This window comes from Paenibacillus sp. JL3B1040, from assembly GCF_057063165.1.
In genome coordinates, this window is sequence record NZ_CM169317.1 from 15,001 (window position 1) to 72,671 (window position 57,671).

A 57,671-nucleotide genomic window follows, 5' to 3' on the forward strand; every position below is an offset into this window, starting at 1 on the left:
ACCCACTTCGAAGCTGGAGTGAAGTCGATTCAGGGGTAGGGGAGCGTTGTATGTAGGTTGAAGGTGTACCGTAAGGAGCGCTGGACAGCATACAAGTGAGAATGCCGGTATGAGTAACGAAAAGATCAGTGAGAATCTGATCCGCCGAAAGCCTAAGGGTTCCTGAGGAAGGTTCGTCCGCTCAGGGTAAGTCGGGACCTAAGGCGAGGCCGAAAGGCGTAGTCGAAGGACAACAGGTTGAAATTCCTGTACCACCGTAATCCGCTATGAGCGATGGGGTGACGCAGCAGGGTAGTGACGCGGGGCGATGGAATGCCCCGTCCAAGCAGTGAGGCTGGTGTGTAGGCAAATCCGCACACCGTAAGGCTGGGCTGTGATGGGGAGGGAAAATTTACAGTACCGAAGGTCATGATCTCACACTGCCGAGAAAAGCCTCTAGCCAGGAGAAGGTGCCCGTACCGCAAACCGACACAGGTAGGCGAGAAGAGAATTCTAAGGCGCGCGGAAGAACTCTCGTTAAGGAACTCGGCAAAATGACCCCGTAACTTCGGGAGAAGGGGTGCCCCGGTAGAGTGAATAGCTCGAGGGGGCCGCAGTGAAAAGGCCCAAGCGACTGTTTAGCAAAAACACAGGTCTGTGCGAAGCCGCAAGGCGAAGTATACGGGCTGACGCCTGCCCGGTGCTGGAAGGTTAAGGGGAGCGGTTAGGAGGCAACTCCGAAGCTGTGAACCGAAGCCCCAGTAAACGGCGGCCGTAACTATAACGGTCCTAAGGTAGCGAAATTCCTTGTCAGGTAAATTCTGACCCGCACGAATGGCGTAACGACTTGGGCGCTGTCTCAACGAGAGATCCGGTGAAATTTTAATACCTGTGAAGATGCAGGTTACCCGCGACAAGACGGAAAGACCCCATGGAGCTTTACTGCAGCTTGATATTGGACTTTGATACGATTTGTACAGGATAGGTGGGAGCCTAGGAAGCCGGAGCGCCAGCTTCGGTGGAGGCGCCGTTGGGATACCACCCTGATCGTATCGGAGTTCTAACCTGGTACCGTAAGCCGGTACGGGGACAGTGTCAGGCGGGCAGTTTGACTGGGGCGGTCGCCTCCTAAAGAGTAACGGAGGCGCCCCAAGGTTCCCTCAGAATGGTTGGAAATCATTCGCAGAGTGCAAAGGCAAAAGGGAGCTTGACTGCGAGACTGACAAGTCGAGCAGGGACGAAAGTCGGGCTTAGTGATCCGGTGGTACCGCATGGAAGGGCCATCGCTCAACGGATAAAAGCTACCCTGGGGATAACAGGCTTATCTCCCCCAAGAGTCCACATCGACGGGGAGGTTTGGCACCTCGATGTCGGCTCATCGCATCCTGGGGCTGAAGTAGGTCCCAAGGGTTGGGCTGTTCGCCCATTAAAGCGGTACGCGAGCTGGGTTCAGAACGTCGTGAGACAGTTCGGTCCCTATCTGTCGTGGGCGTAGGAAATTTGAGAGGAGCTGTCCTTAGTACGAGAGGACCGGGATGGACGCACCGCTGGTGCACCAGTTGTTCCGCCAGGAGCACAGCTGGGTAGCTAAGTGCGGACGGGATAAGCGCTGAAAGCATCTAAGCGTGAAGCCCCCCTCAAGATGAGATTTCCCAGTATGTAAGACCCCTTGAAGACGACGAGGTTGATAGGCCTGAGGTGGAAGTGCAGCAATGTATGGAGCTGACAGGTACTAATCGGTCGAGGGCTTATCCAAAAACATCTAAAACACAAATTCGTTTCGTATCCAGTTTTCAGGCGATCAAGCGTCTGAATGACGATTTTAAGCTGCATGTCTTTTCTAAGGTTTGATCTTTTGCTGAAGCAGGGATCAGGCAGCGGAAGCAGCGCAAAAATCATGTTTGGTGGCGATGGCGGAGGGGTTCCACCCGTTCCCATCCCGAACACGACCGTTAAGCCCTCCAGCGCCGATGGTACTTGGACCGCAGGGTCCTGGGAGAGTAGGACGCCGCCAAGCAGAATTCAAAACGCACTCAATATAAGTTAGGTAGTTTGAAACTATTGACTTATATTGAGTGCGTTTTTTTGATATTGTCTGCCCAGCTAAGCTCGCATCTTCTAGCCGGTGAAAGTCCAGTTGCGGGAGGGGCAAGCCCCCGCGAGGGGAAAGAGGAAGCCGAGTCTCGGTATTTTGGATGAAGAGGTTCACGTCCGATTCTGAGAGGGCCTGAGGGTGCGATTCCCTCGGGCTACTTACCTCGTGGTCATCTGCAAGACGAAGAGAAATTATCTTTCCTTTGACCTAGAAAAATATGGCAAAATAATGAATAATAATGGTTATTTATTAAATAAAGTATAAGAATGGATTATAATGAAAAAAGATGTAAAACTATATAAAAGGAGGAGGATTCACATGAAACGAAGTAGTTTATTAATGATGGTAGTCGCTCTATTTTTTTGCTTTGGTAGTTTAGCGGGAGCCGCACCTGGACTAATAGAAGAAGATGCTAATCATGATGCAATTAAAGTAGCTGAGAATTATTTTAAGAATATTATTAGAGAAAGTGCTGATGGCAAAAATGGAACTCCATTAATTGATTTTCGAATTGTTTCTGTGGATCAATCAAATCCGGAAAGTATCAAATTATATGTAGAAACAAAATTTAAAGGTTCCGGGAAATTACCAGCAGCACCATATAAGGTAGTTAAGGAAAATGGAGAGTTTAAAGTTAAGAATGAACCCATTGTATATAATATGATACCGGGTTCTTTAGATTACGGCACAGTGTCAGTAGGGAAGGTAAATGAAATAGATTATCAAAATTCAGCCAATGATTATTCAATAGAAGCCGTAATACCCAATTCGTATTATTATAATAGCCAGATAATTGGGCCCGGAATATATAACTATTTGTTAGGAAGTAGTTTTAGCACGACTAAGAGCAATTTAACAATCAACGGCTGGCAAGAAATATCATCTGACCCGGATAATCCTAGTGACGGAGATATTCAATTAAGATATGGAGTTGCAGAGAAGCTTTCTACTGGTTCTTATAAACGTTTGGCGCAAAGCAGTCTTTTTAAAGGCGATTATCCTAAGAATGGCACTTGGCTCAATGCATATTTGACAAATGTTCCAAAAGGCGATAATCGTGTTGTTTATGTTTATAATGAGTTTTTTTCAACAGCTGTAGTTTCTGGTAATGTTTATGAATAGGAATTAAATGAAGAGGGCAATTAGCTCGTATAGAATATAGACGAGCTAATTGCTTTTCGATTTCAGTAAATTAATAACAAAACATGGTTTTTCTGTAGGGAATAGCGTATAATAAATTAAAATTCACTAAAGAGGTGTACCATGATCAAGAGAGGCAAATTTATGGTAACTATTACTGCTTGTTTATTTGTGCTTTGTAGTGTAACAGTTACCGTAGGAGCTCAAGTACTTGACACACTAGGGAAGGAACAAGGCATTCCTATTTCTAGTGTAGCGAAAGAACCGAGGCAGGCAGCCTTGCAGGTTATAGATAAATACTTTGAAGAACTAAAAAAACCTGAGAAAGATCTTGGGACGCCGGTAGAGAGTTATAGAATTGTTGATGTAGATATAACAAATCCTGATAATATCAAAATTCAGGCTACCGTTGTGTATAAAAGTTCTCCGGAAGAAATGCCAATTACAAACTTTTATGTTGTAAAAGAAAAAAGTAATTATGTAGTTAAAAGTGAAAAAGTGATTTATGATATGATACCGTCATCTCCGACATATGGAACGATTATTTCCGGGGCAAAAATAAACGAATTACAATGAGTCAAGGTAGCGAAACCTCTTGTCAGGTAAATTCTGCCCCGCGGTTCCTACTGCCGATGGTACTTGGACCGAAGGGTCCCGGGAGAGTAGGACGCCGCCAAGCAAGGGAAAGAGCACTACCGTTGATCGGTGGTGCTCTTTTGTTTGAACAATAAGTGCAGATCTGCAGTTATTTCCGGACAATCCGCCGTTTTTGGGGGATTAGTTGCCTGTATGCAGTTATTTTCGACGATGATCGCGGAATGCGGCCGTTTGAGCGAATTTAGATGCATTGGTGCAACTATTGAGCCTGATTTGCCGGAATCGTGCGAAATAACTGCGCTGGTGCAACTATTACAGTAACTTTTACTTCGTCAAGGGATGAACAAAGAGCACTACCATTAATCCGGCAGTGCTCTATTTGATTCAAAAAGAAGAATTACGGCGTTAACCTGGGGGCGTGACGGTGGTGCGTGCCTTGTTCGAAGCTGTAAGCGAACTTAATCAGCGTGCCTTCGTCGAAGGCACGGCCCAGGAACTCGATTCCAACCGGAAGGCCGTTAGCCGTAAATCCGGCCGGTACGGTAATGGCCGGGAATCCGGAGAACGGACTCAGACGATTGTTGCTTCCGGACGACTGACTGTCGCCGATTAACGCCGGCGGTTGGGTACTTGTCGGGTAGACAATAGCATCGAGGTTGTTGTCCGCCATCACCTTCAGGAGAGATTCACGGGTCAAGCTGGTGCGCTTCAGCACGATATCCTTATACTCCTGGGTATCTAGGGATTCCCGGGCTTCGCGTGCTTTCATCGATTGTTCTTGCGTTTTATCGTATTCTCCCGAAGCGATGATTTCAGCCAGGCTGTGGTAAGGGGCATCCTCGCCTAGTTCTTTCAGATAGTCATTCAGTTGGAACTTAAACTCGTAGCCGCTTAGGCTGGGATACTTATTGATTTCTGCCCAATTGGGGATCTTGATATTTATGACCGTCGCGCCAAGTTCCTCTAGTTCATATACGGCGTTAGTCACCACGTTGGAGACTGCTTTTTCTTGGTCGTTACCTTCCGGAAAAAGTTCAGTTGCTACGCCGATGCGTGCGCCTTGCAAACCATCAGCGTTAAGATAGTCGGTATAGCTCTCCGGGATGCGGCCAACGTTATAGGCGGTAGCGACATCGTCCGGATCATAGCCGGCTGTAACGTCGAGAAGGATTGCCGCATCTTCGACCGTACGGGCCATCGGACCGCCGACGTCCTGGGTCAGGGCTAGCGGGATAATACCATCCCGGCTGGATAAGCCGATCGTCGGGCGGATGCCAACCAGACTGTTGAAGCTGGACGGAATACGGATCGAACCGCCGGTGTCCGTGCCCAACCCAGCGACGGCTAAGTTGGCGGCGATCGCTGCCCCTGTACCGCCGCTGGAGCCGCCGGGATAATGGTCGGGGGCATAAGGGTTTTTCGTTTGACCGCCTAACGAGCTGGAGGTCGTGATACCGAAGGCAAACTCATGCAGATTGGTTTTGCCTAAAATGATCGCCCCGGCTTCTTTGAGTTTGGCGATTTGATCGGCATCCTGTGCGGGCATGGAGTTTTTTAGACAAAGGCAACCGGCTGTGGTCGGCATGTCGGAGGTATCGAAGTTATCTTTCACCAAAACCGGGATCCCGTGCAGCGGTCCTCTCGGACCTTTGTTGGCGCGCTCTTTATCAAACATCTCGGCAATACGGAGCGCTTCAGGATTAACTGATATGACGGCTTGCAGGGATATCCCCTGATCGTCGTATTTGGCGATACGGTCGAGATACATCTGCACCAACTGTTTGGAGGTCAGCTTTCCTTGCTCCATCGCCAGTTGAATTTCGGAGATTGTGGCCTCGGGGAGTATAAAGGGCTTCAAATATCCTAGAACACGTTCGCGTATCTGTGCGAGTTCGTTTGTCGTAAGAGGTTTGGCGGGCAGGAACGATGTATCGGAATAGCCCTTCATCAGTCCTGCCTTTACGACGGCACCTACGGCTCCGGCGTAATCCGCCTGATCCGGAACGTCGCGGAACGATTCGGGCTCATTTTCCAACCCCAGCCATTGTTGAAGCAAGGTTGCGACATGGCTGCGAAGCACGCGATTCTCGGAGATCTCCGGCATGGCAAAGGAGCCCCCCGCCTCGAAGGCGACTTGTTTCATCGTCTGACGGAATTGTTCGCCGGTGACCGGCGCATGGTCTGGAGATGAAGCCCAAAAAGCGGATGAAGCGGCTTGGGCTTGTGGGATTAGGCCGGTCCATAATTCGGACAAGAGTATGGAAGCCAGCAGAAATAGGCTTCCTTTCTTCCAACGTGGTCGATAGCGGTTCATCAGCAAATCCCCTCTCCCCTGCAAAATGATAAGTATATGTGAATTATCATAATTTCATGTAAGATATAATGACAAAGGGGATACTGTCTTGATAAAGCGTATACATCCCATATTTTTGACGAAGAAGGCTATTTTTCTCTTGATTTCTTTCATTAATAAAAATTCATAAAGGGAATATAATGTAAGATAAGGTGACTTGTATATTACACATTGTCTCTTCTTTTTTCAGAAAATTCACTTGATTATTTTCAGCTTCTACCAATTGGAATGTAACCATTTTGTTACCGACATAGATATGACACCCGTTATAATTAGAATGGTATGTTAGCATCTAGGGCATTTAGCCTATCCGGAATCTATATCAGAATGACAACATGAACTTTTTTCAGTATATAGGCAGGGTAAGGAGGAATGAATCATGCGGCGAAGAGGGGTAAGAATATCCTTATGCTTCATGTTGGGAGTCATGATGATGATGGTAATCATCGCAGGCTGTGCATCTTCCGAGCCTTCGTGGACGGATTTTGTGGGAGCTACGGTCGAGAAGAATTTTCCCGTCCCCAAAGAGGCCAATCAAACGGAAACGGCGCTTAATAACTCTAAGATGGACTATGTGCATTATAAGCTAACCGGACTCAAAGAGAGCAACGAAATCCCTGAAGCCTATCAGAAGGTGATCGAGGAATGGGGATGGAAGGAGAAAGAAGAGGAAAGCACCGGCACAACCCGGGTGTATCAGAAGGGAAAGCAAATTGTACAGCTAACGCTGCACGACAACTCTTTTACAGTACTGGTTCCCAAAAAGGAAGAGAAAACGGTCATTCAAGGTTTGGAAAGCAGTCCTTGACCTTAGGACTTCGGATAAGTGGCCATCGCCCGTTACCGGACAAGCCGCCGGTGCCAGAACATGGCATACAAGCAAAAAGCCTGAACTCTGCAATGCTGCAGGGAGCAGGCTTTTTGGTCGTATCCGATATATATCGGTCACTGCATGTAGTAGGCGATTTCAAGACCGGTGATTTTGATCATTCCGTCTTTGCGTTGTCCCCGTAAGGTGGCAAGCACAATAAAGCGCGGGATCATCAGCCAAAGGTGCCAGAAAAACAAAGATAGCACAAAGGAAACCGGCGACCAGGGAATCAGAATGCCGATAATACAGCAACCGATCCAGGCCGAATGAAGGTGGACCCGCCGGTATATTGGATAAGCGACGTATTGGTCAGGCATGTAGCCGATCCATGGCATCTGGCGGGAAAGTTTCCAGCGCTTGCGATAGGAGTGGCTGACGATCATCAGCACGCTACGGGAAATGACGTATTGGATCCACAAAATGACGGGCCCAGCCAGCAGGAAGAAAAAGATGCTGGTCCAGGATATAAAAATCATCTCGGCAGCCAGCCATATAACGGGGAGTATCACTAAGCTGTAGATGAGCGTTTTCGGTAAAACCTTCTTCTTGAGCAGCGTGTAATGATAAAACGTCGCATTGGTTTCGGTTTCGGCGGACTTCAAGCGTTCGATCCTCCTCCAAATCACATCGGCTCCCGCAAAAAGCGAGCAAGCTCTTCTTAATATATCGGCTAAAACGACGAATATTTAAGATGCCGCGTACAAACACCGCCTTCCGACCTATGGCATAAGATAAAGTAGGAAGCGGACTATGAAAAGGTTTAAAATAGTAGAATCTGTGTCATACTGATAGTAAAACAGACAAGGTGGGATCGGGCATGGATGAGCTGGGCGTCAGAACTTGCATCATTTGCGGGGAACCCAAAACCGAAGGCATTCATATCGTATCAGAATTTATCTGCGACGCTTGCGAGGCGGAGATGGTGCACACCGACGTACAGGAGGAGAAATACCATTTCTTCATTCATCAAATGAAGCAGATCTGGGTGCAAAAAAATGCATAACACCGCCGGTTGAAAGGACCTGTTCATTTTCGGGAGCGGGTCCTTTTATATTGCCCTACCGGGCAAAATAGCGGTAAAATGAAGCGATGGCTGCAACCTGTGTTTAACCATGCGGATCAATTCTGAGTCGGAAGGATTAAGTATAGAAAATGACAGAGGTACAAAACCCGGGAGCCCCTTTGTATGAGGCTTTGTTGCGATATCGGGAGAAAAGGGACGCTTCCTTTCATGTGCCGGGGCACAAAAACGGACAAGTCTTGCGTAGCGGGGGGGATGGACAGGACGATTTGGCACGCGTGATGGAAATTGACGTTACGGAAATCACCGGAACGGACGATCTCCATCATCCGGTGGGCGTCATCCTTGAGGCGCAGCGGTTGGCCGCCACCCAGTTCGGGGCGGAGGAGACGTTTTTTCTGGTCGGCGGTAGCACGGCCGGGAACCTGGCCATGATCCTGAGCGTGTGCACCGCGCCGGGAGACGTGCTGCTCGTGCAGCGGAACGTGCATAAATCCGTTATTCACGGATTGATGCTGGCGGGCGCGCACGCGGTGTTTCTGGCGCCGCAGCAGGAGGCCGGCAGCGGGCTGGCAACCATCCCGAGCGAAACGGCGGTGCGGGAGGCGCTGCGCCGGTATCCCGGCGCGAAGGGGCTGTTGCTCACGCACCCGAGCTACTACGGGATGGGCGGGCCGCTTCGGCCGCTGGCCGAGCTGTGCCATGCGCACGGGGTGCCGCTGCTCGTCGACGAGGCGCATGGCGCCCACTTCGGCCAGCACCCGGCGCTGCCGGAGAGCGCGCTGGCCGCGGGGGCCGATGGCGTCGTGCAGTCGACGCACAAGATGCTGACCGCGCTTACGATGGGCGCGATGCTGCATGTACAGGGCGGGCTGCTCGATCGCGCACTGCTGCGCCAGCGGCTGGCGATGCTGCAAAGCTCCAGCCCGTCCTACCCCATCATGGCTTCGCTCGATCTGAGCCGAAGCCTGCTGGCGGAGCAGGGACCCGCCTTCTTCGAGGGCGGGCTCGCCGCGGCCGCGCATCTGCGGCGCGGCCTGGACAGTCTGCCGCGCTTCGGCGTCTTAACACCGCCGGGCGCCAGCGGAGAGGCTGCTGCATATACTATTCAAGATCCTTTGAAATTGGTTATTTTCGATAAGGTTGCTGCCCTCAGCGGATATGAACTGCAGGAGCGCCTCGAGGCAGAGGGATGCGTACCGGAGATGAGTGATGAGCGTCATGTCGTATTGGCGCTTGGCCCGGGGACGACGCTGGAGGATGCCGAGCGGCTGCTGGCGGCGCTGGAGCGAATCGCCGAAGCCACCGAGCCGGAGAACTTAGCGGGTGGCGGCTCGCCGGCATTGTCGGCCAAGGAACTTTCCACGTGGAACATTACGGAGGATGAGGGATGGCTGCCGGAGTTGTCCGAACCCGTCCTGTTTGGCCTTACGCCGTTGCTCGCGGCGGAGATCAAAGCGGTCTCTGTCCAGGACAGCCTCGGCCGGCAAGCGGCGGAAATGATCATTCCGTATCCGCCCGGCATCCCGTTGCTCTATCCCGGGGAGGTCATCACCGAGACGGTCCGCCGTCGGCTGTTGACGCTACGGGACTCGGGGGCCAAGTGCCAGGGGGCGGCTGACCCGCAACTGCATACGATTCTAGTCAAGAAAAGGTAAAGCCAAGCATATACTTGTACATGATTTTTCGAGAAGAAAGCAGGGAACGAACCAGATGAACCATCAAGCCAAAGGATTATTCATTACGCTCGAAGGGGGGGATGGCTCCGGCAAAACAACCGTCATGCGGGAAATGGAACAGGCGTTGGAGGAACACAACGTGCCGTTTATTTCTACGCGGGAACCCGGCGGCATCGAAATTGCCGAGAAGATCCGCGAGATTATTTTGAATCCTGAGCACACGGCGATGGATGCGCGGACAGAGGCACTGTTATACGCGGCATCCCGGCGGCAGCATCTGGCGGAGAAGGTGGAGCCCTCCCTGGAGCGCGGAATTACCGTTCTCTGCGACCGGTTTCTGGATAGCAGCCTGGCTTATCAGGGGTATGCGCGCGGGCTGGGCATCGATGAAGTGCTGGAGATTAATCTCTTTGCCACCAAGGGGCGGTTCCCGGATCTCACCTTTTATCTCGATATCGAGCCCGAAGCCGGATTGGCCCGCATCGCTGCTGGAGAGGGGCGGGAAGTGAACCGTTTGGACATGGAAAGTTTGCAATTTCATCAGAAGGTCCGGGAAGGGTACCGGATCATTGCCGGCATGTACCCGGAGCGATTCAAAACGATCGATGCTTCGCAAAGCAAGGAAAAGGTTGCCGCGGAGATTCGAGGGCATCTTTCTGCGGCAATAAAGGAATTCATGGCCTAGCCGTCAAATAGGTTAGTATGGTACATTTTTTATAAAACAAGGAGGTACTGCATATGAAACTGATTGTTGCGATTATCCAGGATAAAGACAGCAACCGGCTATCCAGCGCGCTCGTGAAGGAAAACTATCGGGCCACCAAGCTGGCGAGTACCGGAGGGTTTCTTCGGGCGGGGAACACGACGTTTATGATCGGTGTAGACGACCATCAAGTGGATGCCGTGTTGAACGTTATCCGTAACAGTTGCAAAGTGCGGGAGCAGCTGGTTACCCCGGTTACGCCGATGAGCGGTACTACCGATTCGTATTTGCCGTTGCCCGTGGAAGTGCAGGTGGGGGGGGCGACGGTGTTTGTTCTCCCAGTAGACCGTTTCGAACACTTCTGATAGAGGTAATCAAAAAAGTGATCTTCCCATCACGAAGAAAATCAATGAAGCGAATTCGGCATCGAATCTTGAACCTCATTTTTCTATATCAACCAATAGGCGGTGGATGCTTTGAAAATTGATCCGGGATACCGGCCGCTCAAAAGCGGTTTGGGGATAAGCGACAGCCCTGCCAAGCCGGTGCAATCCAAAAGCTTCTCCGATGTCATGCAGCAGCATGGCCAACAGGCGACCCAGGAAGAGCTGAACCGGAGATTTAAGGAAATCCAAATGCAAGGGGACCGGCTCGCCCGGTCCATGACCGTTCGGGAGTTGAAGGCGTACCGGTTGATGGTCAAGCGGTTTCTGGAGGATACGGTTCGGCGGGGCGTGTCCATCAAGGAGTCGAAAGGGTGGGACCGCCGCGGTCGTGGCAAACGCTACAAGCTGTTGGATGAAGTGGATGCCGCGCTTCTGACGATGGCAGACGAGCTGCTGGAGACGGAGCAAGGCAAAATCGAGCTGCTGCAAAAAATCGGCGAGATTCGCGGCATGCTGATTAATCTGTGTTTCTAGCTTTGAAAGGACGAGGGCAAACGTAATGTCATTTCAAGAGATCATCGGGCAGGATACGGCTAAGCAACTGCTGCAGAGCAGTCTGAGACGCCGGGAAATCTCCCATGCCTATCTATTCAGCGGACCGCCTGGAAGCGGGCAGATGGAAATGGCCATGGCCTTCGTCCAGGCGTTGTTCTGCACCCGGGGCGGAGACGACGCTTGCGGGGAATGTCTGGAGTGCCGCAAGGTGCGGCACGGCAATCACCCCGATTTGTTTACGATCAAGCCCGAGGGGGCAACCATCAAAATCGAACAAATCCGCGATCTGCAGCGGATTTTCTCTTACCGTTCGGAGAGCGGCAATCCTAAAGCTTATATCATCGACGAATCCGAAAAAATGACGGTGCAAGCGGCGAACAGCTTGCTGAAGTTTCTGGAAGAACCGCCGTCTCCGGCTGTGGCCATCCTGCTCTCCGATAATGGACGAGCTTTGCTCCCGACGATTCAGTCGCGGGCGCAGTGGGTGCCTTTTTCGGCGGTAAATCCGGAGACGATGCTCCAAATATTGGCGAATGAGGGATTTCCGTCAATCTTGGCCCGCAGTGCCGTTCACCTCGCGGCAGGACTGGGGCCGTGCCGCGAATTGATCCAGCAGAATTGGTTTGCAGAAATTAGAAACGTAGTGTTACAATTAGGGAAGGAAATCGCAGGCCGTGGCGGTTCTCCTTTAATTACGGCGCAGCAAACGTTGTTCAAATCCGGTTTGACCGATCATTTGGACATGTTGTTCAGCCTGTTCCATTTGTGGTTTAAAGATATGATCCATGCGCTCTACCATAAACATGATCAAATCGTTTTCATAGATGAGCTTCCGTTTATCAACCAGCATGCCGCCAGCCGCAGCGCCGAACAATGGATTGACGCGATGGCGCTGGCCGCGGAGAGCAAGAAGAAGCTGCGGCAGCATATGAATGCCAGCCTCTGCGTAGAGCAGTTTCTGATCGCCGTGGATGGTCAGCGATAAGATTTGCAGCCAAGGACAGGATAGACAAGATGTACTCTCGCATGAAACTTTCTCCCCTGAAAGAGCAGGGATTATAGTCGTTTCTTCTGAACACGCGCTTTGATGGACAGCGGTTCACCAGTTTTTTAGAGCTATACGAGGGGGTTAGTTTTTGTATACTGTAGTGGGCGTCCGCTTTAAGAAAGCGGGCAAAATCTATTATTTCGATCCATTGGAGCTCCCCGTGGAGAAGGACCAGAGCGTGATTGTCGAAACTGCGCGCGGGATCGAATATGGGAAAGTGGTGGTCGGCAAGAAGAAGGTTGGAGAATCCGATGTCGTCCTTCCGCTGAAGAAGGTGATCCGGATCGCCGACGAAGCCGACGCCCGTGTTGTCGAAGAGAACAAGTTTGCGGCAAAGAATGCTTTTGCCACATGTTTAAATAAAATCAAAGATCATGATTTGAAAATGAAGTTGGTCGACGTGGAATTTACCTTTGACCGCAATAAAATCATTTTTTACTTCACGGCGGAAGGCCGCGTTGATTTTCGCGAATTGGTCAAGGATTTGGCCAGCATCTTTCGGACCCGGATCGAGCTGAGACAGATCGGCGTAAGGGACGAAGCCAAAATGCTTGGCGGCATCGGTCCTTGCGGGCGCGTACTCTGCTGTTCTTCTTGGCTTGGCGATTTTGAGCCGGTCTCGATCAAGATGGCCAAGGATCAGAGTTTGTCGCTAAACCCAACGAAAATCTCCGGCTTATGCGGCCGTTTGATGTGCTGCCTGAAGTTTGAGCATGATAACTACGAGAGCACCAAAGAAGAACTTCCATCCGTAGGCAAAATCGTCGTGACTTCGCTGGGGGACGGCAAGGTTGTTGGGCTTAACGCCGGCAGCCGCACTGTACATGTACAGCTGTTCGAAATCGGAAAAGTAAAGGAGCTTCCGCTGGACGATGTCGTCCTGAAATAAGAAGATCTTTTTCAAGATAGACTTTAGAGATGACTCTGGGGTGGGAACTTGGAGAACAAGGACATTTTCACAAGTATGCAGGCGCTGGAATCGCAAATGGGCAAAGTACACGGTGATTTGGGCAGTCTCAAGCTGGAGGTCAAGAAGCTGGTGGAAGAGAATCAGCGGCTTCGCCTCGAAAATGAACAGCTGCGCAAAATATTAAAGCGGGAAAGCACGGAGGGGCCATTGCCCTTACCCGCGACGGAAAGAACGGATAGCCCGGTTCTGGCCGGCAAAGAAGCGATGGATGTCGTGGGCGAAGGCTACGATAATCTGGCGCGTCTTTACCATGAGGGCTTCCACATTTGCAATGTTTATTACGGGCATCTGCGCACGGAAGGCGACTGCCTGTTCTGCTTGTCGTTTTTGAATAAATAAACCGTGGGGGGGTCCCTGCGGTTTTTTTAAATTTGGGCTGGAAAAGGATGGAGTTCAGGATTCATGAACCATGTACCGATTTATGAGCAGGAACGCGTAGACGACTTGCTGACGCATGAATTGCATATCATTCAGAGCGATGAAGTGTTCAGCTTCTCGATGGATGCCGTTTTGTTGGCTCGGTTTGCCCCCATGCCGAAATATGGAAAAATCCTGGATTTATGCACCGGCAACGGGGTGATCCCGCTGCTGCTCTCAACCCGGACGGAGGCGGAGATCGAAGGGATCGAGATTCAGCCGCGACTCGCGGATATGGCCCGCCGCAGTGTGGAAATGAACGGATTGACGCACCGGATCCGCATCCGCGAAGGCGATTTGCGCGACCTGGTGAAGGTGACGGGTCATGGAGTTTACGATGCCATCACGGTGAATCCGCCGTATATGCCGGTCACGACGGGCGAGATGAAGCTGAACGCCCATCAGGCGATCGCCCGGCATGAGATCCGCTGTACCCTGGAAGAGGTCGCGGCCGCCGCCATGCGGTTGGTTCGGCCCGGCGGCAAGGTCTCGATGGTCCACAAACCGCAGCGCCTAGGCGAGATTGTCACGGTGCTGCGCCAGTATCGATTGGAGCCGAAGATCATCCGATTCGTGCATCCCCGGGCCGGAGCGGAAGCGAATATGGTCCTGATCGAGGCGCTAAGGGACGGTAAGCCGGACGTGCGGGTGCTGCCGCCGCTGATCGTTTATAATGAAAACGGGGAATACTGCGAAGAAATCATGAATATCTACTACGGGCCAAAAGAGGGGAGAGCATGAACGTACAAGTCCAAAAAAGCTTTGAATCGCCATCAGGCGGAACGACCCAAGCGGACAGGGGCAAATTGTTTCTGGTAGGCACGCCGATCGGCAACCTGGAGGATATGACCTTCCGGGCGGTCCGTACCCTACAAGAGGCGGACATCATTGCGGCGGAGGATACGCGGCAGACGCGCAAGCTGTTAACGCATTTCGACATCTCTCCGGGAAAATTGCTAAGTTATCATGAGCATAATAAAGCCGCCAGCGGTCCGGAACTGATACGCTTTATAATAGAAGGAAAAAATTTAGCGCTTGTCAGCGATGCCGGCCTGCCGGCCATTTCCGACCCCGGGAGCGACCTCGTGAAATTAGCGCTGGCGGCGGGAATTTCGGTAGTCCCGGTACCGGGAGCCAACGCGGCATTATCGGCGCTGATCGTTTCCGGGTTGCCGACGGAACGTTTTACGTTTCTGGGCTTTTTGCCAAGGGATCACAAAGAGCGGGAAGTGCTGCTGAAATCGCTGGAAGATCAGGAAGGGACGATGCTGATGTACGAATCGCCGCATCGGCTGGTCAAAACGTTGGAATCCCTGTTTGAGGTTTGGGGGGACCGACGCATCGTCCTGGCGAGAGAATTGACCAAGCGGTACGAGGAAATGGCCCGCGGCACGATCCGGGATTGCCTGGCCTGGTTACAGGAACATCCGCCGCTTGGTGAATATTGCCTTGTCGCTGAAGGAGCGCACCCCGATCAAGTGAAAGAAAAACGCGCTGCCTGGTGGCAACCGCTTACGGTGGAAGAGCATGTTCGCCATTACGAAACGGACGGAGGGATGACACGAAAGGAAGCGATGAAAAAAACAGCCGCAGACCGGGGGGTTGCGAAACGAGATATCTATAATCAGCTGTTGCAGAACCCACCACTTCCCTAAATCGGGAAAATTTAGCCGAAAATCGAAAAAAAGGGGCCTTCGCTAGGCCGGGTTCAAGCCTAGGAAGGCGCCAAGGAGATATGAAAAAGGTTAGAATTAACAGTTTCAGTAAATCTATTATATACTATAATTCTTAATTTGTCACAGGGGTAGGAAGCTCAGTAATGCATTCGTGGCAAACAATTTTGCCTTTGAAGTAAGTTACGTTCTCGGCATTGCCGCAGAAGATGCAGGCCGGCTCATATTTCTTGAGCATGATCCGTTCGCCGTCAACGTAAATTTCGAGCGCGTCCTTTTCTCCGATCCCCAGAGTACGGCGCAATTCGATCGGGATTACGACACGACCCAATTCGTCTACTTTTCTTACGATACCTGTGGATTTCATCATATTGATGATTGCCCCTCTCGCTATAGATTGGATTTGTCATTATTCGACATGATTCTATCTTTTATGATTTTTATAATACCAACCATTGCCAGATTAGTCAACCTATTTATGGTATAGTTCATTATTATTTCTAAATAATTGCGATACATAACTCCGAGAACCGCTAGTTAGACTAGGAAATCAACGATATTCTATAATTCGACATTTTGGAAAACTAGAATATGACAATTATCGACTTTATTCGACATAACCCGTCGTATTTGGTCAGAATTCTGCTTTTGCAGAACAAATTTATGGAAAAGGAGTGTTGAACCATGCATCGTCGACTTCGCGAAGAGAAAGTATTTAAAGATCCCGTACATAATTATATTCATGTGCAGGATGAAGTGATCTGGTCGCTTATTAACGCTTCGGAGTTCCAGCGTCTTCGCCGGATCCGTCAGCTCGGCACGTCCTATTTGACGTTTCATGGCGCCGAGCACAGCCGATTCTCGCATTCGCTGGGCGTTTATGAGATTACGCGGCGGATTATTTCGCAGTTTGAACGGAGCGGATACGCGGATTGGCCTCGCGAAGATAAACTGGTGGCATTGTGTGCGGCGCTGCTGCATGATTTGGGACACGGTCCGTTTTCCCATTCTATAGAAGAAGCGTTCCAAATGCATCATGAGGATTGGACCTGCAAGATCCTGTTGGGCAATACTGAGGTCGGCGCTGTTTTACGGGAAGTGTCCCCGGACTTTCCGGATAAGGTGGCTGCGGTGATCCGCAAGGATTACGAAAATCCGATCGTCGTTCATCTGGTATCGAGTCCGCTTGATGCGGATCGAATGGATTACTTGCTGCGGGATGCTTATTTTACAGGCGTCAACTACGGGACGATCGATATGGACCGGATTATCCGAATGCTCCGCCCTTATCAGGGACGGGTGGTCGTAAAGGAATCGGGCATGCACGCGGTGGAAGATTATTTAATGTCGAGATATCAAATGTATTGGCAGGTTTATTTCCATCCGGTCACGAGAAGCTCGGAGATCATTCTCCGCCAAATTTTGCGCCGGGCCAAAGAGTTGTATCGGAACGGGGATTCCATTGAATTCCTGCCGCACCCGCTTCCCGATTTATTCCGGGGCAACATCGGTGTCGCCGATTATTTGCAGCTTGACGAGGCGTTGATGCAAACCGCGTTCATGCAGTGGACGCGAGAAAAAGATGAGCGGTTAAGCGATTTGTGCTCTCGATTTTTGAACCGTAAATTGTATAAATATGTAGAATTGGATACGCCCGAGCTGGAAATGCTGGAGGAGATCCGGGAGGCCTTTTCGCGGGCCGGCCTGCATCCCGAATACGACATGGAAATTGATTTTCCGACCGATCTGCCGTATGATGTGTTCCGTCCGGACGAGGGGGTCCGCCAGAAGCAAATTTTACTGTTGGACCGGCAGGAACGGCTGCGGGAAATTTCGGAAGTATCGGATATTGTACGGTCGATCAGCGGCTTGCAGCGGGGCAAAACGCATTTGTACTATCCGGATAATAAGCTGTGTGCCGTAATGGACCGGCTGCCCCAGGCGGTAGCCCGTATTTTTGAGCAACGGAACTAGGAGGATGACGATTCGTGATGTTATTTGATACGCATACGCATTTGGACGCTCCCCAATTTGACACGGACCGTGAAGAAGTGATTGCGCGCGCCGTGGAACAAGGGGTGACGCGGATGATCAACATCGGATTCAACCGCGAGACGATCCCGTCAACGATGAAGCTGGCGGAGACGTACGATTTCATTTATGCCGCCGTCGGCTGGCATCCGCAGGATGCGATTACGATGCAGGAAGGCGATTTGGACTGGATCGCCGAATTGTGCAAGCACGAGAAGGTCGTGGCCATCGGGGAAATCGGCTTGGATTACTATTGGGACACGTCCCCAAAAGACGTCCAGCACGAAGTCTTTCGCAAACAAATCGGCCTGGCCCGCAGCTTGGGGATGCCGATTTCCATCCATAACCGCGACGCCCATGAGGACGTGGTGCGCATCCTCCGCGAGGAGAAAGCCAACGAGGTTGGAGGCGTGATGCACTCCTTCTCCGGCAGTTGGGAAATTGCCAAAATGTGTCTGGATTTGGGATTTCATTTGTCGTTTGGCGGACCGATTACGTTTAAAAATGCAAAGCAGCCCAAAGAAGTGTTAGCGAAGACACCGATGGACCGATTATTGATCGAAACGGATTCCCCTTATTTAACGCCGCATCCATATCGTGGAAAGAGAAACGAGTCGGCACATGTTCGTTTGGTGGCGGAAATGGCGGCCGAGCTAAAAGGGGTCACCTTCGAGGAAATCGCCGAAATTACCACCCGAAATGCATTGGAACGATTTGGTATCTCGAGGATTTGAGAGCAAATCGGATGAAAAAAAGAGGATTTCGGAAAGATTAATGCTTTTTAACCGATAAAAACGAGATCATTACATTTTTTTAACCATTTTTTTAAAAAAACGTGGTTGATTCGTCCTTTACAACCTGCATCGAAACAGGATAGAATTTTTTCAGTATCGATTTGGTTCGTTCGGAATGGACAAATGAACCTTTCGATGCTGGGTTCCATGAACCAGTCTCGCTGAATCTCCTTCGCCGGAGAACGGGGGAACCGATTCGGGGCGGTGGCGGCATGCCATTAACACCGGTAATTGATTTCTTTCCAGGGTCTTTGGGGTGAATTCGAGGTCATTGCGCCATGAGCGAATGAACCGAGGAAGGGCGGCTCTCTTTCGCCCGAACCCGACAGCTAACCTCGTAAGCGTATAAGAGAGGTCACTCGTGCAGCTATTACACCAAGACATTCAAGAAGCCACGAAGGAGTTCCTCTAACTCTTTCTTTAGGCTTCTTTTGTTTTGAATAAAAGTAATAGGGTCATCATACTGTTGGTAAACAGGAGGTGACATGTGCAAGAGAGACTGGATCAGGATGCAAAACGCGTTAAGGTTGTCAAAAAGTCATCTTTTGATCACGAAGCAGCACAAGAAGTTGATTCGACATCGAATCTTGAATTCAGCCGGGCTTTCCGTTGCTCACGTAGCCATAACTACGCTGCGCTACTCAATCCCTAGCTTCATCCAACCTTCTCGGTGCTGAAAACCTGACTTTTTGACTTGATTTAAACTTAAGCTAGCCGATGCGCGTTTTGTAAAAAGTAACTGTAGTCGCGTCAATCGTTATCATGCATCGACCTAGACGGCGGGACTATGAAGGAGGACGGAAGAAATGGGCATTTTCCGCAAAGGGGAGACCCATGAATCACGCTCATCCAGCATGTCTTACGCAATGCGATGGAAGCATGAGAATTTACGTCAGGTAGCGCTCGTCGGCGTTCTGACCATCGCGGTAATCATCATCATCCTAATCTGGCTGTTTGGCCAGGATCATAAAGAAGTGTCCTTGATCGTGGACGGCAACGTCCAATCGGTGGAAACAACCCAATCCAGCGTAGCTCATCTGCTGGAGGAACAATCGATCAAGCTCAGCGCGAAGGATTCCGTATCGCTTCCGCTGGACAGCTCGCTTAAGAACGGCGACCGCATTGTCATTGTACGCGCAATGCCGGTGAACGTGATCGTGGACGGCACGAAGAAAGTCCACTTCACGACGCAAAAGCAAGTAGAGGGCGTATTGTCCGAGCTCGGCGTCACTTTGAACCCGCATGACAAGGTTACTCCGACATTGGACAGCAAAGTTACCGCGAACCTGAACGTCAAGGTGGTTCGGGTAAGCAAGCATACGGTGCAGACGAAGGAGGCCGTGCCTTTCAGCGTGGTCAAAACGTCGGACGCCAATTTGCTGAAGGGCACGACGAAGGTCATTCAGCAAGGCAGTGCCGGTTTGGTCATTCACAACATCGAGAAAACATACGAGGACGGAAAGTTCGTGGCGAAGCGATGGCTCGGCAAGGAGGTCTCCAAGAAGGTCCAGCCGAAAGTGGTTGCCGTCGGCACGAAGAAACCTACCGCCGTTCTGTCGGCCAGCATCAACCGCACCGCGAATACGGTGAATATTAGCGGGTTGACAACCAAAGGCGGCGTCTCTTTTGAATATAAAAAGATACTCAAAAACGTTACGTTAACCGCCTATTCGGCGGAAGAAGACGGAATCGGCACCCGTACGGCCTCCGGTACCCGCGTGACCGAAGGCAGAACGATTGCAGTCGATAAGGACGTCGTTCCGCTCGGTTGGTGGGTATACATCGAGGGGATCGGCTTCCGCAAAGCGGAGGATACCGGCGGGGCCATTGAAGGCAATAAGATGGACGTTTATTTCGATTCCCTGAAAACGGCGAAGAACTTCGGCCGCAAGAAGGGCCGCACCGTATACGTGATTGGTCCGACGAAGCCGGAGTTGAACTAAGCCCTGCGTCTCTCCGTTTTACAATGCGGAGGGAATGAGATAGTATTAGGATGATGAATAAGACAGTGGATTAGAAGAGGATGTTATCCTCTTCTTTTTGTTATTCTTAGAGGCAGTTCAAAAAGTCGTCTTTTGATCACGAGAAGTTAGAGCGAAGGGAAGATGGATACCATGATCAAAGAGGTCATCGTGGTGGAGGGCCGGGATGACACCGTGGCAATCAAGCGCGCCGTGGAGGCGGATACGATTGAGACCGGCGGTTCGGCCATCGGCGAAACGACGCTGAAGAAGATCGCTTTGGCGCAGGAGCGCCGGGGCGTTATTATATTTACCGATCCGGACCATGCCGGGGAGCGGATCCGCAAAATCGTGGCGGCGCGGGTGCCGGGCTGCAAGCATGCTTTTTTGCCCGAGGCGGAGGCCACGAAGCGGGGCGATATCGGCGTGGAGAACGCTTCTCCGGAGGCGATCCGCACGGCGTTGTCCCGGGTGCGCAGCGAAGCTGCGGGGGTGGAGGCCGCGATCGACCGGGAGGACTTGATGACCGCGGGCCTGATCGTGCATCCGCAAGCCGCGGCGCGCCGGAAAGCGCTGGGCGAGCTGCTGGGCATCGGGTACTGCAACGGGAAGCAATTGTACAAGCGGCTATCGGTGTTCCGCATCAGCCGCGAGGAGTTTGCGGCCGCGCTGGCCGAGTTGGAGAGCAAAGGAGTTTAGGGATCATGAGCATAAGGGAAGACATATCGACGCCGCGCCGGACGAAGGAGATCATTCAACGGCACGGTTTTTCGTTCAAAAAAAGCCTGGGGCAAAATTTTCTGATCGACCAGAACATCCTCGGTAAAATCGTCGCGGCGGCCGGACTGGATGACACCAAAGGGGCGCTGGAAATCGGGCCGGGCATCGGTGCCTTGACGGAAAAGCTGGCTCAGGAGGCCGGGAAGGTTGCGGCCGTGGAGATCGACCAGCGCCTGCTCCCGATCCTGGAGGAGGTGCTGGAGCCGTATCCGCACGTACGCGTGATCCATGGTGACGTATTGAAGCTGGACCTCCAGGCGCTGTTCGCTGCCGAATTCGGCGACATGAGTGGTGTCAGCGTGGTGGCTAATCTGCCGTATTACGTGACGACGCCGATTCTGATGAAGCTCCTGGAGGAGAAGCTGCCGCTCACGCATATTGTCGTCATGATCCAGAAGGAAGTCGCCGAGCGCATGGCCGCCGCTCCCGGCGGCAAGGAGTACGGCAGCCTTAGCATCGCCGTGCAATACTATAGCGTGCCGGAGCTGATCTGTACGGTGCCGCACAGCGTGTTTATTCCGCAGCCGAATGTGGAGTCCGCGGTGATCCGCTTGACCGTGCGAAAGACGCCGGCGGTGAATGTGGCGGACGAGGCGTTTTTCTTCGAGGTGGTGCAGGCCTCTTTTGCCCAGCGGCGGAAGACCATTTCCAACAACCTGAAAAGCCGCTTCTTCCCGAAGGAAGGGCGAGAGCGGCTCGAACAGCTGCTGGAGGCGGCGGGGATTGTGCCGTCCCGGCGGGCCGAGACGTTAAGCCTCGCCGAGTTTGCGAAGCTGAGCGATACGCTGCTGCAGGCCGGCGTGAAGGAACTCCGCGAGTAACCATTCCCTCTTGTTGCCCATACGATGGGGATAGAGGTGATTGACTTGACGAATTTGGGAGACTTGGTCGTCCGCAAATCATACGGTGGAGACGTTACGTTCCGGATCGAGCGGATTGAGCGGAGCGAAGCTATCATCAAAGGAACGGAATTCCGGCTGCTGGCGGATGCACCCTTGATCGATCTGGTCAGGGTAGACCCGGCTTCCCCGGGAGAAACGACGCAGCGGGCCCGCATCAAGGCGACGGAGTCGCTAAAGCGATTAACCCAGGATCGCAAGGAACTGGCGGAGCGTAACCGGATGGCGATAGGGCGGGAGCTTTACGTGCAAGGAGAACCGGCCTATTTCGAGGTGCCGGGCAAGGTGCTGCATCTGGACGGTGACGAACGTTATTTGCAAAAAAGCCTAAGCTTGTACGAGAAGCTGCGCGTTCCGGCCCAAGGCTATTTCGTCACAGAGCCGCAAATGGCCCGTGCGCTTTACCGTCTGCTGCCGACGGTCAAGCCGGATATCGTCGTGCTGACCGGTCATGACGGAGTCTTGAAATCGCGTCCCAACGGCGACCTTTATAATTTGACCAGCTATAAAAATTCCAAGCATTTCGTGGAGGCCATCCAAACGGCCCGGCAATATGAGCGTAATTTCGATACGTTAACGATTGTGGCCGGCGCCTGCCAGTCGCATTTTGAGGCGCTGTTGCAGGCGGGGGCCAATTTTGCCAGCTCGCCCGGCCGGGTGCTGATCCATGCGCTGGATCCGGTGTATATCGCCGCCAAAGCGTCGCTCACCTCGATCCGCGATACCATCCAGATCACCGATGTGCTGAATCACACGATCAGCGGAGCGCAGGGCGTCGGCGGGATTGAGACCCGCGGCAGCTACCGGATCGGACTGCCCAAACTTAAGGATTTAACGACGCTGAAAGTTGTGCCATCCATGTAACCTTGCATAGTTTATTCCTAAACGTTTTTTGCTTTTTGCCCTTGCCGGAAGGTCCTGAGGCCAATGCCCCAGGACCTTCCGGTTATTTTATTCGAACTTCCATCGGGTTAAAAGGAAAAATGTCGAAAAATAATCGTTGACACACCATTTTTGAAGCTGATATAATTATTTGTTTTGATTTGACAAGGTTGTGACTTTCCTGTATAATGGACAAAGAAAGAAGGTGGTCACTGGCAATGGCTAAAAATGCGCTGTCGGAAATTAAGCATAGTCTCGACGCCCACGTAGGACAGAAAATTATGCTCCGGGCAAACGGAGGTCGCCGCAAGACCGTCGAACGCACTGGAGTTTTGGAGGAGACTTATCCTTCGGTCTTCATTGTGAAGCTGGATCAAGAGCAGCAAACCTTTAAGCGTGTGTCATACAGTTATGCCGATATACTGACCGAATCCGTCGAGGTCATGATTTGCGACGATAACGACGGGATGCGGATTTCGTATATTAAACCGTGAACATCATGAACCAAACAGCAAACGGTACTCACCCGGCGGGTGAGGCCGTTTTTTTCTTGCCTGCGGCTGGCTGGAGTGGGGGCGGTCTCCTTCCCTTCCGGGCTCATCGTTTTTTGTTCGTCTAAGGTGGACAGACTTCCCATCGTATGCCCGCGCCGAAGCCGATGCATACTAATCATCGTTCCTATATCCATGACCCCAAAGGAGGAGCACTGACCATGTCGCGAAGAAGACGCAGCGTGATGTCGGAGAACTTGAAGGTCGAGCTTGCGAAGGATCTGGGATTTTACGATACCGTCCAGCAGGAAGGATGGGGCGGCATCAAAGCCAAAGATGCGGGCAATATGGTGAAGCGAGCGATCGAGCTCGCCGAGAAGGCCGCAGCGAAACAGCAATAACCTCTGCCGCAGCGAAGCTTCCCACCCGGGGAGCTTCGTTTTTTTCGCCGGATGCAGTAAGATAGAGGGAGAAAAATTTGTCTTTCGTACATAGACGTGAAGGCAACGTTTTTTTAAAATAAAGGAATGTGCCAGAAGACCGGATGGATGAGGAATTCCACGGAATTGCTGAGGTGGGGGAGCGCCATGAAAATTTACGAAAAAGCACCGGCCAAAATCAACTTAATGCTCGATGTGTTGCATAAGCGTCCGGACGGTTATCACGAGGTCGAGATGATCATGACCATGGTGGATCTTGCCGACCGTCTGGAAATGAGCGCCCTCCCGCGGGATACGATTATTATTTCGAGCCAGGCCGGTTATATTCCGCTGGACGAGAAGAATTTGGCGTTTCAGGCGGCGAAGCTGATCAAGGAACGATACAACGTACGGAGCGGGGTCTATATTCACCTCGACAAGAAGATTCCGGTCGCCGCGGGCCTTGCGGGAGGCAGCAGCGATGCGGCGGCGACACTGCGGGGGTTAAACCGGCTGTGGGAGCTGGGCATTCCCGACGAGGAGCTGAAGGAGCTTGGTTCGGAGCTGGGCTCGGATGTGCCGTTTTGCGTAACGGGCGGAACGGCGCTTGCGACCGGGCGGGGAGAAGTGCTGACGCCGCTGCCGAATCCGCCGCAGTGTTGGGTGGTGTTGGCGAAGCCCCCGATCAACGTATCGACGGCGGAAGTATACGGCCGCCTGCGCGCCGAGCAGATTGGCGATCACCCGTCGGCGCCTCGGATGCAGGCTGCGCTGGAGAACCGTTCGTTCGCGGACGTATGCCGGGAGCTCGGCAACGTGCTGGAGCAGGTGACGCTGAAGCTGCACCCGGAAGTGGCGCACTTGAAAGAAGCGATGCTGCGGCTTGGCGCGGACGGCGTACTGATGTCCGGCAGCGGGCCGACGGTGTTTGGGCTCGTGTCCAAAGAATCGAAAGTGTCGCGGATCTATAACGGGCTGCGCGGATTTTGCAAAGAAGTCTATGCCGTGCGGCTGTTGACTTAGGGTCGGCGAGAGAGCTTTGATCTGCAGTACTCGTTCGTATATTTTCCAAGGCTTGGACAAATCCGTACAAAAATGTTATAGTTTCATTAAAATATTCGGATTTAGCGAGGGGTACTTCGTGAAGAAATTAAAGAGAAGCGCTCGTTTGGTAGAAATGACCCATTACCTGTTGTCCAGACCGCACCATTTGATCCCGTTAACCACCTTTGCCCAGCGGTATGGAGCAGCCAAGTCGTCGATCAGCGAGGATTTGGGCATCATCAAAGAGGTGTTTGAAGGCGAGGGGATGGGCGTATTGCTGACGCTCGCCGGAGCGGCTGGCGGCGTGAAGTACATTCCCCGGGTCGGCCGGGAGCAAGCGACCGCTTTTATCGGGCAGCTTTGCGAGAAGTTGGCGCAGTCGGACCGGATTTTGCCGGGCGGGTACTTGTACATGTCGGATCTTTTGGGACAGCCGGCTTTGATGAATGAGGCGGGTAAGCTGTTTGCAACGGCGTTCGGCGATTTGGAGATCGACTGCATCATGACCGTGGAAACGAAGGGCATTCCTCTTGCGTATGCGACCGGAGCCGAGCTGAATCTCCCGGTTGTCCTGGTCCGACGCGACCATCAGGTGACGGAAGGATCGGCCGTTAGCATCAATTACGTATCGGGCTCCCATAAGAGCCTGCATACGATGACCTTATCCCGCCGGGCGCTGAGGGAGCGTTCCCGCGTGTTGATCGTCGACGACTTCATGAAGGCGGGGGGCACGATCCAGGGCATGGTCGACCTTCTGGCCGAGTTTAACGCGGAGGTTGCCGGCGTCGGGGTACTGGTGGAATCGGGCGAAGTGGCCAGCGAGCAGCGTCTGCTGCATGATTACGTCTCGCTTGCGACGCTTCGGGCCGTCGACGCCAAGGAGAAGGAGATCTCAGTAGAACCTGGGAATTATTTTTCGAAATTTGGACAATAAGAACGATGTCGAGTGTCGCTCAGATTGTAAGAGTTCTCGACGAAACGTGTCGAAAAGCCCGTTTTATCAAAAAAAATTCCTGATTTCAAGCCTTTTTGTTGATTAAAAAAAAGGATTTCCGTTTGCTATGTGGAATATTACACCAAGTCTCTGATGGAAAAAGGTGGTGAACACATATGCAAATTACGGATGTAAGACTCCGCCGAGTCAGCTCTGAGGGCAGAATGAAGGCAATCGCATCCATTACCATCGATAACGAATTTGTTGTTCATGACATTCGCGTCATCGACGGGAATAACGGGATGTTCGTAGCTATGCCTAGCAAGCGCACGCCGGACGGGGAGTTCCGGGACATCGCGCATCCGATTTCCTCCGGCACCCGCGAGAAAATTCAAGCTGCAGTCCTGGCTGAATACGAGCGTGCCGCCGACCAAGAGGAAGCGATTGAAGAAGGGGCGTAAGTCGCATTGATTTGATTCTTGACCAATTGGGGTTCGAGGAAAAGGGAGCCATGTGCGCATGGCTCCCTTTTCTTTTTGCCCTAAATGAGATATATTCAGTTATGAGTTTAAGACAGCGTAAAATCAAAATTCAAAAAGTCAGGTTTTCCGTACCGAGAGAGAAGATGGCTTTTTGAGTTACCTCTTAGAGAAGGAGGCCGGGGCCTTGAAGAGATTAGCTATCGTTCTTGCCGCGGGTCAGGGGAAACGGATGAAGTCCAAGCTTTACAAAGTCCTCCACCCCGTTTGCGGTAAACCGATGGTCGGGCATGTGTTGGACGCGGTTCAAGAAGCGGGTTGCGAACGCAGCATCGTGGTTGTCGGCCACGGAGCCGAAGCCGTCAAATCCTATTTGGGTTCATCGGCGGAATACGTGTTGCAGGAGCAGCAACTGGGAACCGGACATGCCGTCAAGCAAGCCGGGCCATTATTGGCGGGAGAAGAAGGAGTCACACTGGTTATCTGTGGCGATACCCCTTTGGTTACGGCAGAGACGCTGGAAGCGCTGTTTGACCTTCATAACCGAAAGGGAGCGGCGGCGACCGTTCTCACGGCGAACATGGAGCAGCCGTACGGTTATGGCCGGGTGATCCGCGGCGCGAACGGAACGGTTGAACGGATCGTCGAACAGAAGGATTGTTCGCCGGAAGAAGCCGCCGTGCAGGAAATCAACACAGGCACTTATTGTTTTGATAATGCGAAATTATTTGCCGCGTTGGAGAAAGTCACCAACAACAACGCTCAGCAGGAGTATTATCTCACCGACGTCATCGGCATCTTGGTGCAGGCGAACGAAATCGTGGAAGGATATGCGGTGGAGGACGTTCGGGAATCGATTGGCGTCAATGACCGGGTCGCCTTAGCGGAGGCGGAAGCGGTCATGCGCGAGCGCATCGTTCGAAGTCACATGTTGAACGGCGTAACGGTCATTGATCCGGCTTCCACCTATATCGGTGTCGACGTCACGATCGGTGCCGACACCGTGGTTTATCCGGGAACCGTTCTGTCCGGGAAGACTGCCATCGGCGAAGATTGCGTGATCGGGCCGGCTGCGGAAATTGAAGATAGCGTGATTCAAGACGGCGCGAAGGTGAAACAGTCGGTGCTCAGCCGGGCGGAGGTCGGACGGGAAACGACGGTGGGGCCTTTCGCTTATTTGCGTCCGGGGACGAAGCTTGGAGCGCACGTGAAAGTCGGCGATTTCGTGGAAATTAAGAATGCAACGCTTGATGACGGCTCCAAAGTCTCGCACCTCAGCTACATCGGCGACGCGAAAGTCGGCAAGAACGTCAATATCGGCTGCGGCGCGATAACGGTGAACTATGATGGTTATAATAAGTCCATTACGGAGATCGAAGACGATGCCTTTGTCGGCAGCAACGTGAACTTGATCGCTCCGGTTAAGGTGGGCAAAGGCGCTTATGTCGTTGCCGGATCGACGATTACGCATTCGGTTCCGGAGAACGACCTGGCCATCGCCAGAACCCGGCAGGAGAACAAACCGGGGTATGCCGAGAAGATTCGGGCCCGGGCCAAAGCCAAGAAGCAAAGACAGCAGGAATCTTAATCAAGCATGCAGTGACCATTTGAATAGACGGGGTAGCTGGGAAGGCGGGTTCATTTCATTACTCCCTAACGCTATCTACACAGCACGGAGGGTTTTAATTTTATGACTTATTGCGATTCTAAATTAAAGATATTCACCTGTAACTCCAATCCTAAATTGGCTCATCAGATTGCCGATTACATCGGTATTCCGATGGGGGATTCGGAGACGACGAGCTTTAGCGACGGCGAGATTCAAGTCAAGCTGTCCGAAAGCGTTCGGGGCTGCCACGTCTACGTGGTGCAATCGACCTGCGCGCCCGTCAACGATAACTTGATGGAGCTCCTCGTCATGGTGGATGCCTTGAAAAGAGCTTCGGCCAAGAGCATCAATGTGGTTATCCCGTATTACGGGTATGCCCGCCAGGACCGGAAGGCTCGCTCGCGCGATCCGATCACGGCCAAGTTGGTCGCCAATTTGATCGAGAAAGCCGGCGCTCACCGGGTAATTACGATGGACCTTCACGCTATGCAGATTCAAGGCTTCTTCGATATCCCCGTGGATCATATGCTCGGCGTGCCGATTTTGGCGCAGTATTTCCGGTCCAAGCATATCCTGAATCCGGTCGTGGTATCGCCTGACCACGGCGGGGTGGTTCGCGCCCGCAAATTGGCCGATTTCCTGAATGCGCCGCTGGCGATCATCGACAAGCGACGTCCGGAGCCGAACGTCAGCGAAGTCATGAACATCATCGGGAACATCGAAGGAAAAACAGCGATCCTCGTGGATGACATCATCGATACCGCCGGCACGATCGTCCTTGGCGCTAACGCGCTGAAGGAAGGCGGCGTCGAAGAAGTGTACGCCTGCTGTACGCATCCCGTGTTGTCCGGGCCGGCGATGGAACGTCTGCAAAACTCTCCGCTGAAGGAAGTGATCGTAACCGATACGATTCCGATCACGCATCCGAATCCGACAAGCAAACTCAAGGTGCTGTCCGTCGCCCCGCTGATGGGCGAAGCGATCATCCGCGTGCATGAGGAGCTGTCGATCAGCAAGCTGTTCGAGATCGAATAAAATGGTCACTGCCACACCAGGGGTTGCGTCCTCCCGAACGGGGACGTAACCCCTATCGGTGTGTTGGCCGTTGCTAGTGTATGTAGGTGAAAAAGGTGTTGTGGGGGTCGTTGGACAGGTGCGTTGGACGGAAGCAGGCAGCCGTGTGCGGATTTCTAGGATTGGACTAAATAATCATTTCACCCGCTTGCCTTAATCCGCCCAACGAGGAGGAGTTCCAACTAGATCAATCAAAAGGGGCGTATACGGCTAAAATAGTTGGATGTTTTCCACTTCCTAACCGTTAAATGGCGTTAAGCTGCCGAAAGGGATTTCTTAGGCCGTCCCCTGAGAAAGTAAGTTAGTTAACGAACACCAGAGGCGCTTAAGAGACACATCAGAGTGCGAGGAAACGCCACAGTAACCTGATTTGGAGGTACATGAACCATGAAGTGGATCGTGGGGCTCGGCAATCCGGGAGCCCAATATGAGAAAACCCGGCATAATATCGGCTTTATGGCCGTGGATGAGCTGGCGCGCCGGCATGGCATCGAGATCAAGCAGAGCAAATGCAAGGCTTTGATCGGGGAGGGGATGCTCTCGGGCGGCAAGGTGGTGCTGATCAAGCCGATGACTTACATGAATCTGTCCGGTGAAGCGGTGCGCGCTTATATGGACTACTATAAGGCGTCGATCGAAGATATGATCGTAGTATACGATGACCTGGATACCGAGCTGGGGCGCAACCGGCTGAGATATCAAGGCAGCGCCGGCGGGCACAATGGCATCAAGTCGATCATTCAGCATACCGGCACGCAAGTTTTCAACCGCATCCGCATGGGCATTTCCCGGCCGGAGCCGGGGTTTTCGGTGGTCGATTACGTGCTGTCCGGTTTCGCCAAAAAAGATAAGCCGTTGCTCGAACAGTCCATTCAGGCGGCGTGCGATGCGTTGGAGTACAGCTTGGACCATACGTTTGAACAAACGATGGCCAAGTTTAACGGCTGAGGTTGATAGCACCGCCGACAGGCTAAAAGCTGACCGCCCGGGGCATACTGGAGACATAAAGAATCTTCAGGAGGCATATAGATGGCTATAAACTACGTTTGCCGGCACTGCCGGACGGTCATTGGTAGAATTGAAGCGCCTCAGGTGACGGAAGCGCAATTGGGCTTTCATTCCTTGACCCCCGATGAGCGGAGAGATATAATAGCGTATGATTCGAACGGCGAAATGACGGTTCGGGTAACCTGCGACTATTGCAGGGAAGCGCTCGAACATAACCCGGAGCTGATGCTGCTTGCGAATCCTTTGCAATAGTCGGCAAGCCGTCAGGAATAATGGACAAATTCACCGGAATGTAAGGTTATAGAGCCTTGGCACGTTTGCTGAGGCTCCTTTTTGGTTCGGGTAAGGCGGACTTACCCTTTGCGTCTACACATAGATTCCCTATCCATCAGCAGTAAGAGAGGTGCCTCATTTGCTACAAGCACTTATTCAAGCTTTTTCGCGCGATACCGATTTCGCTTCGACGGTAGCGGGCGTAAACTCGGGCATGAAGGAGCAGTTGATCTCCGGCTTGTCGGGTTCGTCCAGACAGGTGATGTTGGCTGCGCTGCATCAAGAAACGAACCGGCCGCTGCTCGTCGTGACCCACAATATGTTTGCCGCGCAGAAGATCTATGAAGATTTACAGGAAGCGCTATCACCGGAGCAGGTGCTGCTGTACCCGGCCAACGAGCTGGTTGCCGCCGAATCGGCCGTATCCAGTCCGGAGACGCTGGCGCAGCGCATCGAGGTACTGCTGCAATGCTCCCGGGGATTCCGGGGCATCGTGGTGGTGCCTTATTCCGGCATTCGCCGCTTTATCCCGGCGCCGGAGATCATGGCCGAAGCGGGACTGACGGTCCGGCTTGGAGGCACGCTGGAGCTGGAGCATTTCCTGGCCCAAATGGTCGAGCTCGGCTACGAGCGGGTGGAGCGGGTGGAATCCCGCGGCGAGATGAGCCTGCGCGGTGGGATCATCGACTTTTATCCGCTTACCGCTTCTACGGCTTACCGCCTGGAGCTGTTCGACGACGAAATCGACTCGATCCGGACCTTCGATCCGGCCGATCAACGGTCAGTGGACCAGATCGATAAAGTGTTCATCCCGCCCTGCAAGGAGCTGGTCGCATCTAAAGACCGGCTCGAACAGGCCGCACAGGCCGTGTCCGAGAAGCTGGAAATCCAGTTGGACAAGATGACCGACCGCCAGGCGAAGAACCGGCTCCGCGAAGAGCTGTTCAGAGAAATGGAGATGCTGCGCGAGCAGGTTTATTTTTCGGAAATCTATAAATATATTTCTTTGATTTATCCCGAGAGAAAAACGCTATACGACTATATGCCCAGAGATACGCTGCTTCTGCTCGACGAACCGGCGCGTCTGCTCGAGACGGCCAAGCAGTTGGAACGCGACGAAGCGGAATGGAATTTGCACCTGTTCCAGAACGGCAAGAGCCTGCCCGACCTGCCGCTGGCGGTAGACGTGGATCACCTGATCTACCACCGGCCGTTCCAAACGCTGTTTATGTCGCTGTTCCTGCGCCAAGTACCGCATTCCCAGCCGCAGAACATCGTGAACTTCGTGACGCGGGCGATGCAGGATTTTCATGGGCAAATGAATGTGCTGAAGGCGGAGATGGAGCGTTGGAAAAAAAGCGGCGCCCACGTCGTCATGCTGGCCAGCACCGAAGAGCGCATGGATCGGATGCGGCGGGTGCTGCAGGATTACGGCATTGAGGAACCGTCGCTGCTGCAGGGCAACCTGCAGTCCGGGTTCGAGCTGCCGTCCGTACATCTTGTCGTCATCACTGAAGGCGAGATGTTCTCCCAGAAACAGCGCAAAGCGCGCCGCGTCGGCAAAAGCATGGACAATGCCGAACGGATCAAAAGTTATACCGAGCTAAAGGTCGGCGATTACGTCGTCCATCAGAATCACGGGATCGGCAAATACATGGGGATCGGAACGCTGGAGGTCGGCGGGATCCACAAGGATTACATGCACATCCTGTACGCCGGCGGCGACAAGCTGTCGGTGCCGATTGAACAGATCGACATGATTCAGAAATACGTCGGTTCCGAGGATAAGGAGCCGAAGATTTACAAGCTGGGCGGCAATGAGTGGACCCGTGTGAAGAACAAGGTCCGTTCCTCCGTGCAGGATATTGCCGACGACTTGATCAAGCTGTACGCCGAGCGGCAAGCCGCGCCGGGATACGCCTTCGAGAAGGACACTCCCGAGCAGCAGGAATTCGAGGCCATGTTCCCGTACGAGGAAACCCCGGACCAGCTGCGGGCGATCGAGGAGATCAAGAAGGATATGGAGCAGAGCCGTCCGATGGACCGCCTGCTGTGCGGTGATGTAGGTTACGGCAAGACCGAAGTCGCGATTCGTGCCGCCTTCAAGGCGGCGATCGAAGGCAAACAGGTCGCGGTGCTTGTGCCGACGACGATTTTGGCGCAGCAGCATTATGAGACGTTCCGCGAGCGGTTCGCCGGCTACCCGATTAACATTCAGACACTGAGCCGTTTCCGCAGCCGCAAGGAGCAGAACGAAACGATTAAAGGCGTTCGACAAGGGACGGTGGACATCGTGATCGGGACCCACCGGATTTTATCGCAGGATCTGGTCTTTAAGGATTTGGGACTGTTGATCGTCGATGAAGAGCAGCGGTTTGGCGTGACGCATAAAGAGAAGTTGAAGAAGCTGAAAACGAACGTGGACGTCCTGACCTTGACGGCGACGCCGATTCCGCGAACCCTGCATATGTCGATGCTGGGCGTACGGGACCTGTCGGTCATCGAGACGCCGCCGGAAAACCGGTTCCCGGTGCAGACCTATGTCGTTGAGCACAGCCAGTCGCTCGTGCGCGAAGCGATCGAGCGAGAAATGGCGCGGGGAGGCCAGATTTACTACCTTTATAACCGCGTGCAAGGCATTCAGGAAATGGCCGCGCAGATTTCCATGCTCGTGCCCGAGGCGCGGGTCGGGATCGGGCATGGCCAAATGTCGGAGCAGGAGCTGGAGAAGACGATCCTCGACTTTCTTGACGGGGAATACGACGTCTTGGTCAGCACCAGTATCATCGAGACCGGCGTGGACATTCCAAACGTGAACACGCTGATCGTACATGATGCCGACAAGATGGGCCTGTCCCAGCTGTACCAGCTGCGCGGCCGCGTCGGACGGTCCAACCGGATCGCCTACGCCTATTTTACGTATCAACGCGACAAGTCTTTGACCGAGGTGGCCGAGAAGCGGCTGCAATCCATTAAGGAATTCACCGAGCTGGGTTCCGGCTTCAAGATCGCCATGCGCGACTTGGCGATCCGCGGCGCGGGCAATTTGCTCGGCGCGGAACAGCACGGCTTTATCGCTTCCGTCGGATTTGATCTGTACTCGCAGATGCTGGCCGAGGAGATCCAGAAACGCAAAATCTCGATGCTCGGCGAGACCGTGCAGGCTGAAGCGACCTGGAATACGACAATCGATCTGGGAATCGACGCCTATTTGCCGTCGGATTACATCTACGACAGCATTCAGAAGATCGAAATTTATAAGAAAACCGCGTCCGCTTCGTCATTCGAGGATGTGTCCGAGCTGGAGGACGAGCTGCTGGACCGGTTCGGCGAACTGCCGGAGGCCGTGCAAAATCTGCTCTCTGTCGCCCGCGTGAAGCTGTACGGCAGGCAGTACGGCATCGAGTCGATTACGCTGCGGGGCGAGGAAGTGACGATCAAGTTCTACGAAGGCCGGGAGAAGGTTGTCGTTCCGAGCAAGCTCGCGGAGGTTGGCAATCTGTTCGGAAGACGTGTACAATTTAGTCAAGGATCCGTGATGCTGATCCGGATCAAAACCAAGGGAATGGACGACAAAGAGTTGATGGGCTTGCTGGAGCAGTTTCTCGGAGCCCTAAAGGATGCGTTCAAAGCGAAAGGGGAACTACAGGATGTTTCAAAGTAAAAGGCGCTCATGGAGGATGCTGCTGATTGCCCTCGTAGCGGTATTGGCTTTTTCCGTTATGGCAGGATGCGGTAAAAAAGAAGCAAGCTCGGGAGGGAAAGATACGAGTAAGGTTATCGCAACGTACGAAGGCGGCGAAATCACGGAGAACGAATTCGACCTCGAGCAGCGGATTGTGCTGGCGCTTCAGCCGCAAATGGAACAGTTCATGCAGTTGGAGGATTTCCGCCAATATTTGATCAAGCAGGAGATCGCTTATGAATACCTCGAGGCCCAAGCCGACGACAAGACGAAGGAAGTTGGCAAGAAGAAGGCCGAGGAGCAATTTGACCTGATGAAATCGTCGTATGGCGAAGACAGCTTCAAACAAATGCTCGACGCCCAGAAAATTTCCGAAGCCGATTTCAAGAACTACATGGTGCGGATTTATACCGTGATGGAGGGCGAACGGCAGAAGGTTTCCGAAGACGACGTGAAGAAGGAATTCGAAGCGACCAAACAGGAATACACAAAGGCTTCGGTTCGTCATATCTTGATCAACTTCACGGATCCTGAAGGCAAAGAGCGCACCTCCGAGGACGCGCTGAAGCTGGCGAAGGACGTCAAAGCCAAATTGGACAAGGGGGAGGACTTCGCCACCTTGGCGAAAGAGTATTCCGAAGACCCGGGCTCCAAGGATAACGGCGGTTTGTACGAAAACGTGGAGGTTAGCAATTGGGTAGAAGCCTTTAAGCAAGCCGCTTTGACCCAGCCGCTGAACCAAATCGGCGATCCGGTGGAGACCGAGTACGGCTACCACATTATCCGCGTGGAAGCTCGGACCGAGAAGAATTACGAGGATTTGACCCAGGAAGAGAAGGATATGATCCAAACGACGCTGGCCTCAACCAAATTGGACGAGTTCATGTCGGGGGATTTGGAGAAGAAGATCATCAAGAAAATCGAACTCCCTAAAGTGGAAACGAGTACGGGCGAAAATGGAACCGATGCGGGAACCGATGCCGGTTCGAATGCGGGCACGAATGCCGGTACGAGCGGCAATGGAGCCGCCAACGATGCCGGCACGAATGGCGGCAATACGAGCAAATAAGCAGGATGATCACGAAGCAGCGCGGAGAGGTTCGCGCTGCTTTTTGATGCGGACATTTTTCCTATACGCGGACGGCCGTTAAAAATCATGGTTCATTATGATGAATAAGGTGTTCGCCCAGGATGAATACTATGGTCAGAATCACAGAACAAGCCATCCCTGTCCCCACCTTCGGCCGCTCGTTTTGGCGAAGCTTATGGCGCATACATCTGTGTAAAGCCGCAGATTTTGTATAAAGTCCGATCAGGTGAAGCTTAAGGAAAAAATTCAAGCCGTAGTTCAAAACTTCTAAGAAAGCGGGGCATCAAGTGAAATGAAAGCTACTGGTATTGTACGCCGTATCGATGATCTGGGCCGTGTTGTTATCCCTAAGGAAATCCGCCGAACCTTGCGGATTCGGGAAGGAGATCCGCTCGAAATTTTCGTGGACCGGGATGGAGAAGTGATTTTGAAAAAATATTCGCCGATCGGCGAGCTTGGCGACTTTGCCAAGGAGTATGCGGAGTCGTTGTACGAGAGCACCGGTCATATTACCTTAATTTCCGACCGTGATACGATCATTGCCGTCGCGGGGGCTTCCAAGAAGGAATACCTTGAGAAGCCAATCAGCCCCCTGCTGGAGAGCAGCATGGACAGCCGTAAAATCATCATGGAAACGGAATCGGGGTCCTACGAAATGACGAAGGATCATCCGGAGAATATCTCCTCGTTCGTGATCGCGCCGATTATTGCCGGCGGGGATCCGATCGGAACGGTGGTGCTTGTCAACAAGGACGACTCGGTAAAAATGTCCGGTTTGGAATCGAAAATGGCCGAAACGGCGGCCGGTTTTCTGGCGAAACAGATGGAGCAATAGACCGAAGGCATTCGGGTTTAACGCATGGAAGAACTTACACACCCCGCTATTTCGGGCGGACGCGATCCGTTCCCAACGAAGAGGGTTGTGTAAGTTTTTTGCATTTTGTCCGGGGAGAAATGGCGACAGCCCCTCGTTTCGTCATATAATGGAACCTGTTAGCTGCATATTCAGGGCCATTATCGATGAAGCAAAGTAGGTTGCCGGAATGGAAACGAAGGAAAATCTGTCCTCGAAACTGCTGAAGGGAGCTGCCGTGCTGAGCGCGGCGGCTTTGATCACCAAGTTGCTGGGGATGCTGCAGAAAATCCCGCTGCAAAATATCGGGGGAGACGGCGTATTTGGCATATACAATACGGTATATCCCTTTTACACCCTATTGATCACGCTCACGACATCGGGGTTTCAAGCGGCGGTCGCCAAATTCGTCGCGGAACGTCAGGCGCCCGGGCTGGAACGGGAACGGAACGACGTGCTGCGGCTGGCTGCGGCAGCGATGACCGTATTGGGGGTCGTTTTTGCGCTGCTGCTTTATTTCGGGGCGCCGGCGTTGTCGCGGCTCATCGGCAGCAGTCTCCTGATCCCGGCCTTTCGCGGGGCGGCGCCGGCCCTGCTGTTCGTCCCGGTGGCCGCGGCGCTGCGGGGGTATTTTCAGGGGCACCAGAATATGACACCGACGGCGGTATCCCAGGTGACGGAGCAGGCCATCCGGGTAACGGTCATGATTGTTCTGCTCTTGGCGTTAAGCCGGTTGGGGGCCGGAGAACAAAGTCTGGCAGGCGGGGCGCTCCTCGGCTCTTCGGCGGGGGCGGCCGCCGGTCTCGTCGCGATGCTGCTGTATTGGCGGGCCTTTACCCGTTCCGGGCGGCGTCGGCGGAATGAGGCACGGACGGCGGACAAGCGGCCGTTGCGACAGGAGCAGCGAAACAAGCTTCTGTCCGCGCTGCTAAAATATGCGTTGCCGATCAGCCTCGCCTCGCTTGCGATTCCGCTGATCAGCCTGGTGGACACGTTCACGCTGCCGCGATTGCTCTCCGCCCACGGAGAGGAACTGCGCGTCATGGCCCAGGTGGGCGTATACAACCGGGGCATCCCGCTGGTTCAGCTCGTCACGATGCTGGCGACGTCGCTGTCGGTGCTGTTCATCCCGGCGATGGCCGAACTGCAGATGAAGGCGGATCCCGGGGCGATCCGGCGTCAAGTTCAGGTGGCCTTGCGCTGGTTTTGGCTGATCGGCCTGGCGGCATCGCTGGGGCTCACGCTGTTGGCGGAGCCCATCAACGTGATGCTTTACGAGGATGCCGCGGGCTCGGCCACCTTGGCCTGGGTGGCCTGGACGGCCGCGCCCGGCGCGCTGGTCGCGGTCACGAGCGCCCTCTTGCAGGGCCTCGGCCACGTGCGCGCCCCGGCGCTGCACCTGCTCGCTGCGGCGCTGCTCAAGACCGCGCTTAACGCGGTGCTCGTGCCGCAGCTTGGCATCACCGGCGCCGCGATCGCCGGCGTCGCCGCGTACGGCGCGGCAGCCGCGCTGAACACCGCGCTGCTGCTACGCCGGGTCCGGCTGCGTCCGCGCCTGCGGGACGCGCTGCTGCGCCCGGCGGCGGCCGCCCTGGCGATGGCCGCCGCGGTGCTGGCGCTGCGCCTCGCCGCCGCCGAGCTGCCCGCGGGCCGCGGCACGGCCGCGGCCGTGAGCCTGCTCGGCGTGCTGCTGGGCGCAGCCGTGTTCGCCGCCGCGGTGCTGCGCATGCGGCTGCTCAGCGCGGCAGAGCTGGGCGCCCTGCCGCGGGTGGGCCCGAAGCTGCTGGCGCTGCTTCGGAAGCTGCGGCTGCTGCCGTAGCCCAGCAGCGCCGCCGCTGGGGGAGCCGAGCCTCTCGAGGACCTCGGCCTCCGGCACTGCACCTGCCCCGATTTTATAATCGGCTGCCGCAGTGGTATAGTAGAAGGTAATTCAAAAAACATCTTTTGATCACGAAGCGGTTCACGGAGTTAAATCGGCTCCCACAAGCTAACGGACACCAGAAACGCTATTGACCCGCCTTAGGACAGCTTCCGATTCCAACGGACCGAGAAGACCTTATTTCGGTCAAAAGCGGCGAAATAGTCGCCCAGAGGGCTCAATAAGGTCTCTGGTGTCCGTTATGGCAGGAAATAGCCGGGAGATAGGCAAATAAGGTCATTAGGGTCCGCTACGTAGCCACGCTGCCGGGAGTCCCCAGCTTCATCCGACCTAAAGCGTTTTGCATAAACGCGCTTCGAAAGCATAGGCTTGGCATTTTGCACACTCATTAGTTAATTACATGCTGTAAGGACAGGGAGTGAGATCAATACCATGAGCGCAACCATTACGGTGGTCGGCCTCGGCTCGGGGGATCCCGACCGGCTGACCTTAGGCAGCTTGAAACGGCTGCAGGAAGCGGGGGAACGTTACGTCCGGACGAAGGACCATCCGGTCGTGAATTGGCTGGAGCAAACGGGCGTCGGCTTCGCCTCGTTCGACGAGGTGTACGAAGCGATGGACGACTTCCCTTCCGTATACGAGGCGATTGCCGCCAGACTGTTGGCGCGGGCCGAAGCGGGCGGAGACGAGGAGAACATCGTATACGCCGTTCCCGGACATCCGCTGGTTGCCGAAGCGACGGTCAAGCTGCTGCGGGAACGTGGTCCCGAGCGAGGCATTAAACTCGAGATGATCGGCGGGGAAAGCTTCCTGGACGAAGCGTTCGTCCGGCTCGGCTTCGATCCGATCGAAGGCTTCCTGCTGCTGGACGCTTCGGACGTCCGGGGAGAAGCGATCGATCCGAGACGGCATACGCTGATCGGGCAAGTCTATGACCAACTGACCGCCTCGGAGGTGAAGCTGGGGTTGATGGAACTGCTGCCCGACGATTATCCGGTTGTCGTGGGACATGCCCTTGGCGTCGAAGGCCAAGAACGGATTGAGCGGGTACCGCTGTTTGAGCTGGACCGGATCTCCGGCTATGGCAATCTGTCCCTTGTCTACGTGCCGGCCAGCGAGGACGAAACCCTTCGCATCCGCAGCTTCCAGCGGCTGCATGAGATTGTTTCGATTTTGCGCAGCCCCGGCGGATGTCCGTGGGATCGCGAGCAGACGCACGATTCGATCCGCAAGAATCTCATCGAGGAAACCTATGAGGTGCTGGAGACGATCGACGACGACGATCCCGACCACATGCGCGAGGAGCTCGGCGATCTGCTGCTGCAAATCATGCTCCACTCCCAGATGGAGGAAGAGACCGGCGCTTTTACGGTGTATGACGTCATCCAGGAACTGAATGAGAAGCTGATTTACCGTCATCCGCACGTGTTCGGCAATTTGAGCGCGGAGGATGCCGAGGCGGCGCTGAATAACTGGGAAGCGATGAAGGCCGAGGAGAAGAGACGCAAAGGAGTCGAGCCCGAGCGTCAATCGGCGATCAGCGGGGTTCCGCGCGATTTGCCGGCCTTGATGAAGGCCTACAAGCTCCAGAAAAAGGCGGCGAAGGCCGGGTTCGATTGGGAGGACATCGGGGGAGTTTGGTCCAAGCTCGAGGAGGAGATCCGCGAGTTGAAGGAAGCCGTGGAGCAAAAGCGCGATCCCGACACCCAGGAGTTGGAGCTGGGCGATGTGCTGTTTTCGGTGGTAAATGCCGCCCGTTACATCGGAGCGGATCCGGAGCAAGCCCTGTCGCGGACGATCCGCAAATTTACACAGCGGTTCCATTACGTCGAGGAGCGGCTTCGCGAGCAAGGGAAGTCCCCCGTCGACAGCACGCTGGCGGAAATGGACGTTTTATGGGATGAGGCTAAGTCGAAAGAACGGGAATGATGGGAGAAAAGGCCTAAATTTCGGTTTTTTTGCGAAAAAAGCAAAAAAAAGTTCCCAGCAGTGCAGGATTTTTCATTTTAAGCAAGAATACTACTCATACAAAGATACCCATCTGGCCCTGGGCAGGTCTTGCGCCTGTAGTGCCAAGGTATCATCTATTTCTTTTATTATTGGGAGGCATTATTAATGAACAAAACAGATCTGATCAACAACATTTCCAGCAAAAGCGGTTTGACGAAAAAAGACGTTGAATCCGTATTGAATGGGTTCCTCGGCGAAATTACCGATGCGCTTGCTGGTGGCGACAAAGTACAATTGATCGGCTTCGGCACTTTCGAAACCCGCAAACGTTCCGGTCGTACGGGCCGCAACCCGCAAACCGGCAAAACGATTGAAATCCCGGCTTCCAATGTTCCGGCATTCAAAGCGGGCAACAAACTTAAAGAAGCTGTAAAATAATGCGTCTTGATAAATTCCTGAAGGTATCGCGGTTGATCAAGCGGCGCACGGTGGCCAAGGACGTCTCCGAACAAGGCAGAGTGCTGATCAACGGGCGCGAATCCAAACCGAGCAGTACCGTCAAGGTTGGCGACGAACTCACGGTCCAATTCGGCCAAAAGCTGGTGACCGTGCGCGTCGAACGCCTGGTTGAGACGACTCGCAAGGATGAGGCTGCGACCATGTATACCTTGATTAAGGAAGAGCCGATCGCGAAGGATACCGGTCTGGACTGGTCCTGAAGTCGCGAAGCTCAGAGCATGTTCCGTTGAATCGGGACATGCTCTTTTTTTGGCCCCGGAAGGGTGTAAAAAATATCCTAGCCAAACGGTAAAATCGTGGTAATATAATAAATACACACTTTACTAACGTTTTCGATAAGCGCACTTGCTTCTTAGAAAACTCCTCTGTATTAACCTCATGTCGAATCCATCAACGTTGCGACTGCGGCATGTATCTACGAATCGAAATCACGCACCCATCGACCAACCATTCGACTAAGAGTTACCCAAACGAACGAAGCAACGAACGAAGTAACAAACGAACTCGGCAACTTACCCGATACGTCGCTCAGACTGCAGAACGATCCGAAAAACGGGGTGATTTTATCAGCGAAATTTAATTAAAACGCTTACGAAGTGAAAATATTCACAATTGTTTCATTCATCATTTGCTACGACGGCCATAGGGTATACAAAGGTCCGGAATCCAGTTTATCCAAAGGATGATCGCCTGATGAAACAGCTTGTGCACAAGCTCTATGCCCGGGAAAAGCTCTCCAAGGACGAGCTCGTCCATTTGCTGGGGCATATGGATGTTGAGACGCGCAGGGAGCTGTTCCGGTTTGCCCGTATGAGACGGGAGCAGGTTTACGGGGACAAGGTGTACATGCGCGGGTTGATTGAATTTTCAAGCTATTGCCGGCGGAACTGCTTGTATTGCGGACTGCGGTCCGGCAATCGCTACGCCGAGCGTTATCGGCTCCGCCCCGAGGAAATTCTCGAATGCTGCCGGGAAGGATACGGACTTGGTTTCCGCACGTTTGTGCTCCAGAGCGGAGAGGATCCCTGGTATACGGCCGATCTGCTGACTGCCTTGATCCGGGATATCAAAACGGAGTTTCCGGATGCGGCCATCACGCTGTCGATCGGCGAACGGGAGGAGAAAACCTACCGATTGCTGCATGAAGCGGGGGCGGACCGCTTTTTGATGCGTCATGAAACCGCTTCCCGCAGCCTGTATCAACGGCTCCATCCTGCCATGTCGTTCGATAACCGGCGCAAATGTCTGGAGACGCTGCAGTCGATCGGTTATCAGGTAGGCGCAGGATTCATGGTCGGCCTGCCCGGGCAAACCGCGGAAGATTTAGCGGAGGATCTCCTCTATCTCAAATCGTTGAACCCGGATATGATCGGCATCGGCCCGTTCATTCCCCACGACCGGACCCCGCTGCGCGATGCGAAGGCCGGGTCGCTGGAAGAGACGCTGGTCATGGTGGCGTTGGCCCGCTTATTCGTTCCCGAGGCGTTGATTCCCGCAACGACCGCCCTCGGGACGTTAAACCCCGAAGGCAGGGAATTGGCGCTGAAAGTCGGGGCCAATGTGGTCATGCCCAACCTGTCGCCCGTCTTCGTCCGCAAGAAGTACGCCTTGTACAACAACAAGATTTGCACGGGCGACGAATCTGCACAGTGCAGGCACTGCCTTGAACTCCGGATTGGAGCCGCGGGCTTTTCCGTAGATATGGGAAGGGGGGATAGCCTGAAGGCGGTAGGAAGCCGCCGCCATGCTTAATCTTAATAGGGTTACGAAATGTTACTTGGCTTTTCCAAAGTGGTTTATTTTCGCTATTATACGTGAAATATTTCACAAATCGATGCAAAGGAGACATGGCGAATGAGCATATTGACCAAAACAAACGAGCATGGCTTTTTTGAAATTCGGCTGGAATCCATCGGCGGACTCGGGGCCAACCTGGCCGGGAAGATGCTGGCGGAATCCGGGGTGCTCGGACTCGGCTTAAACGGCGCAAATTTCTCGTCCTATGGTTCGGAGAAGAAGGGGTCGCCGGTGAAGAGCTTCGTCCGTTTTTGCGAGCCGGACGTGGAAATTCACGATCACAGTCCGATCGAGGAGCCCGACGTCATCGGCGTTTTCCACGAAGCGCTGCATAAGACGGTGAATGTTTTAAGCGGCCTGAAGCCGGACGGTATCGTGTTAGTGAATTCGACACGAGGTTTCGAAGAGATCCGGCGCGACTTGGAGTTTCCGTACGGGACGCTGGCTGTTGTCGACGCCATGGGGATCGCCATCGACGAGCATACAAAGGTGAACACCTCGATGCTGGGGGCGTTGTTCCGGGTTTGCGATTTCCTTGATCCGGATTCGATGCGCGAAGTGATTAAGCATACGTTCCAGAAAAAATACCCGCACCTAGTGGAGCCCAATCTGCGTACGTTTGACCGGGGTTACCAAGAGGTGCGTTTCCAGACGATCGCGCCGCCTGCAGGAGCCCAGGGGAATCGCTTCGAGCGGTCGCAACCGCTGCTGGGGTTTGAGACTCAGGCCCCGGGCGGCATTATCCGCGCGCAGGGCAACAGCCTGTTGAAGGACTTGAGCGGCTCTCGCCAGGGCTTTGTGCCGGAGCTGGACATGGAGAGCTGCGTCCACTGCGCCAATTGCGACGCGGTATGCCCCGACCTGTGCTTCGTGTGGGAATCCGGGGAGGACAAGAAGGGGCGCCCTCAAATGTTCTTGCGCGGAATCGATTATCAATATTGCAAAGGTTGTTTGAAATGCGTGGAAATCTGCCTGACTGGCGCGCTCAGCATACGCCGGGAGGAGGCCGGGTACGCCGATAGTCACCGCGTCGCCCATGCCTTTCTGTAGCGGTCTCATGACTTGTTTAGAACTCACAGAAGAGCCAAAGGAGGAATTTATCGATGTCGATAACCGAAGAGAAAATCACGAAAATGACGCTTGCGGAGCAGACGATCGCCTTTGAGTCGGGCAATGAAGCGGCGGCCATGGCGGCGGCTCAGATCAACTACCATGTGATGGGGTACTTTCCGATTACGCCGTCCACGGAGATCGCGCAGATCCTGGATCAGAAGAAGGCGCAAGGCCTGCATGACATCCGGCTGATCGCGGCCGACGGGGAGCATGGCTCGGCGGGGATTTGCTACGGGGCGGCGCTCAGCGGAGCCCGGGTCATCAATGCCACCAGCGCCAACGGGTTCATGTACATGATCGAGCAACTGCCGGTGCAGTCCGGGACGCGGTTTCCGATGGTGCTGAACCTGGTAACGCGCGCGATCAGCGGTCCGCTGGATATTCGCGGCGATCACTCCGATCTGTATTACGCGCTGAACACCGGCTGGTTGATCCTCACGGCGAGCACGCCGCAGGCGGCGTACGATATGAATCTCATGGCGCTGAAATGGTCCGAGCATCCGGAAGTGCGGCTGCCCGTGATCGTGGCCTATGACGGTTTTTTTACCTCGCATCAGAAACGGAAGCTGAATTATTTCAAAGACGCCAAGGCGGTCCGGGCGTTCGTGGGCGAAACGCCGCCGGCCGGATTCGATCACGTGGCCGATCCGTCGCAGCCGATTACGGTCGGCGCGCATATGAACGGCGACGACCTGCTGAACAACCACTATCAGCTGCATCTGGCACACGAACGGGCGGCCGAAGTGTACCAACAAATCGCCGCCGAGTACAAAGCGTTATCGGGACGCGAATATCCGGTGCTCGAGTTGTATCGAATGGAAGATGCGGAGGTCGCTTTGTTCCTGCTGAATTCGGCGGCGGAAACGGCCAAGACGATCGTCGACAAGCTACGGGCTCGGGGGATTAAGGCGGGAATCATCCGGCCGAACGTCATTCGGCCTTTCCCGGCGGAGGAGATCCGAGCCGCGTTGCGGGGCGTAAAAGCGCTGCTGGTGGGGGAACGCGCCGATTCCTACGGCGGCAAAGGCGGCAATATGACGCATGAAATCCGCTCCGCGCTGAAGCTGGATCCGGCGAACCAAACGATCGTCTTGTCCCGCGTGTTTGGCCTTGGGGGGAAGGATTTTTATCCGGACGAAGCGGAAGCGTTCTTTGAGCTGGCCATAGAGGCGATGAATCAAGGCGAGGCTACGGTGCCTTTCGATTATTTCGGGCAGGTGCCCGGCGATCCGGTGCACGAGCTTAGACCGCTATTGACCCCGCAGCACGGCGATGCCTTTAACAGCGGGCTGATCCAGGTGATGCCGGACGAGGCGACCGGCAAGCTGAAGGTGAAGCTGCCGCCGCTGCGCAGCCTGACGGCGAAGCCGAAGCGGCTGGCGCCGGGCCATGGCGCTTGTCCGGGCTGCAGCGCGATCTCTTCGCTGGAGCTGTTTTACAAAGGCATTGAAGGCGACGTCGTGACGTTGGTTCAAACCGGTTGCACGTATGTTGTGACGGCCGGGTACCCGTACACCTCGCATAAGCAAACGTTCGTGCACAACCTGTTCCAGAACGGGGCTGCAACGGTAGCCGGTGCCGTCGAGGCCTTCTGGGAACGGAAGCGCCGCGGCGAGATCGACGTCTCGGACAACGTCACCTTCATCATGGTAACCGGTGACGGCGGGATGGATATCGGGATGGGGCCGGCGATCGGTTCGGCGCTCAGGAACCACAAGATGATCATTTTGGAATACGACAATGAAGGGTATATGAACACCGGTTCCCAGCTTTCCTACTCTACGCCGCTGGGCCACCAGACCAGCACCTCCGGCGTAGGCAAGGCGCAGAAGGGGAAGGCGTTCCATCACAAGGATACGCCGCAAATCATGGCGGCGACGAATATCCCGTACGTGTTTACCGGAGCGGAGGCGTTCCCGCAGGATCTGATCACGAAGGCGGCCAAGGCGCAGTGGTACGCGCAGCATGAAGGTCTGGTGTACGGGAAGGTGCTCAGCACCTGTCCGCTGAATTGGCGGTCCGAGGACCAACTCGGCACGAAAATCCTCCAGACGGCAGTGGATTCATGCTTCTTTCCGCTGTATGAAATTGAGCACGGGGTGACGAACATCACCTACAATCCGGAAGCGAAAAATAAGCGGACCTCGCCGCTGGAATGGCTGAAGCTGATGGGCAAGACGAAGCACATGCTGCAGGATCAGGAGCTGCTGGACGCGTTCGAGGAAGAAGTCAACCGGCGCTGGGAACGGCTGAAGCTGAAGCACGAAAGTCCGCTGCTCTAAGGCTGGCGGCCGGACAATGAAGGGAGAGGATCGAAGATGGAAGAGACTTGCCGTTGTGCGGAGGACCAGGAGCGGCTGCATCGGGTTGGGGAAATCATCGAGCAATTCCGCTTGCTGCCGGGCGCGCTGATCCCGGTACTCCACGAAATTCAGGATTTGTACGGCTATCTGCCGGAGGAAGCGCTGCAGGTCGTTTCGCGGGAACTGGGAATGTCGATGGCCGAAATCTACGGGGTAGCGACGTTTTATTCGTTTTTCTCGCTAGAGCCGAAGGGCGAGCACGTGATCCACGTCTGCATGGGCACGGCCTGTTACATTAAGGGCGCGCAAGGCGTGCTGGACCGCCTGAGCCAGGAGTTGAACGTTCCGGTGCAAGGGACGACGGCCGACGGGAAATTTACGCTGGAAGCCACCCGCTGCCTGGGGGCTTGCGGTTTGGCGCCGGTCATGACGATCGGGGAGAAAGTGCATGGCCGGCTGACGCCAAACGAAATACCGAAAATTCTGAAGCAGATGCGCACGCCTGCGGAGACGCATTAGAAGGGATGGTGGAACGATGAAAACGTTGTTGGATCTCGAGAGCATCCGTACCGCGCAGCTGAGCCGGCTGGTCCGCCGTAAACTGGGCAAGGCCGGGTCCGCCGACGGGGGCGTCGCCGAGCGGTCGGTCATGATCTGCGGCGGCACGGGCTGCGTCTCCTCGGATTCCATGCTGATTGCGGAAGCTTTTGAGGCAGAAGTCGCCAGTCAAGGGATTCAGGACAAAATCGATATCGTGCGAACCGGCTGCTTTGGACTGTGCGAGCTTGGGCCGGTCGTGATCGTTTACCCGGAGGAGGTATTCTACAGCCGGTTGAAGGTGAAGGACGTGGCGGAGATCGTCGACAAGCACCTGCTCCAGGGCCAAGTCGTCGCTCGCCTCGTTTACCAGCAGTCGCTGGGCGAGGACGGGCGGATCAAACCGCTGCACGAGGTTGAGTTCTTCCGCAAACAGCAGCGGATCGCTCTGCGCAACTGCGGTACGATCGATCCGGAGGACATCGACGAATATATCGCGATGAACGGGTACAAGGCGCTGCATAAAGTCTTGACGACAATGGACCCGGCAGAGGTCGTGACCGAGGTGAAGGAAGCGGGCCTGCGCGGGCGTGGCGGCGGCGGGTTCCCGACCGGGATCAAGTGGGAGACGGCGGCGAAGCAGCGGACGGGGCAAAAATACATCATATGCAATGCCGACGAAGGCGACCCGGGCGCGTTCATGGATCGCTCGATCCTGGAGGGCAATCCGCACTCCGTGCTGGAAGGCATGGCGATCGCCGGCTACGCTATCGGGGCAAATCACGGCTTCATCTATGTGCGGGCGGAATATCCGATTGCCGTGAGACGGGTGCAGGCGGCGATTCGGCAGGCCCACGATTACGGACTGCTGGGCGAAGACTTGTTCGGCAGCGGGTTCTCCTTTGACATCAGCGTCCGTCTGGGGGCGGGGGCGTTCGTCTGCGGCGAAGAGACGGCGCTCATGAACTCGGTGGAAGGCAAACGCGGCATGCCGAACCCGAAGCCGCCGTTCCCGGCCGTCCGCGGGTTATGGGGGCAGCCGACGGTGATCAACAACGTGGAAACGCTGGCCAACGTGCCGATCATTATGCTCGAGGGCGCTTCGTGGTACGCGGGCATCGGGACGGAAAAAAGCAAGGGCACCAAAGTGTTCGCCTTGGGCGGCAAAGTGGTAAACACCGGGCTGGTGGAGGTGCCGATGGGCATTACGCTGCGCGAGGTCATTTACGAAATCGGCGGCGGGATTCCCGGCGGCAAGGCGTTCAAAGCGGTACAGACCGGCGGTCCTTCGGGCGGCTGCTTGACAAGCGAGCATCTCGATCGCCCGATCGATTACGATACGCTGCTCAGCTTGGGGTCGATGATGGGGTCGGGCGGCATGCTGGTGATGGACGAAGAGACCTGCATGGTTGACGTGGCCCGCTATTACCTCGACTTTACGCGCGATGAATCATGCGGCAAATGCGCGCCGTGTCGAATCGGCACCAAACGCCTGCTGGAGATTTTGGAGAAAATCACGGAGGGCAAAGGTACGATGGAGGACCTGGACGCGCTGGAGGAGCTGTCCGAGCAGATCAAAGCGGCTTCGCTATGCGGGCTCGGCCAAACGGCGCCGAATCCGGTGCTGTCTACGCTGAATTATTTTCGCGATGAGTATATCGCCCATGTGGTCGACAAGAAGTGTCCGTCCGGCGTTTGCCGTTCGCTGATTACGTACACGATCGATGCGGAGAAGTGCCGAGGCTGCACCCTTTGTGCCCGGAAGTGTCCGGCGGAAGCGATCACGGGCGAGATGAAAGAGGCGCATGTGATCGACCCGCTGCTGTGCATCAAATGCGGCATTTGCTTCGACAGCTGCAAATTCGCCGCGATCTACAAAAGCTAAAGGGGGGAGCGTTCGATGATGGATACGGTGAAATTATGGATTGACGAAATGGAAACGGAAGTGCCGAAGGGAACGACGGTGCTCCAAGCGGCCCGCGGATTAGGCATTCATATCCCGACCCTTTGCCATCTGCAGGGCACGAGCCACCCGTCCAGCTGCCGCGTTTGCCTGGTGGAATCGGGCCCCCGCCTGATCGCTTCGTGCACGCTGGTAGCCGAGGAGGGCATGCGGATTCGGACGAATACGCCGCGGGTGCGCAAAGCCCGCAAAACAACGGTTGAGCTGATCCTGTCGGATCATAATCGGGAGTGCACTTCCTGCCTGCGCAGCGGTGCCTGCGAGCTTCAGGAGGTAGCGAATCAGATTGGGGTGCGCGATGTGCGGTATGCGGGGGGCAAAGCGCGGTCGGCGTTCGATATCTCATCGCCGTCCATTGTGCGCGATACTTCAAAGTGCCTGCTGTGCGGCCGCTGCGTTGCCGTCTGCAGCGAGGTGCAGACCGTGGGAGCGATCGGGTTCATGAACCGGGGATTCGACACGGTCATCGGACCGGCCTTGGGCCGGCCGATCGGCGAATCGGTCTGCGTCAACTGCGGGCAATGCATCATGGCTTGTTCGGTCGGCGCATTGCAGGAGCGGGAGAATGTGGGTGACGTGTGGCAGGCGATCGCCGATCCGCATAAATTCGTCGTTGTGCAAACGGCACCGGCGGTACGCGTCGCCTTGGGCGAGGAGTTCGGGATGCCGATCGGCACCCGCGTGACGGGCAAGATGGTAGCCGCGTTGCGTCGGCTTGGCTTCAACAAGGTGTTCGACACTGATTTTGGCGCCGACTTGACGATCATGGAGGAGGGGACCGAGCTGATGCATCGGCTCCAGACCGGTCGGGACCTGCCGCTGATGACGTCCTGCTGTCCGGGCTGGGTGAAGTTCGTGGAGCATTATTTCCCAGATATGCTGGATAACCTGTCAAGCTGCAAGTCGCCGCACGAAATGGAAGGCGCGATGATCAAAAGCTATTTCGCTCAAACGATGGGCATTGACCCGGGAAACATCGTCGTTGTGTCGATCATGCCGTGCACGGCGAAGAAGTTCGAAGGACAACGCGAGGAGCTGGCCAGCGAATCGCTGCAGGACGTCGATTACGTGCTGACGACGCGGGAAGTCGCGCGGATGATCCGAGAGGCGGGCATCGACTTTGCGAACCTGCGCGGCGAGGCGTTCGATAATCCGTTTGGCGAAGCGTCGGGCGCCGGGGTTATTTTTGGGACGACCGGCGGAGTGGCTGAAGCGGCGTTGCGGACGGTGTTTGAGCTGGTTGCCGGCGAAGAGCTGGAGACGGTGGAATATACCGCAGTGCGCGGGATGGACGGGATCAAGGAGACGACGGTGGAACTGCCGGACGGCCGGACGATTCGCACCGCCGTCGTGCATGGGCTCGGCAACGCCCGGAAGCTGATGTCGATGATCCAGTCCGGCCAGCGCCGATACGAGTTTATCGAGGTGATGGCCTGTCCGGGCGGCTGCATTTGCGGCGGCGGGCAGCCTTTTGTGGATGCCCGCCAGCGGGATACGCTCGACGTGAAGGCGGAACGGGCCAAGGCGATTTACGACGAGGACGAGGCGTCCACAATTCGCAAATCGCACAAGAACCCGTATATTCAGCAAATTTACCGCGAGTTCTTGGAGAAGCCGAACAGCCACAAAAGCCATATGTACCTGCACACGCACTATTTGGTGCGCTCCCGTTATTAGTCGTTCGCCGTTGCGTTGTCCAAACGGTCTCGAAGGGGCCATATAAAGTGATATTGGCATCTTACAGGGAGGGATTTAGGATGAGCAGGTCAGAACAAAGAGCGGCGGCGGATTTCATCCGGGACGAAACCATCGTATCGGCGCTTGCTTACGGGTCGCAGCTGGCTCGTGACCGCAAGAAGGTGCTGGCCATTTTGGAACGCGCCCGAAGCGCCAAAGGCATTACCGCGGCGGAGGCCGCCGTTTTGTTGAACGTGGAAGACGATGTGCTGCTGGAAGAGATTTACCATGCGGCACGCGAGGTAAAGGAACGGATTTACGGAAATCGGATCGTGTTGTTCGCCCCTCTATACGTCAGCAACTTCTGCGTAAATAACTGCGAATACTGCGGCTATAAGCAGTCCAATGAGGGGATGGTCCGGCGGCGCTTGAACCGGGAGGAGCTGATCCAGGAGGTCGAGGTGCTGCAGCAAATGGGGCACAAGCGGCTGGCGCTGGAGGCCGGGGAGGATCCGGAGCATTGTCCGATCGACTACATTCTCGAATGCATCGAAACGATCTATTCGGTGAAGGTCGATAACGGGAGCATCCGCCGGATTAACGTCAACATCGCCGCCACGACGGAGGAGGATTACCGTAAGCTGGCGAATGTCGGGATTGGCACCTATATTCTGTTCCAGGAAACGTACCACCGTCCGACCTATAGCCGCATGCATCAGAAAGGACCGAAACGCGATTACGACTGGCATACGACGGCGATGGACCGGGCGATGCGGGCCGGCATCGACGACGTCGGCGTTGGGGTGCTGTACGGATTATATGATCACAAATATGAAACGATCGCGATGCTGATGCACGCCGAGCACCTGGAAGCGACATTCGGCTGCGGGCCGCATACGGTCTCCGTACCGCGCTTGCGGGCGGCGGACGGCGTCGACCTGAACAGCTTCCCTTATCTCGTGAACGATCACGAGTTCAAGAAGATCGTAGCTGTGCTGCGGCTGGCGGTGCCTTATGCCGGCCTGATCCTGTCCACCCGGGAAGACGCGGAATTCCGCGACGAGGTGATCAAGCTGGGCATCTCCCAGATCAGCGCGGGTTCCTGTACCGGCGTCGGCGGATACACGGATACGTACGAAGGCGGTCAAACCCACGGCGATTCCTCGCAGTTTCAGGTCGGCGACCACCGCTCGCCGCTGGAGATGATCAAGTCGCTGTGCCGGGACGGCTATATCCCGAGCTATTGCACCGCCTGCTACCGCGAGGGACGAACGGGCGACCGCTTTATGCGCCTGGCCAAATCGGGCCAGATCCATAACGTCTGCCATCCGAACGCGCTGCTCACCCTGCAGGAGTACTTGTTGGACTACGGCGATGACGAAGCCCGGCAGATGGGTGCGACGTTGATCAAAAACAACCTCCGCCGTATTCCCAAAGCGTCCGCGCGCGAAGTGACCATCGACCGCCTGCAGCGCATTCAGAACGGCGAGCGGGATTTGCGGTTCTAGGCCGAGCAGGGAAGGCTCGAATGCAAAAAAAGCCTTCAATTCCGCCATTGTGGCGGCGTTGAAGGCTTTTTGGCGCCGAATTACTGTTGGGATTCCTCGTCCGTCTCCATCCCAAAGCAATGCTGGACGTGCAAGTGTCGTTAATGAACCACTGAATTTGTTCGCGTTCGCGGGTTCGCTGGCGTGAACCCGGTCTAACGCTTGCCAGAACGCTTATTGGGACCAAACGAGGGGAGTTTCATTTCTAACGCTGGTCAGCGAGCTTATTTGGGCAGAATGGCCTCGTTTCCGAGGCGAATCAGGCAAATAAGCTTTCCCATAAGCGTTACGCCATCCAAGCCCCCGTTTTGGGCCAAATAGCGCCGCTGACAAGCGTTAGAGTTCCGGATTGCCTCGAAGGCAATTCCCGAGTTCTCTCATCGAGGCTCCCGAGCCGCTTCTTCCCAAGCCATCACGGCGGAGGGGAAGAGCTCGATGGCGCGAGGGAATACGCCATGAAGGTAGGCGATCAGGACGCCGTAATTGACGATTGGGACGCCGGCCGCTTGGGCTTCGCCGAGGCGGTGCAGCATAGCGCGGCGGTTCAGCATGCAGGCGCCGCAATGGATGACCAGCGCGTAGCGGGCCAGATCCGGCGGGTAACTGTAGCCGGAGACATGCTCGATGTGCAGCTGTTTCCCCGTGGCCTGACGCAGCCAGCGCGGGATTTTGACGGTGCCGATATCGTCGGACTGCTGATGGTGCGTGCAGGCCTCCGCGATCAATACGCGATCGCCGTCCCGCAGGTTCTCCACGGCCCGCGCGCCCCGGACCAGCTCGCCTAATTCGCCCTTATGCCGGGCGAACAGGATGGAGAACGAGGTCAGCGGCACTTCCTTCGGCGTGTCGGCAGCTACTTTGAGGAAGACCTGCGAGTCCGTGATGACGAGGCGCGGTTTCGTCCCAAGCCGTTCCAGCGTCGCCTTGAGCTCGTGCTCCTTCGTGACAACAGCGATGGCGTCGCTCTCGAGCAGGTCGCGGATCGTCTGCTGTTGCGGCAGGATCAGCCGGCCCTTGGGCGCGGCTTTGTCGATCGGCACGACCAGCACAACGAGATCCCCCGGCGCCACAAGGTCGCCGACGAGCCGGAAGTGCTCCGCCTCGTGCGGAAGCGCCGTGACGATCGCCCGCTTCAGCTCGGGAACGCCGCGGCCGTCCAATGCGCTGAACGGCACGCAATCGAGGCCCAACTGCGTTTTCACGCTAGCGAGAACCGCCTCCACCCCAGCGACCGCATCGATTTTGTTCAGTACTCCGACGACGGGGATGTTCCGCTGCCTCAGCTCGGCCAGCAGTTCCCGGTAAAAGTCGTCGGGACCCGTCATAGCGTCGATCACCAGCAAAGCGAGGTCAGCGCGGTGGATGAGCTCCCGCGTTTTTTGCTTGCGCAGCTCGCCCAGCGCCCCTTCATCGTCCAGGCCGGCAGTATCGATCAGAACCACCGGTCCCAGCGGCAGCAGCTCCATCGCTTTGTACACCGGATCGGTGGTCGTTCCCCGCACCGGCGAGACCACGGCGGCCTCCTGCCCCGTCAAGGCGTTGACCACGCTGGATTTTCCCACATTCGTCGGGCCGAAAACGGCGATATGCGTCCGCTCTCCGCGCGGCGTAGCATTCAGGCTCATCTCGCGTTCCCCCTCTTATTCGCCGGGTATCCCCGGCTTCGTAACTTGCAGCGGATTCAGGATAGCCGCGGCGCGTTCGGCGGTCAGCCAACCGCCTTCCACGGCGACCTGCTCCACCGACAGCCCTTCGCGCCGGGCGATCCCGGCAATCTCGGCGGCCGCCTCGTAGCCGAGATGCGGGACCAGCGCGGCGGTCAGCACGGTGGAGCGCCGCAGATGCTCGCGGCATACGCCCTCGTTGACGGCGATGCCGCGAATGCAGCGCTGCTCGAACAGCGGGACGGCCCGCCCCAGGATCTCCAGCGATTCCAGCAGGGAATCGGCGATCAGCGGGCCAAACGCGTTCAGTTCGAGCTGGCCGCCGGCGGCGGCCCAGGTGATCGCCGCGTCGTTTGCGATCACCCGCATGGCCGTCTGGCCGGCCATTTCCGCCATGACGGGGTTCACCTTCCCCGGCATGATCGACGAGCCGGCCTGGACGGCGGGCAGCGCGTATTCGCCGATGCCCCCGGCGGGGCCGGACGCCAGCAGCCGCAGGTCGCCGGCGATCTTAAACAAGGTCACGGCTGCCGCTTTCAGCAGCCCGGACACCTCGACGAAGACGTCCATGTTCTGCGTCCCGTCCATCGGAAATTCGCTGCGCGCCAAGCCCAGTCCGGTCAACGCCTGCAACGTGTCGGTCACCTGGAAGACGTAGGCCTTGGGCGCGTCCAACCCGGTGCCGATCGCCGTGCCGCCGAGATGAATCTCGCGCAGCCGCTCTTCGGCCTTGTACAGCCGCCACCGGTCGCGGGCGACCGCTTTGGCGTAAGCGCCGAATCCCTGGCCGGCCATCATCGGCAGGGCGTCCATCAATTGCGTGCGCCCCAGCTTCAGCACGTCCGCGAATTCCTGCTCCTTCTCCTGCAGCGCCTCTTGCAGGGAAGCGTAAGCGTCGCTGAGGGGACGCAGCAGCCGGATCGCCGCGATCCTGAGCGCGGTGGGGTACACGTCGTTGGTCGATTGGCAGCGGTTGACGTGGTCAAGCGGGTGGACTACCCGATAGTCGCCTTTGGACCCGCCCAGCTGTTCGATCGCCATATTCGCGACCACCTCGTTCACGTTCATATGGGTGGACGTCCCCGCACCGCCCTGCAGGGCATCGACGACAAATTGATCCGCCAAGGCGCCGCCGGCAATCTCGTCGCACGCCCACTCAATCGCTTCCGCCACCTCTGCCGGGATCAGGCCCAGCTTGCCGTTAACCCGAGCCGCCGCTTTCTTGACCAAGGCGATCGCTTCGATCAGCCGGGGATGGGCCGGACGTCCGCTGACCGGAAAATTCTCCATCGCTCGCACCGTATGAATGCCGTAATACGCCTCGGCCGGGATGTCCTCGGTTCCTAGCGAATCGGTCTCCCGGCGGTATTTTTGATCGGGATTGGAACCTTTCGGTAAGGGTTGCCGCATGCGGATTCGCCTCCAACAACGGATGTCAATCTCTTCCTTTTTATCCTAATTGAAAGCGGTTTCCCGGGACAGTAAAGAAGATCACGTTATAAGCCGGAAGGAACTTGTTCTAAAGCCGATTTTTCGTCCATAAGCTAAGGATAAGAAGGAGGGGTACATGCCATGGTCGAACCAAATAAAGCCAAGCATCAGGAGCTGCATCTATTAAATCGCAAGCTGCTGGACATTTCGGGGGTTCTCAATGTGGAAAGCTTCGACAGCGAGGAGTTCCTGCTTCAGACCGAACTCGGGCATCTGACGATACGAGGGCAGAATTTACATATCAAAAACCTGAACCTGGAGCAGGGGCTGGTCAGTATCGAGGGGTCGGTAAACTCGCTTTCGTATTTGGATCCGGGTTCGAATTCGTCCGGCAAGGGCCTGCTCGGCAAGCTGTTCCGATGAATTTGGAGACGCAATGGGCGACCCTGCTCTGGATGCTGGCCTCCGGGGGGATCATGGGCATCGCCTTCGACAGCTACCGCGTCGTTTCGGGACAACTCCGGTTTCCCCGCTGGAGCGTCCATGCCCTCGACTTGCTCTACTGGTTGGCTGCCGCTTTGTTCGTATTCCGCACGTTGTACCACAGCAACCAGGGGGAACTTAGGTTCTATGTTTTTTTAGGCCTATTTTTAGGTATTTGGATTTATTTTTTGTTCCTCAGTGTTATCACGGAGCGTTTTGTGTTAATGTTAATGAGGATAACTAACAAAATTTATCGCTTTATCGTACGAATGATCGAGATTATCATCATCGCTCCGTTACAATGGCTGGTCAAAATGATCCGGGTCCTGCTCGGATTCGTTTGGGTCGTGTTGCTGTTCCTGGGCCGGGTGACCTTATTGCCGGTCTGGAGGCTGCTCGTATGGGTGTTTAGGCCTATATGGACAAGGCTTCGGATTCCGCAAGGATGGGACAAGATCCGGAGTTGGGCGGCCGTGTGGCGGGAGCGCGTTTTGCGTCTGTTACGTTGGTTCAACAAGGAATAAACGCTGGGAGGTGCCCTGATGCGCAAAGCGTCGACAAATCCGACTCCATCCAACTCCAATCCGTCTTCCGGAAACGGGTCTGCTTTCGCCAAGCGCAGGCTGCGGCTCTGGATGGGATTCATGATCCTGTTCATGGGTTGGGCCGGGTACACGTATATTTCCCAAGCCGGGGACATTGGCGGCAAATCTCAGCAACTGGCGGAACGGCAAGCTGCCAAGGCGGCCAGCGAACAGAGCTTGAACCAACTCAAATATGAGATTAACCGACTGAACGATCCCGAGTACATCGGACAAATTGCCATGAAAAAATACGGTCTGTACAAACCGGGCGAAATCCCGGTTCGGGTATCCGAGTCCGAAGCCGGAAATGACTGACCCCATGCGGGTTGACGGGACATCCGTCTGTTGACCTTGTATCCGTCATTCGGTATAATCAAATCACCGCAGTCATGATTTTCGAGGCCTGGCTGTATATTTTTAAGGGAGGATCATTTTATTTTATGGCAATTGAAGTGGGCACCAAGTTAGAAGGCAAAGTGACAGGCATCACGCATTTCGGAGCATTTGTGGATCTGTCAGGAGGTGTCACGGGTCTCGTTCACATCTCGGAGATCGCCGACAATTACGTTAAAGATGTCAACGATCATCTGAAGATCGGCGATACGGTTACCGTCAAGGTGATCAATGTCGATAAGGACGGCAAGATCGGACTTTCCATCAAGCAGGCTGTTGACAAACCGGCCGAAGCCAGGCCGCCTCGCGCACCGAGACCGGACCGGCCAAGCGGAAGAGACGGAGACCGTCCGGGCGGCGGATTTAACCGGGACCGGGGAGGACGTTCCTTCAAGCCCCCAGCCAACAAAGCTTCTTTCGAAGATAAAGTCTCCCGTTTCCTGAAGGATAGCGAGGAACGCATTTCTTCGCTCAAGAAGAATACGGAAGGCAAACGTGGAGGACGCGGAGCCAAACGAATGTAATCCCTGAAAATTTAACGATCAAACCCACCGTAGGCGGCTCGCTCGCCTGCGGTTTTTTGTTTTGTTTTGCGATTGACCTTCCCCTCAAAGCATCTTTTGTCGCCTCGGATCTTTTTGCCGACAGGTTCTTACGGTTTTTTACGAAGAGTGCGCTCGGACGGCCGCTTTTCGCTAACCAAGCCCGTGAACTTCGATGCGAACATAAAAACCCCTGATGCGGCCCATCGCTATGGGGGGCTTGCATTCGCGCCGTGTCGGCGCCCCCTCTCAATTTGTCGGAAATTTCTTTGGCCCCTGCTCCGGTATCTGACAAACTTTCCGGTTCTGGCCTCCTATAATGGGACATACCTTATTAATTTGGAAAAGGCGGTGCCAGGATGTTGAACAAGTGGAATGTCACTCTGTTTCCAGGGATGAGAAAGGCAAAGACATGGGACAAGGGGGCGTGGCGGAGCATGCTGCTGGATCAGCCGGTCATCCGGCGGGCCGGACGGTTGCTCGCGGTCAACAAGTGGAACGGCTTGCTTCTTGCGATGAGCTTCCTGTTGGGCAGGGCGACGATATTGGACGAGCTGGCTCCTTTTGCGGTTGCTTTCTTCGCGGTGATTCTGTTTATGCGGCGGGATATCGCCTGGATCGCAGGCGCAGCGATGGTCGGAGGGGCGCTGCTGACGCCGGATGCGCATCTCCATGCCGCAGTAATTGCCGTCGAGCTGCTGATCTTCTATTTGCTGCAAAAAGGGCTGGAGACGTTCGAACGGGCGGAGCTTTCCTATGCCCCGATCATGGTGTTTACGAGCACCTTCTTCGTCGGGATGTTCGGGGCGGTGATCGGTCCTTCGCTGACCTGGTACGCGCTGGCGATGACCGTGATGGACGCGCTGCTGAGCTTTGTCCTGACGCTCGTCTTCATCCAGGCGGTCCCGGTGTTTACGTACCGGAAGAAGCATTATCAGCTGCGCGGCGAGGAAATTTTATGCCTGGTGATCCTGCTGGCTTCGGTCATGACCGGAACGGTCGGGTGGGAAATCCAAGGGTTATCGGCCGAGCATGTGCTGTCGAGATACCTGATCCTGCTGTTCGCTTTGGCGGGTGGTGCGCCTTTAGGTGCTTCGGTCGGCGTAATAACCGGGCTGATCTTAAGTCTGGCGGACACGTCGGCCCTGTACCAGATGAGCTTGTTGGCGTTCTCCGGGATGCTTGCCGGGATGCTGCGGGAAGGGCGCAAATGGGCCGTTGGGTTCGGGATGCTGCTCGGCTCGTCGATTCTGTCGATCTACATCGCCGGTCCGGCGGATGTGATGTCCTCCACTTGGGAGAGCTGCGCTGCAGTTCTGCTCTTTCTGTTGACCCCCAAAAAGACGGTCCAAGTCATCGCCAAATACGTGCCCGGCACGCAGGAGCATGCCAAAACCCAGCATGAGTACGCCAAACGGGTACGCGACATTACGGCCGGTCGGGTGGCGCAGTTCTCCCAAGTCTTCAAGCAGCTGGCGCGCAGCTTCGGACAGGTG

Annotated in this window: 52 protein-coding genes, 2 rRNA genes and 1 riboswitch (2 of these 55 only partly in view); of the genes, 49 read left to right on the plus strand and 5 right to left on the minus strand. The window is 55.1% G+C overall.

Translation table 11 applies throughout. The annotated features are described in order from the left end of the window. The 4 genes from ACZF99_RS00055 to ACZF99_RS00070 all read left to right on the plus strand — a co-directional run. Nucleotides 1-1,735, plus strand: a 23S ribosomal RNA gene (locus tag ACZF99_RS00055); it begins 1,324 nt to the left of the window's first position. A gap of 144 nt (nt 1,736-1,879) precedes the next feature. Further along, nucleotides 1,880-1,996: ribosomal RNA gene (gene rrf / locus ACZF99_RS00060) — 5S ribosomal RNA — on the plus strand. 396 nt (nt 1,997-2,392) lie between these two features. Then, nucleotides 2,393-3,196 carry a hypothetical protein gene (locus ACZF99_RS00065; protein ID WP_483607985.1) on the plus strand — a complete coding sequence of 268 codons (804 nt, stop codon included), beginning with the start codon at nt 2,393-2,395 and terminating at the stop codon, nt 3,194-3,196. A gap of 141 nt (nt 3,197-3,337) precedes the next feature. Continuing rightward, a complete protein-coding gene (locus ACZF99_RS00070; protein ID WP_483607987.1) occupies nt 3,338-3,790 on the plus strand; it encodes a hypothetical protein in 453 nt (150 codons plus the stop codon). Nucleotides 3,791-4,208: 418 nt separating this feature from the next. Here ACZF99_RS00070 and ACZF99_RS00075 read toward each other — a convergent pair whose 3' ends face one another. Then, nucleotides 4,209-6,125: an amidase family protein gene (locus ACZF99_RS00075; RefSeq protein WP_483607989.1), complete on the minus strand. Its 1,917-nt coding sequence runs from the start codon at nt 6,123-6,125 to the stop codon at nt 4,209-4,211. 418 nt (nt 6,126-6,543) lie between these two features. On the opposite strand from ACZF99_RS00075, the gene ACZF99_RS00080 reads away from it, so the two are divergent. Beyond that, nucleotides 6,544-6,972: a hypothetical protein gene (locus ACZF99_RS00080; RefSeq protein WP_483607991.1), complete on the plus strand. Its 429-nt coding sequence runs from the start codon at nt 6,544-6,546 to the stop codon at nt 6,970-6,972. 137 nt (nt 6,973-7,109) lie between these two features. Here the strand turns inward: ACZF99_RS00080 and ACZF99_RS00085 are convergent, their stop codons facing one another. Next, the gene (locus ACZF99_RS00085) at nt 7,110-7,637 is read right to left on the minus strand and encodes a hypothetical protein (RefSeq protein WP_483607993.1); all 528 of its coding nucleotides are present in this window, start codon (nt 7,635-7,637) and stop codon (nt 7,110-7,112) included. 215 nt (nt 7,638-7,852) lie between these two features. On the opposite strand from ACZF99_RS00085, the gene ACZF99_RS00090 reads away from it, so the two are divergent. The 10 genes from ACZF99_RS00090 to rsmI all read left to right on the plus strand — a co-directional run bounded on the left by ACZF99_RS00090 (nt 7,853) and on the right by rsmI (nt 15,469). Continuing rightward, nucleotides 7,853-8,038 carry a sigma factor G inhibitor Gin gene (locus tag ACZF99_RS00090; protein ID WP_059040428.1) on the plus strand — a complete coding sequence of 62 codons (186 nt, stop codon included), beginning with the start codon at nt 7,853-7,855 and terminating at the stop codon, nt 8,036-8,038. Between the two features lie 149 nt (nt 8,039-8,187). Next, on the plus strand, nt 8,188-9,714 hold the full coding sequence (locus ACZF99_RS00095; RefSeq protein WP_483607995.1) for an aminotransferase class I/II-fold pyridoxal phosphate-dependent enzyme: 1,527 nt from the start codon (nt 8,188-8,190) through the stop codon (nt 9,712-9,714). 55 nt (nt 9,715-9,769) lie between these two features. Next, the gene (gene tmk, locus ACZF99_RS00100; protein WP_483607997.1) at nt 9,770-10,420 is read left to right on the plus strand and encodes a dTMP kinase; all 651 of its coding nucleotides are present in this window, start codon (nt 9,770-9,772) and stop codon (nt 10,418-10,420) included. Nucleotides 10,421-10,473: 53 nt separating this feature from the next. Continuing rightward, nucleotides 10,474-10,803, plus strand: a complete 330-nt coding sequence (locus tag ACZF99_RS00105) for a cyclic-di-AMP receptor (RefSeq protein WP_036618158.1) — start codon at nt 10,474-10,476, stop codon at nt 10,801-10,803. A 111-nt stretch (nt 10,804-10,914) separates the two neighbouring features. Next, complete coding sequence (locus ACZF99_RS00110; RefSeq protein WP_483607999.1) at nt 10,915-11,358, plus strand: YaaR family protein; 444 nt, start codon at nt 10,915-10,917, stop codon at nt 11,356-11,358. A gap of 25 nt (nt 11,359-11,383) precedes the next feature. Next, nucleotides 11,384-12,364: a DNA polymerase III subunit delta' gene (gene holB, locus ACZF99_RS00115; RefSeq protein WP_483608001.1), complete on the plus strand. Its 981-nt coding sequence runs from the start codon at nt 11,384-11,386 to the stop codon at nt 12,362-12,364. Nucleotides 12,365-12,515: 151 nt separating this feature from the next. Then, entirely contained in the window at nt 12,516-13,316 is an 801-nt protein-coding gene (locus tag ACZF99_RS00120) for a PSP1 domain-containing protein (protein ID WP_483608003.1), read from the plus strand. 48 nt (nt 13,317-13,364) lie between these two features. After that, nucleotides 13,365-13,736, plus strand: a complete 372-nt coding sequence (gene yabA, locus ACZF99_RS00125) for a DNA replication initiation control protein YabA (RefSeq protein ID WP_483608005.1) — start codon at nt 13,365-13,367, stop codon at nt 13,734-13,736. 63 nt (nt 13,737-13,799) lie between these two features. Further along, nucleotides 13,800-14,555 (plus strand): tRNA1(Val) (adenine(37)-N6)-methyltransferase, encoded by a 756-nt coding sequence (locus tag ACZF99_RS00130; protein ID WP_483608007.1) that lies wholly within the window; start codon nt 13,800-13,802, stop codon nt 14,553-14,555. Beyond that, nucleotides 14,552-15,469, plus strand: a complete 918-nt coding sequence (rsmI, locus tag ACZF99_RS00135; protein ID WP_483608009.1) for a 16S rRNA (cytidine(1402)-2'-O)-methyltransferase — start codon at nt 14,552-14,554, stop codon at nt 15,467-15,469. The genes ACZF99_RS00130 and rsmI overlap by 4 nt, the downstream gene beginning before the upstream one ends. 133 nt (nt 15,470-15,602) lie before the next feature. Here the strand turns inward: rsmI and ACZF99_RS00140 are convergent, their stop codons facing one another. Then, on the minus strand, nt 15,603-15,857 hold the full coding sequence (locus ACZF99_RS00140; protein WP_009226360.1) for an AbrB/MazE/SpoVT family DNA-binding domain-containing protein: 255 nt from the start codon (nt 15,855-15,857) through the stop codon (nt 15,603-15,605). Nucleotides 15,858-16,171: 314 nt separating this feature from the next. Between ACZF99_RS00140 and ACZF99_RS00145 the strand changes: the two genes are divergently transcribed. The 29 genes from ACZF99_RS00145 (at nt 16,172) to hydG (ending at nt 51,039) form a co-directional block, all read left to right on the plus strand. Further along, nucleotides 16,172-17,461, plus strand: a complete 1,290-nt coding sequence (locus ACZF99_RS00145) for an HD domain-containing protein (protein WP_483608012.1) — start codon at nt 16,172-16,174, stop codon at nt 17,459-17,461. Between the two features lie 14 nt (nt 17,462-17,475). Next, nucleotides 17,476-18,252, plus strand: a complete 777-nt coding sequence (locus ACZF99_RS00150) for a TatD family hydrolase (protein ID WP_483608014.1) — start codon at nt 17,476-17,478, stop codon at nt 18,250-18,252. Between the two features lie 209 nt (nt 18,253-18,461). Further along, nucleotides 18,462-18,671, plus strand: a riboswitch (cyclic di-AMP (ydaO/yuaA leader). A gap of 447 nt (nt 18,672-19,118) precedes the next feature. After that, the gene (locus ACZF99_RS00155) at nt 19,119-20,255 is read left to right on the plus strand and encodes a ubiquitin-like domain-containing protein (protein ID WP_483608016.1); all 1,137 of its coding nucleotides are present in this window, start codon (nt 19,119-19,121) and stop codon (nt 20,253-20,255) included. A 171-nt stretch (nt 20,256-20,426) separates the two neighbouring features. Beyond that, a complete protein-coding gene (gene rnmV, locus ACZF99_RS00160; RefSeq protein ID WP_483608018.1) occupies nt 20,427-20,972 on the plus strand; it encodes a ribonuclease M5 in 546 nt (181 codons plus the stop codon). Nucleotides 20,973-20,977: 5 nt separating this feature from the next. After that, nucleotides 20,978-21,874 (plus strand): 16S rRNA (adenine(1518)-N(6)/adenine(1519)-N(6))-dimethyltransferase RsmA, encoded by an 897-nt coding sequence (gene rsmA / locus ACZF99_RS00165; protein ID WP_483608020.1) that lies wholly within the window; start codon nt 20,978-20,980, stop codon nt 21,872-21,874. 24 nt (nt 21,875-21,898) lie between these two features. Further along, entirely contained in the window at nt 21,899-22,816 is a 918-nt protein-coding gene (yabG, locus tag ACZF99_RS00170; protein WP_483608022.1) for a sporulation peptidase YabG, read from the plus strand. A 236-nt stretch (nt 22,817-23,052) separates the two neighbouring features. After that, the gene (gene veg, locus ACZF99_RS00175; protein ID WP_059040406.1) at nt 23,053-23,328 is read left to right on the plus strand and encodes a biofilm formation stimulator Veg; all 276 of its coding nucleotides are present in this window, start codon (nt 23,053-23,055) and stop codon (nt 23,326-23,328) included. A 218-nt stretch (nt 23,329-23,546) separates the two neighbouring features. Then, nucleotides 23,547-23,726 (plus strand): small, acid-soluble spore protein, alpha/beta type, encoded by a 180-nt coding sequence (locus ACZF99_RS00180; RefSeq protein ID WP_016314706.1) that lies wholly within the window; start codon nt 23,547-23,549, stop codon nt 23,724-23,726. 186 nt (nt 23,727-23,912) lie between these two features. Continuing rightward, entirely contained in the window at nt 23,913-24,767 is an 855-nt protein-coding gene (ispE, locus tag ACZF99_RS00185) for a 4-(cytidine 5'-diphospho)-2-C-methyl-D-erythritol kinase (protein WP_483608024.1), read from the plus strand. 118 nt (nt 24,768-24,885) lie between these two features. After that, nucleotides 24,886-25,722: a pur operon repressor gene (purR, locus tag ACZF99_RS00190; RefSeq protein WP_483608026.1), complete on the plus strand. Its 837-nt coding sequence runs from the start codon at nt 24,886-24,888 to the stop codon at nt 25,720-25,722. A 176-nt stretch (nt 25,723-25,898) separates the two neighbouring features. Continuing rightward, complete coding sequence (gene spoVG / locus ACZF99_RS00195) at nt 25,899-26,183, plus strand: septation regulator SpoVG (RefSeq protein ID WP_036618134.1); 285 nt, start codon at nt 25,899-25,901, stop codon at nt 26,181-26,183. 205 nt (nt 26,184-26,388) lie between these two features. Then, nucleotides 26,389-27,789: a bifunctional UDP-N-acetylglucosamine diphosphorylase/glucosamine-1-phosphate N-acetyltransferase GlmU gene (glmU, locus tag ACZF99_RS00200; protein WP_483608028.1), complete on the plus strand. Its 1,401-nt coding sequence runs from the start codon at nt 26,389-26,391 to the stop codon at nt 27,787-27,789. 102 nt (nt 27,790-27,891) lie between these two features. Next, entirely contained in the window at nt 27,892-28,845 is a 954-nt protein-coding gene (locus ACZF99_RS00205; RefSeq protein ID WP_483608030.1) for a ribose-phosphate diphosphokinase, read from the plus strand. A gap of 426 nt (nt 28,846-29,271) precedes the next feature. Further along, on the plus strand, nt 29,272-29,832 hold the full coding sequence (pth, locus tag ACZF99_RS00210) for an aminoacyl-tRNA hydrolase (protein WP_483608032.1): 561 nt from the start codon (nt 29,272-29,274) through the stop codon (nt 29,830-29,832). An 81-nt stretch (nt 29,833-29,913) separates the two neighbouring features. Further along, nucleotides 29,914-30,144, plus strand: a complete 231-nt coding sequence (gene fin / locus ACZF99_RS00215; RefSeq protein WP_483608034.1) for an anti-sigma-F factor Fin — start codon at nt 29,914-29,916, stop codon at nt 30,142-30,144. Between the two features lie 160 nt (nt 30,145-30,304). Beyond that, complete coding sequence (mfd, locus tag ACZF99_RS00220; protein WP_483608036.1) at nt 30,305-33,829, plus strand: transcription-repair coupling factor; 3,525 nt, start codon at nt 30,305-30,307, stop codon at nt 33,827-33,829. Between the two features lie 16 nt (nt 33,830-33,845). Next, nucleotides 33,846-34,919 carry a peptidylprolyl isomerase gene (locus ACZF99_RS00225; RefSeq protein WP_483608038.1) on the plus strand — a complete coding sequence of 358 codons (1,074 nt, stop codon included), beginning with the start codon at nt 33,846-33,848 and terminating at the stop codon, nt 34,917-34,919. Between the two features lie 313 nt (nt 34,920-35,232). After that, complete coding sequence (gene spoVT / locus ACZF99_RS00230) at nt 35,233-35,775, plus strand: stage V sporulation protein T (RefSeq protein ID WP_483608040.1); 543 nt, start codon at nt 35,233-35,235, stop codon at nt 35,773-35,775. 208 nt (nt 35,776-35,983) lie between these two features. Continuing rightward, nucleotides 35,984-37,612, plus strand: coding sequence for a putative polysaccharide biosynthesis protein (locus ACZF99_RS00235; RefSeq protein ID WP_483608042.1), 1,629 nt, complete (start codon nt 35,984-35,986; stop codon nt 37,610-37,612). A 492-nt stretch (nt 37,613-38,104) separates the two neighbouring features. Beyond that, nucleotides 38,105-39,601 (plus strand): bifunctional methyltransferase/pyrophosphohydrolase YabN, encoded by a 1,497-nt coding sequence (gene yabN / locus ACZF99_RS00240; RefSeq protein WP_483608044.1) that lies wholly within the window; start codon nt 38,105-38,107, stop codon nt 39,599-39,601. Nucleotides 39,602-39,787: 186 nt separating this feature from the next. Then, nucleotides 39,788-40,060: an HU family DNA-binding protein gene (locus ACZF99_RS00245; protein ID WP_068784357.1), complete on the plus strand. Its 273-nt coding sequence runs from the start codon at nt 39,788-39,790 to the stop codon at nt 40,058-40,060. Continuing rightward, a complete protein-coding gene (locus ACZF99_RS00250) occupies nt 40,060-40,341 on the plus strand; it encodes an RNA-binding S4 domain-containing protein (protein ID WP_483608047.1) in 282 nt (93 codons plus the stop codon). Before ACZF99_RS00245 ends, ACZF99_RS00250 begins: the two co-directional genes overlap by 1 nt. Before the next feature lie 493 nt (nt 40,342-40,834). Beyond that, nucleotides 40,835-41,893 carry a [FeFe] hydrogenase H-cluster radical SAM maturase HydE gene (gene hydE / locus ACZF99_RS00255; RefSeq protein ID WP_483608049.1) on the plus strand — a complete coding sequence of 353 codons (1,059 nt, stop codon included), beginning with the start codon at nt 40,835-40,837 and terminating at the stop codon, nt 41,891-41,893. 102 nt (nt 41,894-41,995) lie between these two features. Continuing rightward, the gene (locus tag ACZF99_RS00260) at nt 41,996-42,988 is read left to right on the plus strand and encodes a 2-oxoacid:acceptor oxidoreductase family protein (protein ID WP_483608051.1); all 993 of its coding nucleotides are present in this window, start codon (nt 41,996-41,998) and stop codon (nt 42,986-42,988) included. Nucleotides 42,989-43,041: 53 nt separating this feature from the next. Further along, nucleotides 43,042-45,333, plus strand: a complete 2,292-nt coding sequence (locus ACZF99_RS00265; RefSeq protein ID WP_483608053.1) for a thiamine pyrophosphate-dependent enzyme — start codon at nt 43,042-43,044, stop codon at nt 45,331-45,333. Nucleotides 45,334-45,369: 36 nt separating this feature from the next. Beyond that, nucleotides 45,370-45,873 carry an NADH-quinone oxidoreductase subunit NuoE gene (gene nuoE, locus ACZF99_RS00270; protein WP_483608055.1) on the plus strand — a complete coding sequence of 168 codons (504 nt, stop codon included), beginning with the start codon at nt 45,370-45,372 and terminating at the stop codon, nt 45,871-45,873. A gap of 16 nt (nt 45,874-45,889) precedes the next feature. Further along, entirely contained in the window at nt 45,890-47,776 is a 1,887-nt protein-coding gene (nuoF, locus tag ACZF99_RS00275; RefSeq protein WP_483608057.1) for an NADH-quinone oxidoreductase subunit NuoF, read from the plus strand. Between the two features lie 15 nt (nt 47,777-47,791). After that, nucleotides 47,792-49,531 (plus strand): NADH-dependent [FeFe] hydrogenase, group A6, encoded by a 1,740-nt coding sequence (locus ACZF99_RS00280; RefSeq protein WP_483608059.1) that lies wholly within the window; start codon nt 47,792-47,794, stop codon nt 49,529-49,531. 80 nt (nt 49,532-49,611) lie between these two features. Further along, on the plus strand, nt 49,612-51,039 hold the full coding sequence (gene hydG / locus ACZF99_RS00285; RefSeq protein ID WP_483608061.1) for a [FeFe] hydrogenase H-cluster radical SAM maturase HydG: 1,428 nt from the start codon (nt 49,612-49,614) through the stop codon (nt 51,037-51,039). Between the two features lie 416 nt (nt 51,040-51,455). Here hydG and hydF read toward each other — a convergent pair whose 3' ends face one another. Both hydF and ACZF99_RS00295 read right to left on the minus strand, forming a co-directional pair. After that, nucleotides 51,456-52,703 (minus strand): [FeFe] hydrogenase H-cluster maturation GTPase HydF, encoded by a 1,248-nt coding sequence (hydF, locus tag ACZF99_RS00290; RefSeq protein WP_483608063.1) that lies wholly within the window; start codon nt 52,701-52,703, stop codon nt 51,456-51,458. Nucleotides 52,704-52,718: 15 nt separating this feature from the next. Then, nucleotides 52,719-54,152, minus strand: a complete 1,434-nt coding sequence (locus tag ACZF99_RS00295) for an aspartate ammonia-lyase (RefSeq protein WP_483608065.1) — start codon at nt 54,150-54,152, stop codon at nt 52,719-52,721. A 162-nt stretch (nt 54,153-54,314) separates the two neighbouring features. Here ACZF99_RS00295 and yabP point away from each other — a divergent pair, with 162 nt between their 5' ends. The 5 genes from yabP to spoIIE form a co-directional block, all read left to right on the plus strand. Then, on the plus strand, nt 54,315-54,596 hold the full coding sequence (gene yabP / locus ACZF99_RS00300; protein WP_483608066.1) for a sporulation protein YabP: 282 nt from the start codon (nt 54,315-54,317) through the stop codon (nt 54,594-54,596). Next, nucleotides 54,593-55,180, plus strand: coding sequence for a spore cortex biosynthesis protein YabQ (yabQ, locus tag ACZF99_RS00305; protein ID WP_483608068.1), 588 nt, complete (start codon nt 54,593-54,595; stop codon nt 55,178-55,180). The genes yabP and yabQ overlap by 4 nt, the downstream gene beginning before the upstream one ends. An 18-nt stretch (nt 55,181-55,198) precedes the next feature. Next, nucleotides 55,199-55,555, plus strand: coding sequence for an FtsB family cell division protein (locus ACZF99_RS00310; RefSeq protein ID WP_483608070.1), 357 nt, complete (start codon nt 55,199-55,201; stop codon nt 55,553-55,555). Between the two features lie 125 nt (nt 55,556-55,680). After that, nucleotides 55,681-56,157, plus strand: coding sequence for a S1 domain-containing RNA-binding protein (locus ACZF99_RS00315; RefSeq protein WP_059040379.1), 477 nt, complete (start codon nt 55,681-55,683; stop codon nt 56,155-56,157). 455 nt (nt 56,158-56,612) lie between these two features. Next, nucleotides 56,613-57,671 carry the 5' portion of a stage II sporulation protein E gene (spoIIE, locus tag ACZF99_RS00320; RefSeq protein WP_483612457.1) on the plus strand. The gene runs 1,371 nt beyond the window's last position, so 1,059 of the gene's 2,430 nt are visible here — the first part of the coding sequence; it begins with the start codon at nt 56,613-56,615; its stop codon lies beyond the right edge, outside the window.

Coding starts and splice junctions, on each gene's coding strand:
- nuoF (WP_483608057.1), top strand. CDS start 45,890: ATGAAAACGTTGTTGGATCTCGAGAGCATCCGTACCGCGCAGCTGAGC.
- ispE (WP_483608024.1), top strand. CDS start 23,913: ATGAAAATTTACGAAAAAGCACCGGCCAAAATCAACTTAATGCTCGAT.
- ACZF99_RS00080 (WP_483607991.1), top strand. CDS start 6,544: ATGCGGCGAAGAGGGGTAAGAATATCCTTATGCTTCATGTTGGGAGTC.
- spoVG (WP_036618134.1), top strand. CDS start 25,899: ATGCAAATTACGGATGTAAGACTCCGCCGAGTCAGCTCTGAGGGCAGA.
- yabN (WP_483608044.1), top strand. CDS start 38,105: ATGAGCGCAACCATTACGGTGGTCGGCCTCGGCTCGGGGGATCCCGAC.
- ACZF99_RS00265 (WP_483608053.1), top strand. CDS start 43,042: ATGTCGATAACCGAAGAGAAAATCACGAAAATGACGCTTGCGGAGCAG.
- pth (WP_483608032.1), top strand. CDS start 29,272: ATGAAGTGGATCGTGGGGCTCGGCAATCCGGGAGCCCAATATGAGAAA.
- hydF (WP_483608063.1), bottom strand. CDS start 52,703: ATGAGCCTGAATGCTACGCCGCGCGGAGAGCGGACGCATATCGCCGTT.
- ACZF99_RS00295 (WP_483608065.1), bottom strand. CDS start 54,152: ATGCGGCAACCCTTACCGAAAGGTTCCAATCCCGATCAAAAATACCGC.
- ACZF99_RS00145 (WP_483608012.1), top strand. CDS start 16,172: ATGCATCGTCGACTTCGCGAAGAGAAAGTATTTAAAGATCCCGTACAT.
- spoVT (WP_483608040.1), top strand. CDS start 35,233: ATGAAAGCTACTGGTATTGTACGCCGTATCGATGATCTGGGCCGTGTT.
- ACZF99_RS00260 (WP_483608051.1), top strand. CDS start 41,996: ATGAGCATATTGACCAAAACAAACGAGCATGGCTTTTTTGAAATTCGG.
- ACZF99_RS00180 (WP_016314706.1), top strand. CDS start 23,547: ATGTCGCGAAGAAGACGCAGCGTGATGTCGGAGAACTTGAAGGTCGAG.
- ACZF99_RS00105 (WP_036618158.1), top strand. CDS start 10,474: ATGAAACTGATTGTTGCGATTATCCAGGATAAAGACAGCAACCGGCTA.
- ACZF99_RS00095 (WP_483607995.1), top strand. CDS start 8,188: ATGACAGAGGTACAAAACCCGGGAGCCCCTTTGTATGAGGCTTTGTTG.
- fin (WP_483608034.1), top strand. CDS start 29,914: ATGGCTATAAACTACGTTTGCCGGCACTGCCGGACGGTCATTGGTAGA.
- ACZF99_RS00075 (WP_483607989.1), bottom strand. CDS start 6,125: ATGAACCGCTATCGACCACGTTGGAAGAAAGGAAGCCTATTTCTGCTG.
- rsmA (WP_483608020.1), top strand. CDS start 20,978: ATGAGCATAAGGGAAGACATATCGACGCCGCGCCGGACGAAGGAGATC.
- ACZF99_RS00225 (WP_483608038.1), top strand. CDS start 33,846: ATGCTGCTGATTGCCCTCGTAGCGGTATTGGCTTTTTCCGTTATGGCA.
- ACZF99_RS00235 (WP_483608042.1), top strand. CDS start 35,984: ATGGAAACGAAGGAAAATCTGTCCTCGAAACTGCTGAAGGGAGCTGCC.
- ACZF99_RS00250 (WP_483608047.1), top strand. CDS start 40,060: ATGCGTCTTGATAAATTCCTGAAGGTATCGCGGTTGATCAAGCGGCGC.
- tmk (WP_483607997.1), top strand. CDS start 9,770: ATGAACCATCAAGCCAAAGGATTATTCATTACGCTCGAAGGGGGGGAT.
- hydG (WP_483608061.1), top strand. CDS start 49,612: ATGAGCAGGTCAGAACAAAGAGCGGCGGCGGATTTCATCCGGGACGAA.
- ACZF99_RS00205 (WP_483608030.1), top strand. CDS start 27,892: ATGACTTATTGCGATTCTAAATTAAAGATATTCACCTGTAACTCCAAT.
- rsmI (WP_483608009.1), top strand. CDS start 14,552: ATGAACGTACAAGTCCAAAAAAGCTTTGAATCGCCATCAGGCGGAACG.
- hydE (WP_483608049.1), top strand. CDS start 40,835: ATGAAACAGCTTGTGCACAAGCTCTATGCCCGGGAAAAGCTCTCCAAG.
- ACZF99_RS00280 (WP_483608059.1), top strand. CDS start 47,792: ATGATGGATACGGTGAAATTATGGATTGACGAAATGGAAACGGAAGTG.
- yabG (WP_483608022.1), top strand. CDS start 21,899: ATGGGGATAGAGGTGATTGACTTGACGAATTTGGGAGACTTGGTCGTC.
- nuoE (WP_483608055.1), top strand. CDS start 45,370: ATGGAAGAGACTTGCCGTTGTGCGGAGGACCAGGAGCGGCTGCATCGG.
- ACZF99_RS00310 (WP_483608070.1), top strand. CDS start 55,199: ATGCGCAAAGCGTCGACAAATCCGACTCCATCCAACTCCAATCCGTCT.
- ACZF99_RS00155 (WP_483608016.1), top strand. CDS start 19,119: ATGGGCATTTTCCGCAAAGGGGAGACCCATGAATCACGCTCATCCAGC.
- ACZF99_RS00140 (WP_009226360.1), bottom strand. CDS start 15,857: ATGATGAAATCCACAGGTATCGTAAGAAAAGTAGACGAATTGGGTCGT.
- ACZF99_RS00315 (WP_059040379.1), top strand. CDS start 55,681: ATGGCAATTGAAGTGGGCACCAAGTTAGAAGGCAAAGTGACAGGCATC.
- yabP (WP_483608066.1), top strand. CDS start 54,315: ATGGTCGAACCAAATAAAGCCAAGCATCAGGAGCTGCATCTATTAAAT.
- holB (WP_483608001.1), top strand. CDS start 11,384: ATGTCATTTCAAGAGATCATCGGGCAGGATACGGCTAAGCAACTGCTG.
- ACZF99_RS00245 (WP_068784357.1), top strand. CDS start 39,788: ATGAACAAAACAGATCTGATCAACAACATTTCCAGCAAAAGCGGTTTG.
- yabQ (WP_483608068.1), top strand. CDS start 54,593: ATGAATTTGGAGACGCAATGGGCGACCCTGCTCTGGATGCTGGCCTCC.
- veg (WP_059040406.1), top strand. CDS start 23,053: ATGGCTAAAAATGCGCTGTCGGAAATTAAGCATAGTCTCGACGCCCAC.
- ACZF99_RS00070 (WP_483607987.1), top strand. CDS start 3,338: ATGATCAAGAGAGGCAAATTTATGGTAACTATTACTGCTTGTTTATTT.
- ACZF99_RS00065 (WP_483607985.1), top strand. CDS start 2,393: ATGAAACGAAGTAGTTTATTAATGATGGTAGTCGCTCTATTTTTTTGC.
- ACZF99_RS00130 (WP_483608007.1), top strand. CDS start 13,800: ATGAACCATGTACCGATTTATGAGCAGGAACGCGTAGACGACTTGCTG.
- ACZF99_RS00090 (WP_059040428.1), top strand. CDS start 7,853: ATGGATGAGCTGGGCGTCAGAACTTGCATCATTTGCGGGGAACCCAAA.
- rnmV (WP_483608018.1), top strand. CDS start 20,427: ATGATCAAAGAGGTCATCGTGGTGGAGGGCCGGGATGACACCGTGGCA.